Below are 41,359 nucleotides of genomic sequence, written 5' to 3' on the forward strand. Positions count from 1 at the left end.
CAACGCCTACCCGCCGGGCGGGCACGTCCCGCAGGGGCCGTATCCCCCGCAGGGCCCCTACCCGCCGCAGGGCGGCTACCCGCCCCCGCCGCCCCACGGCGGTCGCGGCGCCGGCGGACACGGCGGCGGCGGACACGGCGGTAGTGGACACGGCGGCGGTGGCGACTACCCGCCGATCGGCGGAGGCGGGAACTTCGGCGGGGACATGTTCGGCGGCATGTTCGGCAAGGGGCGCCCCCAGCGCCCCGGATTCCCCATCCCGTGCTTCACCGGCACGCTGGTGTGCCTCACCTGCGGGCTCTACCAGCCGAAATGGAGCAAGTACCGCGGCAAGGACTGCTCCGACCGGTGCTGGTGCACGCGGCACTGCGACAACTGCGACTGCGACTGCAACTGCGACGGCTGCGACTGCTGCTGCTGCGACTGCGGGTGAGACCACGCTCTTGACCAAGCGTACGCTTGGGTGACACGCTCGCGGCGTGGCGAGGGCGACGTTCGCGGAACTGCTGCTGGACCGCGCCGGCGACCACCGCGCCGGCCTGCTCTTCGAGGACGAGTCGTACACCTGGGCCGAGACCGTGCGCGCCGCCGCGGCCCGGGCGCGGATGCTGCGCGAGCTGCGCCCGGGCCCGGGCGACCGCCCGCCCCACGTGGGCGTGCTGCTGGACAACGTGCCCGAATACGTGTTCTGGCTCGGCGCCGCCGCGCTCGCGGGCGCGACGCTCGTCGGCGTCAATCCCACCCGGCGCGGCGCCGAACTGGCCGCCGACATCCGCCACACCGACTGCGACCTGATCGTCACCGACTCCGCCCACGCCCGCCTCCTGGACGGCCACCGCACCGGCCCGACCCTCCGCGTGGACGACGACGCCTACGCGGCCGCGCTCCCCGACGGCGCCCCCGACCCCGCCGACGCCGCACCGGACGACCGGCTCCTGCTGCTGTTCACGTCCGGCTCCACCGGCAGGCCCAAGGCGGTGATCTGCAGCCAGGGCAGGCTCGCCGACATCGCGCGGCGGTCCGCCATGATGGGCCTGCACCGCGACTCGGTCGCCTACTGCGCGATGCCGCTGTTCCACGGCAACGCGATCATGGCGAACGTGGCGATGGCCGCGCACGCCGGCGCCGCCATCGCGCTGCGCCGCCGCTTCTCCGCCTCCGGGTTCCTGGGCGACGTGCGCCGCTACGGCGTCACCTATTTCAACTACGTCGGCCGCGCCCTGGCCTACGTCCTGGCCACCCCCGAGCGGCCCGACGACGCCGACAACCCGCTGCAGACCGCGTTCGGCACCGAGGCGTCCGCCCGCGACATGGCCCGGTTCGCCGAGCGCTTCGGCTGCCGCGTCATCGAGGGGTACGGGTCCAGCGAGGGCGCCGTCTCCCTGCACCGGACCCCGGACACCCCGCCCGACGCGCTCGGCGTCCCCCACCCCGGCCGCCGGGTCGCGATCCTGGACCCCGGCACCGGCGCCGAGTGCCCGCGCGCCCGCTTCGGCCCCGACGGCGCGCTGCTCAACCCCGACGAGGCCATCGGCGAGATCGTCGGGCTGGACGCCGGCGCCGCGTTCGAGGGCTACTACAACGACCCGGACGCCGACGCCGAGCGCGTCCGCGACGGCGCCTACTGGAGCGGCGACCTCGGCTACCGCGACGCCGCAGGCCACTTCTACTTCGCCGGGCGCGGCACCGACCGGCTCCGCGTGGACAGCGAGAACTTCGCCGCCGCGCCCGTCGAGCGCATCCTGTCCCGCTGGGACCCGGTCGTGATGTGCGCGGTCTACCCGGTGCCCGACCCCCGCACCGGCGACCAGGTGATGGCGGCCCTGGAACTGGACGGCCGGCCGTTCGACCCGGAGGCGTTCGCCGCCTTCCTGACCGCGCAGCCCGACCTGGGAACCAAGTGGGCGCCGCGGTTCGTCCGCCTGGTGCGGTCCATGCCGCTCACCGCCACCGGCAAGGTCGACAAGCGCCCGCTGCGCCGCGCGCACTGGCAGACCGGCGACCCGGTCTGGTGGCGCCCCGGCCGGGACCCGGCCTACCGGCCCCTGGACCGGGCGGACGCCGCGGCACTGCGCGCCGAGTTCGCCGCGCACGGCCGCACCCACGTGCTCACCGCACTTTGACCCCCGGCACGGCAACGGGAGACCCTCAGTAGGGTTGATGCAGGCCCCGTACCGACTCTGGAGAATCCCGGCCGCCCATGAACATCGACATGCTGCGTCCCGTGCCGCGCCGCCTGCTGGGCGCCGGCACGGCCCTGGCGTTGGCGTTCGCGGGGCTGCCCGCGACGCCCGCGTCCGCCCACACCCTGCCGCCCGGCCGCGGCGCGGTCCCGTACGCGCAGAACGACGGCGCGGAGGGCGGCATCCCGTGGCTCATGATCCTCATCGGGCTGGTCGTGGGGATCGGCATCGGCATGGCGATGGTGTTCCGCGCCAAGCGCGCGGCGGAACGCGACCGGCAGGGCCGGGAACGCGGCGGGGTCGCGAAGACCCGGGACAACGGAGCGGTGGGCGGTGGCGACTAGGGACACGGCGACCAAGGACACCGGGACGCCGGCCGGCGGCGGCACGGCGGCCGTCCTGCGCGTCGGCGCGGTGGCGCTGGCCGCGGGCTTCGCCGTCCTCGCGGCGGGCCTGGTCCTCGGCGGTGCCGCCGCGGAGAAGGTCATCCCCGGGCTGACCGACGCGGGCGCGCTGACCCGCTGGGGCCTGCCCGTCTCGCGGCTGGCGATGAACCTCGGCGCGGCGCTGACCGTCGGCGCGCTGCTGGCCGCCGTCGCGCTGCTGCCCCTGCAGGGCGGCAAGGGCAAGGAGGCGCCGCGCCTGACGGGTGACTCCCTCGCCTACCTGCGCGCCGCGTCCTGGGCGGCCGCCGCGTGGGCCGCCGCCGCGGCGGCCACGCTCGTGTTCACCGTCGCCGACGTGCTCGGCCAGCCGGTCGGGCAGATCCTCACCGGCAGCGAGCTGAGCAACTACGTCGGCCAGCTGCCGCAGGGCACCGCGCTCATGCTGGTGGTGCTGCTGGCGGTGGTGGTCGCGCTGCTGGCCCGCACCACCACCACGCCAGCGGCGACGGTCGGCCTGCTGGCGGTCGCCGGCATCGCGCTGCTGCCGCCCCCGCTGACCGGCCACTCCGCCTCGGCCGCCAACCACTCGGTCGCCGTCACCGGCGTCGCCCTGCACGTCGCCGCGGCCGCGCCCTGGGTGGGCGGCCTGGCCATGCTGGTCGCGCACGGGCTGACCCGGCGCGCGCGGCTGGACGTCATGGCCGACCGGTTCAGCCGCATGGCGCTGTGGTGCTACGTCGCCGTCGGCGCCAGCGGCCTGGTGAACGTCATCGCCCGGCTGCCCGACCCGGCCGAGCTGGTCAGCACCGACTACGGCCGACTGGCCCTCGGCAAGATCGTCGCGTTCGCCGCGCTCGGCTGGTTCGGCTGGTGGCACCGCCGCCGCACCGTCCCCGCCGTCGCCGACGGCAGGCCCTGGGCGCTGATCCGGCTGGCCGGCGTCGAGACCGCCGTCATGGCCGCCACCATGGGCCTGGCCGTGGCGCTGGCCCGCACCGCGCCGCCCGCCCCGGCCACCGACCAGACGCCCGCCGAGGTGCTGCTCGGCTTCCCGGTCCCGCCGCCGATCACCGTCGGCCGGCTGGCCGCGCTGTGGACGTTCGACCTGTTCTTCGCCGCGCTGGTGGTCGTGCTCGGCGGCCTGTACCTGGCGGGCGTGGTGCGGCTGCGCCGCCGCGGCGACTCCTGGCCGGTCCTGCGCACCGTCTCGTGGCTGTTCGGGCTGCTCACGATCGTCGCCGTCACCCAGACCGGCGTCGCCCGGTACGCCCCGGTGATGTTCAGCGTGCACATGGCCGAGCACATGGTGCTGTCCATGCTGACGCCGATCTTCCTGGTGGCCGCGGCGCCCGTCACCCTGGCGCTGCGCGCCCTGCCGCCCGCGCGCGTGCGCGGCGACCGGGGCCCGCGCGAGTGGCTGACGGCCCTGCTGCACAGCCGCTACATCTCCGTCGTCACGCACCCGGGCGTCGCCACCGTGATCTTCGTGGCGAGCACGTTCGCGCTGTACTTCACGCCGCTGTTCCAGGCCGCGATGCGCAACCACCTCGGGCACATCGCGATGACCGTGCACTTCCTGGCGGCCGGGTCGCTGTTCTTCTGGGTGCTGATCGGCGTCGATCCGGCCCCCCGGCGGCTGCCCTACCCGGGGCGCCTGCTGCTGCTGTTCGTCACCATGCCGTTCCACGCGTTCTTCGGCCTGGCGCTGATGAACCTGGGCGAGCCGCTGGCGCGCGGCTGGTACAACGCCGTCTACCCGTCGTGGGCCACCTCGCTGCTGAAGGACCAGCACACCGGCGGCGCCATCGCCTGGGGCTTCGGCGAGGTGCCCACCTTCATCGTGCTGGTGTTCCTGGCGTTCCAGTGGTTCTTCGACGACCAGCGGCAGGCCCGGCGGATGGACCGCAGGGCCGACCGCGCCGCCGAGCGCACCGCCGAGCGCGCCGCGCGGGGCGAGACGGAGGCGGCCGAGGACGACGAGCTGGCCGCCTACAACGCCCGCCTCGCCAAGCTGGCCGAACGCGACCGGCGGGCCCGGCGCCCCCGCCCGGCCGACAAGGCCGACGGCCCGGACCTCACCCGCGCAGGGGAGGGCGACGGCTCCGCGGGGTGACGGCGGCCCGGGCGCCGCGGCCCCGGCCGGATCCCGGGCGCGGATGACCTCCGCGTTCGGCCGTGAGCGTACGTTCTGTACATTTCGTGGCCGAATGTGGTGGAGTGATCGCCATGCGCGGCTTCCGATTCGGGTTCAACTTCTTCGACGTGGCGGACCGGGACTCGTTCGTCCGGCGGTGCCGCCGGGCCGAGGCGCAGGGGTACGACATCGCCCTGCTGCCCGACCACCTCGGCGGCCCGGCGCCGTTCCCCGCCATGGTCGCCGCCGCGGACGCCACCGAGCGGCTGCGCGTCGGCGCCCTGGTGCTCAACGCCGCCTTCTGGAACGCCCACCTGCTGGCGCGGGAGGTCGCCACGGCCGACCGGCTCACCGGCGGGCGGGTCGAGCTGGGCCTCGGCGCGGGCCACATGAAATGGGAGTTCGACGCCGCGGGCATCCCGTGGGAGCCGTTCGGCGCCCGGGCGGACCGCATGGCCGCCCTCGTGGCGGAACTGCGCGGCCTCTTCGCCGAGCCCGGCTACGCCGAACGCGCCGACCGCGAGGCGGCCCACGGCCTGTCGGTGCTGGCGCCGGTGCAGCACAGCGGCTTCGGCGGGTCCGGCCCGCCGCTGCTGATCGGCGGCACCGGCGACCGCGTCCTGGAGCAGGCCGCCCGGCACGCCGACATCGTCGGCATCGCCGGGGTCCGCCAGGCGCCGGGGCGGCCGCCGGGCACGTTCCTGCTCGGCAGCGCCGAGCAGGCCGACGACCGCGTGCGGTTCGTGCGGGAGCGGGCCGGCGACCGCTTCGCCGAGCTGGAGCTGAACGTCCTGATCCAGCATGTGGAGGTCACCCGGGACCGGCGCGCCTTCGCCGAGCGCCTCGCCGCCGAGCGGATGCCCTACCTCACCCCCGAGCAGGTGCTGGACTGCCCCTTCCTGCTGTTCGGCACCGTCGAGCAGATGGCCGAGCAGCTGCGGGAGCGCCGCGAGCGCTACGGCTTCACCTACGTCGCGGTGCACGCCCCCTTCGTCGACGCCTTCGCCCCGGTGATCGAACGGCTCGGGTGACGCGGGGGCCGGGGCGCGGCCGCGCCGGATCCGGTCCGGCGGCCGGGGCCCGACCTGGGAGAAGTTAGATCGTGGGCTATCCGGGAATGGCCGCGCTCATCCCGTATGTCGGTGACGGGGGGCGCGGATGTGGAGGCAGCGGATCGCGTCGGTGGTCGCGCCGGTGATGGCGGGCGCGGTGGTCGCGTGGGCGCCGGCGTGCATGGAGAACGCACAGGTCGTCCCGGCGGCCCGGTCCACCCAGGCGCCGGCCGACGTGCGCCCCACCGCCCGCCCCGCGCCGCAGGCCACGACCGTGCCGCTGCGGATCCTCACCCGGGACGGCGCGACCATCGTGCTCGTCCCCGTCACCGTCAACGGGTTCGGCCCCTATGACTTCATCCTGGACACCGGGGCGTCCTCCTCCTCGGTGGACCGCCGCCTGGTGGACCGGATCGGCCTGCCCGGCACCGGGGAGAGCGCCCGCGTGCGCGGCGTGGGCGGCAGCACGGTCGCGCCGCTGGTGCGGGTCCGCGACTGGCGGGTCGGCGGGCGGCCGCTGCGCGGCCGGTCGCTGGTCGTCACCGACGTCGGCGACGACCGGGTGGCGGGCCTGCTCGGCTCGGACGAGCTGCGCCGCTTCGGCGTGATCACCGTCGACTACGCCCGGGCGCGGCTGGTGCTGCACGGCGGGTGACGGCGGGCCCGGGGCCGCCGGGATGCGGCGCGCGGCGGACGGCACGGCCCGCGATCGGGCTTCCGGCACCGACGGGAGGACCAGATGGCCACCATCCCGACCCGGGGCGGCGGGCGCGGACCGCCTGCCCGCCGCCACGGCCGCCCCGCGATGAGCCGCCGCGGCCGTCAGGGGAGCTGCCCGAGCGTCACCTCGACGGTGCGGTCGGCGCCCTCCGCCGTGGTGATCCGCACCTGGGCGGTGTCGCCCGGACGCAGCCCGGCCAGCACCTCGGCCAGCGCGCTGGTGTTGGGCGTGGGCGTGCCGTTCACCGCGCGGATCGAATCGCCCGGCCGGATGCCCGCCTTGTCGGCCGGGCCGCCGGGCGTCACCTCCACCACGCCCACGGCCGTCTGCCGCGGATCGCCGCCGCTGATGACCGTCTGGATCGACACGCCCAGCGCGGCCCGGCCGGACCGGCGCACCCGCCCCTCCTTGATCAGCTGCGGGACGATCGTGCGGACCGTGCCGCTCGGGGTGGCGAAGCCGATGCCGGCGGCCGTGCCGCCGATCTGCGGGTCGGACGCGGCGGCGGTGGGGATGCCGATCACCTCGCCGTTCAGCGTGACCAGGGCGCCGCCGCTGTTGCCGGGGTTGATCGGCGCGCTGGTCTGGATGGCGTTGGCGATCGTCGCGCCGGGGAAGGCGCCCTCGCGCCGGGTGGTCACGGTGCGGCCCAGCGCGGAGACGATCCCGTTGGTGACGCTGCCGGACAGCCCCAGCGGGTTGCCCATGGCCAGCACGATCTGCCCCGTCCGCAGCTTGGCCGAGTCGCCGAAGGCGGCGGGCCGCAGCCCGGCGCCGTCGACCCGCACCACGGCCAGGTCGTCGGGGGCGTACTCGCCCACCAGCGCGGCGGGCAGCGGCCGGCCCCCGCTGGCCGCGATCACCTCGATCCTCTGCGCGCCCGCGACGACGTGGGCGTTGGTGACGATGTTGCCGTCGCCGTCGAACACGACACCCGACCCCACGCTCTGGTCGGTGCGGATCTGCACCACCGACGGCAGCACCTTCGCGACCACCTTCTCGAACTGCTGCTCCAGCGACGACGCCGCGGGTCCGACCGCGACGGACGCCGTGTCCGCCGCGCGGCGCGCCCCGGTGGAGTCGTCGCCGCCCGTGCATCCGCCCAGCAGCAGGGCGCCCGCCAGCAGCGCGGCGGCGCCCGCCCGGGCCCCTGTCCGGAGGAACCTCATGCCCGCGATTGTCCCCGCCGGCGGGGCCTCGACCCGCGGACCGGCGGGCGCCCCGGGCGTGCCGGGCACGGCCCGGTGGCGATCCTCGCCAAGGTCTTGCACAGCCTTTACCCGGCTTTCGTTAGAAAAGAGAAACGGACATCCGATCGGGGGATCATGGACGCCGCCACACTCTCCGAACTGCGTAAACCGCGCACCTACCCGGCCGTGTCGGTGCTGCTGCCGACCGAGCGCCGCGCGCCGCGCCGCCGTCAGGAACCCATCCGCCTGCGCAACCTGCTCGCCGAGGCGCGGCGGCGGCTGCACTCCGACCCGCGGGTCGGTCCCGACGTCGCCGACGAGGTGATGCACAACCTGGAACGGGCCGCCGCCGCGGCCGACCCGGCCCACGCCGAGGGCCTGGCGCTGTTCGCCGCGCCGGGCGGCGAGCACCACGCCTTCGCCGTCGACCAGCCGGTGGAGCAGCGCGTGGTCGTCGACACCACGTTCGCCACCCGCGACCTGGTCGCCGCCTGCTCCCGGACGTCCCGGTACTGGCTGCTGGCGCTGTCGGACCACGAGACGCGGCTGTGGGACGGGCACGGCGGCGAGCTGACCGAGGTCGTCCGGCACGGGTTCCCGGCGACGCCCGAACCGGTCGACGAGGAGCGCGCCGGCCGCCAGTCGCCGTGGGGCCTGCACGACGAGGACGAGCGCCACCGCCAGTACCTGCGCGAGGTCGTGGCCCGGCTGGAGGCCGTGCTGGCCCGCGACCGCCGCCCCGTGGTCGTCGCGGGCGTCGTCCGGCAGCAGGCGCTGTTCGACGAGCTGGCCGGGACGCGGGTGACGGTGGCGGGCCGCATCGACGGCAGCCACGAGACCACGCCGCCGAGCACGCTGGCGCGGCTGGCGCGCCCGGTGCTGGACGCCTACGAGGACCTGCGCGAGGTGGCGGTGCTGGCCGAGCTGGAGACCGCGCGCCGCCTGCACCGCTACGCCGCCGGGCTGGACGAGGTGGTGCGCCTGGTCGAGGAGGGGCGCGGCGAGCACCTGATCGTCGAGCGCGGCTACTACGCCCCGGCGGTGCGCAGCGGCGAGGAGCTGGTGCCGTTCGAGGGCGTGCCCGGGGTGCTGCGCGGCGCGGACGTCGTGGACGACGTGGTCGACAACGTCATCGAGACCACCCTCGAATACGGGGGCGAGGTCACGTTCGTCTCCGACGGCTTCCTCGTCGACCACGACCGCATCGCCCTCGTCACCCGCTTCTAGGCGCCCCCGGGCGCCGCGCCTCACCGGCAGCCGGGGCCGCGCCAGGCCGCCCATTCCGGCGTCCAGGCGCGCCCCGGGTAGGCGCGCCATCCGGCGGGGTGCCCCGGCCAGGTGGCGTCGACGGGGGTTCCCTTGGGGCGGACCACCACCACGGTGCACACGCCGGGGGCGGGCTGCTCGCTGCGGACGTCGATGCCGCCCACCCGCGTCCACGACACCGTGAAGAGCAGCTTCGTCCGCACCTGCCAGGGGACCGCCCTGTCCACGGCGACGCCGCCGGTCCGCTCGCCGGGGAACGGGGGGCGGCAGGGCGGCGCGCTGGGGGCTCGGCCCCATGATGAAGGTCATGGCGGCCGAGTTCACCGCGAGCAACCCGGCGGCGAGGGCCGCCGCCCGCACGCGTGCCAGCGCCACCAGCAGCAGGAGCAGGCCCAGCGCCGCCAGTGTCGCCTCCCACAGGTGCAGCGCGCCGCGGTCGAACGTCAGGAACGAGGCCTCGGGGAAGCCGAACCCGATGAACGTGTGGGTGCGCAGCCGCTCACCCGCATAGCCCGTCACCCACAGGCCCGCCCGCGCGGCCCCGGCCGCTGCGCTCGCGCTCGTCCTCGCCGGCTGCGGCATCGGCCCGACCGGCACCGTCCGGGCGGAAGGCGGGCCCCTCATCCCGGCCGACGGCGTGAAGGTGACGGTGTACCTGGCCGACCGGAACGACCGCCTGGTGCCGGTGGTGCGTCCCGGACTGCCCGGCCACCCCTACCACGGCGTGACGCAGCTCGGCGGCGAGCCCACAGCGGCCGAGCGGCGCCGCGGGCTGCGCAACGCCGTGCCGCGGCTGGAGCTGCGGCCAGCCCCCGTGCACGACGGGCCGGCCGCCGCGCGGCGGGGCTCCACCGAACTGCACGTCAACGTGGCCGCCCGGGGCGCCAAGGCGACGGGAGACCGGGCGCCCACCTGGAGCCGTCCGGCGCTCGCCCAGGTCGCCTGCACCGCCGAGACGGTCCCGGGCGTCAGCGGGGTGCGCCTGACGGGCGCGGCCCCGGCCGAGGGCGCCGCCGGAGCGCCGGACGGCTCGGGCCGCGAGCGGGGGCTCATCAGATGCGCGGACTTCCGCGACCTGCTGCCTGACGGGCCGACGAGGCACACGCCGCTGCCATGAGGGCCGGCGCCCGGGGCGCCGGACGCGAGCGCCGTCAGCCCTCGGTGAGCCAGCGGGCGGCGATCTCGCCGAGCACCGACCGCATCGTCAGGATCGCCACGCCGAGCGTCAGCAGCGGCATGACCACCCAGCGCTCCACCTTGCCGTCGGTGCGCGGGATCACCGGGATCTCCACCCGCCACCTCATCGGCCAGAACACCGGGCAGCCGCGCGGCGTCAGGCAGTCGCCCGCCACGTGCGCCAGGCAGCCCAGCGCCACGGCGAAGCCGACGAAGCTCATGTCCAGGTCGTGCATGAGGTAGACGGCCAGCGCCGCGACCGCGCAGTCGGCCAGCGCGGACTGCGGCTCCCGGCCCTCGAAGTCCAGGCCGATGCCGCGCAGCCCGAACCCGACGATGACGAACAGCGCCGCCCACCAGCCGTACACGAACTCGGTGGCCAGCCAGTCCATCGCCAGGCCCATCAGGACGGCGAACACGATCGAGTGGGTGGCCTGCCGGTGCCCGCCGGCGAGCTTGCCGATCCACTTGCACATGTCCTTGGTGATGGGGCCGTAGGTGTTGGCGATGCGGCCGTTGTGGTGGTCGATGTCGGGCAGCAGCGCCGCGCCCGCGCACACCACCGCGCCCGCCAGCAGCTGCGCGGGCGACAGCGTGATCGCGTGCTCGCCCAGCAGCCGCTCCTGGCCGAGCAGGGGCACCGCCCCCAGCCACACCAGCGCACCGGAGAGGGCATGCGTCTGCCCCATCATGTTGTGATCTACCGCCCTTCCGCCCGATTCGCACCCGGGCGGGACTCTAGCCCGCCGCGGCGCGCCGGCGGCGGCGACGCGCCGACGGCGCGGTGAGAGACCGGCCCTCGCCCGCTTCGATGCGGTCGCCGGCCGAAAGGTTCACCGCCGGGCGGGGACGAGCCGCCAGGCGTCGTTCCGCCCGCCCGGCTCGTACGGGGCGTCCAGGCGCTTGGCCAGCACCCCCGGCAGGCCCTGCGCGCGGGCGGCGGCCAGCACGGCGTCGCCGTCGCCGGGGAACCACGGGGCGGTCCGCCAGCGCGGGCCGTTCAGCCCCAGGCCGTCGAGCGTGCGGCGGCGCCGCCGGTACGGCTCGTCCAGCAGCGGCCGCCCGTCCAGGTGCAGCACGTCGAAGATCAGGTACGTCTCGCGGCCCTCCAGCGCCGCCAGCTCGCCGTCGAGCAGGACCGGACGCGCGCCCATCGCCCTGCCCAGCGGCCCGCCCAGGCCCGCCGGGCCGCCGACCGCGCGGCCCCGCCCGTCGGTGAAGCGGGTGCGGCCGCCCTCGACGTAGGCGAGCAGGCGCCGCCCGCCCCAGGCGAACTCGAAGCCGTAGGCGTCCTGGTCGCGCGGCAGCCGGACGCGGCCCGCGGCCTCCATCGGCCGCAGCGATTCCGGCAGCGGCTCGGCGCCGGGGTCGGCGGGCGGGTCCATCCGGTGGATCATCCAGTTCTCGCCGCGGGTGCGGAACAGCACGTACCGGCCGGACACGCGCGCGCCGTGCAGCACCACCTTGACCTCGCGGTCGGACCACTTCTCGGTCTCGTACGTGCCGCGGTCCCAGATCGTCATCGTGCCGGCGCCGTACTCGCCTTCGGGGATCTCCCCGTGGAACCCGGCGTACTCCAGCGGGTGGTCCTCGGTGTGCACGGCCAGGCGGTCGGTGCCGGGGTCGGCCGGGATGCCCTTGGGCACCGCCCACGACACCAGGACGCCGCCGCGTTCCAGCCGCAGGTCCCAGTGCAGGCTGCGGGCGTGGTGCTCCTGGACGACGAAGGTGTCGTCGTCGCCCCGGGGGAGCGGCCCGTCGTCCGGCACCGGCTCAGGGGTCCTGCGGGGGTCGCGCCTGCGCCGGTACTCGGCGAGCCGGCCGGCGCCGCCGTCGCGTGCCGTGTCCCTGTCACGTGCCGCCATGCTGGACGGTCTACCCCGCCGCGACCGGCCTCACCGGACGGCGGGCCGGCCGCGGCGCGGGGGCACCGGATGAACGGGTCACCGGATGAACACCGCGTGCTCGGCCATCTCGGCGGTGAGCGCCGGGGGCAGCCCGGCCAGCGCCGACAGCTCCTCGGCGGACATGAACCCGCCGGTCTCCTCCCGCACCCGGACGATCCGCGCGGCCAGCTGCGGGGTGACGCCGGGCAGCTGCGTCAGCACCTCCGCCGGGGCGTGGTTGACGTCGATCAGCCCGCCGTCGTTGTACTCGCGCGGCAGGTCGGGGCGGCCGATGCGCAGCTCGCGGGCCAGGCCCGGGTCGCTGGCGGCCAGCTGGCGGGCCTTCCGCCGCAGCGCCCGGGAGCGCCGCACCCGCTCGATGGCGGCCTCGTTGTCGACCCCCGACAGGCCGTGCGGGTCGAACACCCGGCGGCGCACCAGGAACGCGTGCCCGCACCCCACGACCGCCTGGACGAAGGTCAGCACGCCCAGGAGCCGGGCGGAGCCCCCCTCCTCGGCGTCGCCCAGGAGCACCACCTGCGCCACGAAGACCGCCGCGTACACCAGCGCGGCCACCACCAGGTGGGTGTTGCGCCGCCACAGCGCCGCCCCCGCGAAGGTGAACGGCGTCAGGTAGCCCAGGCTCAGGAACGGCAGCGCCGCCCACGTCACGCTCAGCGCGGCCCGGCCCGGCGGCATGCTGTCGGACGGGACCCGGGGCGGCGGATACGGCGCTGGGGCGTTCATCGAGCTGCTCTCCCGGAGCCGGTTGGCGGCTTGTGTGCTCTAGATCCCTTTTCTTACCCGGGGGCAGGGGCGCGGAACGGTCAGGGAAGGGTCAGGATCTCGTGGCCGTCTTCGGTCACCACGATGGTGTGCTCGAACTGGGCGGTGCGCTTGCGGTCCTTGGTGACGACCGTCCAGCCGTCCTTCCAGATGTCGTACTCGTGGGTGCCCAGCGTCAGCATCGGCTCGATGGTGAACGTCATGCCCGGCTGCATCACGGTGGTGGCCGCCGGGTCGTCGTAGTGCGGGATCACCAGGCCGGAGTGGAACGTGGTGCCGATGCCGTGCCCGGTGAAGTCGCGCACCACCCCGTAGCCGAACCGCTTGGCGTACGACTCGATCACCCGGCCGATCACGTTGATGGCCCGGCCCGGCGCGACCGCGCGGATGCCGCGCATCATCGCCTCGCGGGTGCGCTCCACCAGCAGCCGCGACTCCTCGTCGACCTCGCCGCACAGGTAGGTGGCGTCGGTGTCGCCGTGCACGCCGTCGATGTAGGCGGTGATGTCGATGTTGATGATGTCGCCGTCGCGCAGCACCGTGTCGTCGGGGATGCCGTGGCAGATCACCTCGTTGATCGAGGTGCACAGCGACTTGGGGAACCCGCGGTAGCCCAGGGTGGAGGGGTAGGCGCCGTGGTCGAGCAGGAACTCGTGCCCGATGCGGTCCAGCTCGTCGGTGGTGATGCCGGGGCGGACGTGCCGGCCGACCTCCTCCAGCGCCTGCGCCGCGATCCGCCCGGCCACCCGCATCTTCTCGATCGTCTCGGGCGTCTTGACGTCGGGCTCACCGGTCTTCGGGCGCTTCTTTCCCACGTACTCCGGGCGCGGGATGTGTGCGGGGACCTTGCGCATCGGCGAGACACGGCCGGGCCGCAGGAGTTGGGTCGTCATGTCTGGGAGTGTAGTAACCCGGATCGGGGGACGATTTCAGGCGCGCGCGTGAGCGGCCGTGCGTGATCGGCCGTGCGGGAGCGGAGGACGCGATGAGCGACGACGGCGACTGGTGGTTCTGCCTGAAGCATCTGAAGGTCGAGCACGGCCCCGGCTGCGCCGGCAAGGACCGCATGGGGCCCTACCCCTCCGAGTCGGCGGCGGCGGGTGCGCTCCAGCTGGCCCGCGAACGCAACGAGGCGTGGCGCCGCCAGGACGACGACGAGGACTGACCGGCGGCGCGTCCCGGGCGCGGCGTGCTCCTTGCGCGCTGTTTCCGGGCGCGGCGGGTTCCGGCGGGCGGCACCGGGCTAGTCCACGGTCGGGCCGCTGACCGTCTCCAGCAGGCGGGCCAGGCGGCGGCGCAGCCCGAGGCCGCCCGGGCGCGGCGCCGGCTCCTGCCCGGCCGCCGCGCTGACCAGATGCTGCGCGCCGTCGAACGACAGCACCGCGTCGCCCGGCGGGACGGTCAGCGCCTCGTGCGCCAGCCCCCGCAGCTCCCGGTCGCCGCCCTCCAGGGCCAGGATCGTCGCGCCGGTGCGGCGGGCGTCGTCGACCCGTTCCAGCAGCGGCGCCGGCGCGTCCTGCTCGGCGACCACGAACAGCGTCTCGCCGCGCCGCGCCGCCTCCAGCCGCTCCAGCCCCACCCGCAGATGCGGGGGCGCGTCCGGCGGGGGCGACCAGCGCACCAGCGTGGGGGACAGGGCGGGCAGCCGGCTCAGCCTGCTCTCGTCGTCGAGGTGGGCGGCCAGATGCCAGGGATCCTCGCCGGGCGTTCCCACCAGCAGCAGCCCGCCCGGGGTGCGCGCGCTCACCCGCAGCGCCCGGCCCAGCTCACCGGTGCGCTCCAGCCACCCCGTCGCCGCGAGCACCTCGCGCAACATCGTCACCCGCTCGGCGTCCACGACCTTTATGGTGCCGCAAAGCACACCCTGCCCTCCGGCTTTCCCGGGATGCCGGAGGATCGGGGCGCGGACCGGTTTGGCAGACTCGGCCCCATGACAGAGCAGCGGAAGACCCCCTACGACCTGCCCGACGTCAGCGGGCTGTCCATCGGCATCCTGGGCGGCACCGGTGACCAGGGCAAGGGGCTGGCGCGCCGGTTCGCGCTGGCCGGGCACCAGGTGATCATCGGGTCGCGGAAGGCGGACCGGGCCCGGGACGCCGCCGCGGACCTGGGCGCGGACCTGCCGGTGCGGGGCGCGGAGAACCCGGTCGCCGCCGGGGAGGCCGACGTGGTGATCGTCGCGGTGCCGTGGGACGGGCACAAGGCCCTCCTGGAGTCGTTGCGCGCCGAGCTGGACGGCAAGATCGTCGTGGACTGCGTCAACCCGCTGGGCTTCGACAAGCGCGGCGCGTTCGCGCTGCCGGTCGAGGAGGGCAGCGCCGCCGAGCAGGCCGCCGCCGTGCTGCCCGGCAGCCGGGTGGTGGCGGCGTTCCACCACGTGTCGGCCAAGCTGCTGCTGGACCCCGACGTCGACGAGATGGATCTGGACGTGCTGGTGCTCGGCGACGACCGGGAGGCCACCGACCTGGTGCAGGCCCTGGCGGGACGCATCCCGGGCATGCGCGGCGTGTACGGCGGGCGGCTGCGCAACGCCCACCAGGTCGAGGCGTTCACCGCCAACCTGATCTCCATCAACCGCCGCTACAAGGCGCACGCGGGCCTGCGCATCACCGACGTCTGACGCGGCGGAGCCCCGGCCCGCCGCGCCCGCGGACGGGGGCGGCCCGCCCGGTGCGGACCGCCCCGCCGGGGACGCGGAACGACGGGCCGACCGGTGGACGGTCAGTGGTAGGCGTGCTCGGGCGCCGGGAACACGCCGCCGACGACCTCCTCGGCGTACGTGCGGGCCGCGTCGCCGAGCACCGTCCGCAGGTCGGCGTACTTCTTGACGAACTTGGCGGTGCGCGGCGTCAGCCCCGCCATGTCCTGCCACACCAGCACCTGCGCGTCGGTGTGGTCGCCGGCGCCGATGCCGATGGTGGGGATGGACAGCGACTCGGTGACGCGGGCGGCCAGCTCCTCGGGGACGCACTCCAGCACCACCGAGAACGCGCCCGCCGCCTCCAGCGCCTTGGCGTCGGCGATCAGCTCCTCGCCCGCCTGGCCGCGGCCCTGCACCCGGTAGCCGCCGAAGACGTTCACCGACTGCGGGGTCAGCCCCAGGTGCGCCATCACCGGGATGCCGGCGGCGACCAGGGCCTCGACCTGCGGCAGGATGCGGCGGCCGCCCTCCACCTTGACCGCCTGCACGCCGCTCTCCTTCAGGAAGCGGGTGGCCGCGGCCAGCGCCTCGGGCACGTCGGCCTGGTAGGAGCCGAACGGCAGGTCGGCGACCACCATCGCGCGCTTGGAGCCGCGTACGACGGCGGCGGCCAGCGGGATGAGGTCGTCCACGGTCACCGGGATCGTGGAGTCGTAGCCGTACACGACCATGGCGGCCGAGTCGCCGACGAGCAGCACCGGGATCCCGGCCTCGTCGAACACCCGCGCCGTCAGCGCGTCGTAGGCGGTGAGCATGGGCCACTTCTCGCGGCGCTGCTTGGCGGCGGCGATGTCGCGGACGGTGACCCTGCGGTCTCCCTTGCCCCCGTAGAGAGCGGTGGGCTGGGCGGCGGACGTCGAAGACACGATGTACCTCCTCGTCTCGAGGCGCCACGGTGGCGTACCCGGACGAATCCGATGATTCCACCGCCACAACGATTCGGGTAGCCCCGAGATTCCGCTCCCACCGGGGTGCTCCCGGCTGCACGGGTGACGCGGATTACGAAACGATACGGTTGCGTATCGATCGCTCCCGCCGTACGCTCATTACGAAACGCAGACGTATCGCAGAAGCATTCCCCCCGCTAAGGAGCGAGTTGGATCCGCAGCAAGTGCACCGCCGGCGCTGGTACATCCTCGCCGTGCTCACCGTCAGCCTTCTGGTGGTGGTGCTCGACAACACCATCCTCAACGTCGCACTGAAGACCATCGCCGACCCCGAGCAGGGCCTGGGCGCCACCCAGAGCCAGCTGGAGTGGGCGATCAACTCCTACACGCTGGTGTTCGCCGGCCTGCTGTTCACCTTCGGCGTGCTCGGCGACCGAGCCGGCCGCAAGCGCGTCCTGGTCGGCGGCCTGGCGGTCTTCGGCGTCGCCTCGCTGCTGTCGGCCTACGCCCAGACCCCCGACCAGCTGATCTGGGCCCGCGCCCTGATGGGCCTGGGCGGCGCCGCGGTCATGCCGCAGACCCTGTCCATCATCACCAACGTCTTCGAACCCCAGGAGCGGGCCCGCGCCATCGGCATCTGGGCGGGCGCCGTCGGCCTCGCCGTGGCCATCGGCCCGGTCACCGGCGGCCTGCTGCTGTCGCGCTTCTGGTGGGGCTCGGTGTTCTTCATCAACGTCCCCGTCATCATCGCCGGCATCGCGCTGATCGCCCTGCTCGTCCCCGAGTCGCGCAACCCGCGGCCGGGGCGGTTCGACCCGCTCGGCGTGCTGCTGTCCATCGTCGGCCTGGTCGCCCTGGCGTACGGCATCATCCACGGCGGCGACACCGGCGACTGGCTCACCCCCGGCGTGCTGGCGCCGATCGCCGGCGGCGCCGCCGTGCTGGCCCTGTTCGCCTGGCACGAGGCCCGCACCGACCACCCCGCCTTCGACGTGCGGCTGTTCCGCGACCCGCGGCTGTCGGCGGCGGTCGCCGCGATCGCGCTGTGCTTCTTCGCCGCCACCGGCGTGTTCTTCTTCGGCAACTTCTACATGCAGTCGGTGCGCGGCCTGACCGCGCTGCAGTCCGGCCTGATGGTCCTGCCGTTCGCCGCCGCGCAGCTGATCTTCTCGCCGCGCAGCGCCGCCATGGTGCGCCGCTTCGGCGCCAAGGCGGTGTGCACCTCCGGCCTGCTGCTGGTGTCGGCCGCCCTGTTCTCCTACCGGTTCGTCGGCGAGCACACCCCGCTGTGGATCATGTGCGTGGTGTTCTTCGTGCAGGGCGCGGGCATGGCCAACGTCATGCCGCCGGCGACCGAGTCGGTCATGTCGGCGCTGCCCCGGGAGAAGGCGGGCGCCGGATCGGCCCTCAACAACACCGCCCGGCAGGTCGCCGTCGCGCTCGGCGTCGCCGTGCTCGGCTCGGTGGTCGCCTCCGTCTACCGCGGCGACCTGGCCGACCGGCTGGCCGCGCTGCCGGCCGGCGTCCGCGAGGCGGCCGGGCAGTCCATCGAGGGCGCCCACGCGGTCGCCGAGCGGCTCGGCCCCGCCGGGGAGGGCCTGATCGGCCCGGCCAACGCCGCGTTCGTGCACGGCATGCACGCCGCGTCGGTCGCGGCGGCGGTGATCGCCTTCCTCGCCGCCATGGTGGTGCTGCGCTGGATGCCCGGCCGCGCCCCGGCCGCCGGCGGGACCGCCGCCGGGACGCCGCAGGAGCGGGAGGCGGCGCAGGTATGACTCCGGGTATGACTCCTGCCGCGCTATGAGTAACGTGGCCAGAGATGACCGAGACGACGCAGCATCCCACCCCCGCTGAGCCCGGCGCCGGTGCCCTGTGCACCGGCGCACCCGGGCCCGGCGACCCCGCCGCGCGCGACGGCGTCCGCGCGCCCGGGCGGCCGCGCAGCGAGCGCGCCGAGAAGGCGATCATCGACGCCGTGCTCGACCTGCTGGCCGAGGAGTCCGGCGTGGCCGGCGTCTCCATCGAGGCGGTCGCCGCCCGCGCCGGCGTCGGCAAGACCACGATCTACCGGCGCTGGCCCAACAAGGAGGCGCTGATCGTGCAGGCGCTGGCCACCCTGAAGGGCCCGCTGCCGCAGCCGTCCGGCGCCTCGGTCCGCGAGGACCTGCTGACGCTGGCCCGCGGGCTGCGCTCCGAGCGGGCCCGCAAGCGGATCCAGTGCTTCTGGAACGTGGTCGGCGCCGCCGAGAAGCACCCCGAGCTGTACGCCCGCTACCGGCAGGACGTCATCGAGCCCCGCCGCGAGGTGTTCCGGGACGTGCTGCGCCGCGGCGTGCGCACCGGCGAGGTGCGGCCCGACGTGGACGTGGAGGCGGCCGTGACCATGCTGATCGGGTCGCTGACCGGGCGTTTCCCCACGGAGCGGCAGCCGGACGACTTCCCCGACGCGGTCGTCGACACGCTGCTGCGCGGCGTCGCCGCGGGTGCGTCCTGACGTGTCCCGGCACAGGCGTCCGCGGGCGCGCCGCGCCCGCGCCCGCGTCCGTTTTCGGCGCGGTAAGCGTGATCTTCTCCCCTCCGTCCCGTCCGATGCTCCATACTGGCGCTGGGGAGAGGTAGGCCGACGGCTGTCTGGAGCGCGTCAGGTGAGATCGGTGATGGCGCCGCAAGGCGATGCGACGGCGGCCGACACGGCGTCGCGCACCCTGGTGCTCGGGGTGGACGCCGCACGGCGCGTCGTGCAGTGCGGGCCCAACGCCGCGTCCGTCCTCGGCCGCGCTCCGGCCGAGCTCATCGGGCGGTCGGCCGCCGAGCTGGTGGTCGACGAGGCCAAGGCCGACCTGGAGATCCTGCTGGAGGGGCTGGCCACCGGCCACGAACGCAGCAAGGCGCTGACGATGCGGCGCGCCGACGGCACCACCACCGACGCGGTGGTGACCGCCCAGCCGCTGGTCGGCGACGGCTCGCCGGGCGTCCCGGCCGGGCTGCTGTTCGTGCGGGTGGCGCTGCCGCCCAGCGAGCGCTACCAGGACCCGGCGCTGATGCGGCGCGCGCTGATGGACGACCCGCTGGCCCGGTTCGGCGCCTCCCTCGACCTCGACCAGGCCGCCCGCGGGCTGGTCGACGTGATCGTCCCGCACTACTGCACCACCGCCTCGGTGCTGGTGCTGGAGAGCCTGGTCGCCGCCGACGAGGTGCACGAGGAGACGGGCGCGGCCGTGCTGCGCCGCATCGCCGTCACCTCCGACGACGACAACCCGGGGTGGACGGCGACCTTTCCGGTCGGCGAGGTGCTGGTGTACCCGGAGGGCACCCCGTACCGGCAGGTCCTGCAGACCATGCGGCCGGTGCACCTGCCGCTGGTGGACGCCCAGACCGCACACGACATCGCGCGCCGCTGGCGGCGCGGCCCGGTGGGCGAGCTGCTCACCAACGTGTCGATGGTGCTGCTGCCGCTGGTGGCGCACGACACCCTGCTGGGCTTCATCGCCTGCACCCGCGTGCCCGGGTTCCGCCGGTTCGACGCCTACGACGTCGAGATCGGCATGGAGTTCGCCTCCCGCGCCGCCATCGTCATCGACAACGCGCGCCGCTACAGCCGCGAGCGCGCCACCGCGCTGGCGCTGCAGCGCTCGCTGCTGCCCAACCGGCTGTCGGCGCCGTCGTCGGTCGAGGTGCGCCACCGCTACCTGCCCGGCAGCAAGCTCGTCGAGGTCGGCGGCGACTGGTACGAGTCGATCGCGCTGCCCGGGGCGCGGGTCGCGCTGATCGTCGGGGACGTGGCCGGGCACGGCGTGCGCGCCGCGGTCACCATGGGGCGGCTGCGCACCGCCCTGCACACGCTGGCCAACCTGGAGCTGCCGCCCGCCGACGCGCTGCACGTCATGCACGAGCTGATGATCGAGCTCGGCGAGCAGGAGCCGCACTTCGCCACCTGCGTGTACGCGGTGTACGACGCCACCACCGGCACCATCGAGATCGCCTCGGCCGGGCACCTGCCGCCGCTGCTGGCCCGCCCCGACGGCAGCAGCGAGTACCTCCAGGTGCCGCCCGCCCCGCCGCTCGGGGTGTCCGGCGGCGCCACCATCGAAAGCCGCGAGTTCACCGTCGAGGACGGCAGCGTCTTCGTCATCTACACCGACGGCCTGGTGGAGAACCGCGGCACCGACATCGACGACGGCCTGGCCCGGCTGCGCGGCGTGTTCGGCTCCGGCACCGTCGAACGCCCCATGGAGGACCTGGCCAAGGCGACGCTGGCGGGCGTGTACGCCGACCACCACCGCGACGACATCGCGGTGCTGATCGCCCGGCTGCGGCGCCTGCCGCCGGAGCGGTGCGCCTCCTGGACCCTGCCGCACGACCCGGCCGCCGTGCGCCGCGCCCGCGGCCTGGTGCGCCGCCGGCTGGAGGACTGGGGCCTGGAGGAGCTGTCCTACACCACCGAGCTGCTGGCGTCCGAGCTGATCACCAACGCGCAGCGGTACACCCGCAGCGAGAGCCCGATCGAGCTGCGGCTGCTGCTGGAGCGCACCCTCGTCGTCGAGGTCATGGACCGGTCCGCCGCGCTGCCGCGACTGCGGCACGCCGCCGACGACGACGAGAACGGACGCGGCCTGCTGGTCGTCAGCCAGCTCGCGCACCGCTGGGGCTCGCGCCGCACCGCCGCGGGCAAGGTCGTGTGGTGCGAGCAGACCGTCCCCGGCGTCGACCCGGACCCGTCCGAGACCGTCGACACCTGGCCCGGCGAGAACCACCACAAGGAGTGAGGCCCTCCGCCGGGCAGGGGCCGGCCCCGGAAGCAGGCTCCGGGGGCTAGCGGACGGAGGGCTCGCGCCAGCGGTTGGTGATGGGCAGCCGCCGGTCCCGGCCGAAGTTCTTCGGGGTGATCTTGGGGCCGGGCGGGTACTGGCGCCGCTTGTACTCGGCCAGGTCCACCAGCCGGATCACCCGCTCCACCAGCTCGGGGTCGTGGCCCGCGGCGATCAGCGCGTCGCGGCCGAGGTCGTGCTCGACGTAGTCGACCAGCAGCGGGTCCAGGATGTCGTAGGGCGGCAGCGAGTCGGTGTCGCGCTGGCCGGGGCGCAGCTCGGCCGACGGCTCCTTGAGGATGATCTCCTCGGGGATCGGCTCGACGTCCAGCGCCCGCCAGAACGGCGAGCCCTGCCCGACGCGGCCGTTGCGCCAGCGCGCCAGCTGCCACACCATCGTCTTGGTGACGTCCTTGATCGGGCCGAAGCCGCCCGCGGAGTCGCCGTACAGGGTGGAGTAGCCGGTGGCCAGCTCGCTCTTGTTGCCGCCGGTCAGCACCAGGTGGCCGGACTCGTTGGACAGCGCCATCCAGACGTTGGCGCGGATGCGGGCCTGCAGGTTCTCGGCGGCCAGCCCGTGCAGGTCCAGCTCGGCCTCGAACGCGTCGACCATGCCGCGGATCGGCACGATCCGCGAGTTCAGCCCCTGCCGCTTGACCAGCTCCTCGGCGTCGGTGACCGAGTGCTCGGAGGAGTAGCGGCTGGGCAGCAGCACCACGTGCACGTTGTTCGGGCCGATGGCGTCGGCGGCGATCGTGGCGACCAGGGCCGAGTCGATGCCGCCGGACAGCCCGAGGATCACCGAGCGGAAGCCGTTCTTGCGGACGTAGTCGCGCGTGCCGAGCACCAGCGCCGCGTACACCTCGCCCAGGTCGTCCAGCGGTTCGGCGCGCTCCGGCGGGGCCGCCGCGTAGGCGGGCACGGGCGTGGCGGACAGGATCCGCCGCTCGACGGTGATGGCGGTGCCGTCGCCGGCGTCCACCGGCCGGCTGCCCGCCCCCTCGGACGGGTCGGCCTCGGGCAGGTCCAGGTCGGCCACCAGCAGGTGCTCGGCGAACTGCGGGGCGCGCGCCAGCAGCCCGCCGTCGGCGCCGACGATCACCGAGTCGCCGTCGAACACCAGCTCGTCCTGGCCGCCGACCATGTTGACGTACGCCAGGCAGCAGCCCGCCTCGCGGGCGCGCCGGGCGCACAGGTCGAGCCGCACGTCGTCCTTGCTGCGCTCGTAGGGGGAGGCGTTGACCACCAGCAGCAGGCCCGCGCGGGCGGCGCGGGTGACGCCGACCGGGCCGCCGTCCTGCCACAGGTCCTCGCAGATGACGGTGGCGACGTCCACCCCGTGCAGGCGGACGACCGGCAGCCGGTCGCCGCGCGCGAAGTAGCGGTACTCGTCGAAGACCCCGTAGTTGGGCAGGTGGTGCTTGGCCGACCGGGTCAGCACGCCGCCGTCGTGCAGCCACGCCACCGCGTTGTAGGACGAGGGGAGGGGCCGCCCGGCGCGCACGGGGCCGTCGGTGCGGTCCAGGTAGCCGGCGACGACGGGCAGGTGGCCGAGGCCCTCGTCGGCGAGCCGGCGGGCGGTGCGGTCGAGCGCGCGCCGCGAGGCGTCCACGAACGACTGGCGCAGCGCCAAGTCCTCGACCGGGTAGCCGGTGAGCGCCATCTCGGGGAAGACCACCACGTGCGCGCCCGCGTCGGCGGCGCGCCGCGTCCACTCCACGATCAGGTCGGCGTTGCCGTCCAGGTCGCCGACCGTCGGGTTCACCTGCGCGAGCGCTATCCGGAGCTGTGCCACGTCCACAGGGTAAGCCGGGGAGGGAGCGCGGCACGAGCCCCGGTTTCGTCATTGTGACGAAAAGAACGCTCGCGGCCGGGCGGTGCGGCGTCCGGCCGCCGGCGGTCAGGGGCGCAGGTGCGACAGGGTGTCCAGGCGGGGCGGACGCCGCCCCGACGCGGTCGCCACCGCGTCGGCGGAGGCGTTGTAGCGGCCCGACTCGGTGAGCCAGTCCATGTGCGCGCGCGGGACGCCCAGCAGCACCCGCGCGATCTGCAGGGCCGTCTGGCGCTGCTCCGGGGGCAGTTCGAGGCGGTCCATGGTGGCGGGGAACGCCCGCATCGCCTCCTGCACCTCGTCCAGCCGCTCGGCGATGCGGTCGAGCACCAGCGCGGCGCCCTCGCGCGGCCCGCACCCGTGCGTCCGGCACAGCACGGCGACCAGGTTGTGCGCGTCCCGGCGGGCGTCCTCCATGGTGAACGAGGCGATGTCGTTCGACCAGGCGACGACGTCGGCGACGCCCTCGGACAGGATCACCCACTGCGGCGAGGTCGTCAGCCGGTCCGCCAGCACCACGCCCAGCACCGGCTCGACCAGGTCGTACAGGAACGGCGCGGCGGCCCGGCGGCGCAGCCCCGCGTACTCGCGCGGGGCCGGCACCCGGCCGGTGCGGCGGTTGACCGCCTCCTGGGCGCAGCCGGTGCGGTGCGCCTCCATGTGCAGCATGAACCGGCGCCGCCACTCGCGGTCCATCCGGGTGGCGGTGACGTCCCACAGCTCGACCAGCGTGGTCTCCAGGGGCCGGGCCCCGGGACGGGCGTGCCCGAGCCGCATGGCGCGCAGCAGGTCCTCGTACAGCTCGTGCACGGCGGTGGCGCTGCCCGCCAGCGGCTCCTGGTCGAGCATGTCGTCCAGGGCGAACGCCCAGGTCAGCCAGCGTGCGAACAGATCGACCCGGTCGAGGTCGGCGGTGGGGAACACGCGGGCGGCCAGCCGTTCGAACCGGCCGCGGCCCAGCGGCGAGCCGTCCGGGTCGCCCAGGATCAGCCCGCGTCCGCGCGCCCAGCCGTCCACCCGTTCGCCCAGCGGCCAGGCGTCCGGGTGCATGGCCGACGGGGTGGCCAGCGCGGCCACCCGGTCGGTCAGCGAGAGCAGGAGTGATGCGTCCACGACGGGTCCCACGCTATTGATCAGCGGCTATTGCGGGCCATGATCGCAACGTCAAATTTCCGGAAAAGCGGATGGGCGGCGGCCGCCGGGCCCCGGAACGGGGCGCCCGCACCGGCTCGTCCCCGGCGGGTTTCGCCGACGGCCCACCCGCGCGGATCCGGCATGGCATATTTCTCCCGCGTGCGCTCCTCGCGTGCGCGGGGGACAAGTGAACAGCGGGAGGAAGAGTGTCCGGAGCATCCCCTCGGCGTCCGGTTCTCGGCGCGGTGCTGGCCGCGCTGGCGCTGACCGCCGCGGCGTGCGGCGGCGACGGCGCCACGGTGCAGGGCGTGGAGCTGGTCGCGAAGGGGCGGCTCACCACGTGCGCGCAGCTGCCCTACCCGCCCTTCGAGGCCCGGCAGGGGGGCCGGGTGGTCGGGTTCGACGTCGACATGCTCGACCTGGTGGCCCGGCGGCTCGGTGTGGCCCAGCACGTCGTCGAGGTCCCGTACGCGACCATGACGAACGGCGAGGCGCTCGACGCGCAGCGGTGCGACGTCGTCATGGGCGCCATGGCCGTCACCCCCGAGCGCACCGAGCGCATGGACGCCTCCAAGCCCTACTTCGACGCCGCCGCGGCGCTGGTGGTCAGGAAGGGCGGCGGGATCACCTCGCTGCGGGAGGCCGAGGCGGGCGGCCGCAAGGTCGGCACGCAGTCCGCCACCGCCGCCGAACGGTACGTCGAGGGCGCGGACTTCGACGACCCCCGGTCGTACGACGACCCGCGGGCCGCGCTGGCCGACCTGCGCGCCGGACGGCTCGACGCGGTCGTGCTGGACTACCCGGCCGCCCGCAACCTGCTGCGGACCCCCGCGGGCTCCGGTGTGGAGATCGCCGCCACCCCCCGCACCGGCGAGCGGTACGGCTTCTGGGTCCGCAAGAACCGCAACCCCGCGCTGGTCCGGCTGATCGACCAGGTGATCGACCGGGCCCGGGCGGACGGCACCTACCAGCGGCTGTACCGCAAGTGGATCGGGCCCCTGCCGGAGGCGGACCGGTCCGCCGGCGCCGCCCGGTGACCTTCGCCGCCTCCTGTGACGAGCACTGTGGCGGGCGCTGTGGCGAGCGGTGTCACGGGCGCTGTGACGGGCGCCCGCATCATGTGGCACAGTGGAGCGAACAGGGCAAATACGGGGCATATGCGCGGTTTGCTCCCGAGACGGCGCCGCGCTCGGTCCCCGTAACGTCGTGGAAACAGCGGCGAGGCATACTGCAGAATCCCGGACCTGTCGGCACCAGCGCAAACGCCCGTTAAAGCAATGCCGGGCGCGGGCATGGACCGGGCAGTCGGGCTGGCTCACGAGGGAGTAAGGCTTTGGACCGTCAGCAGGAGTTCGTGCTCCGCACCCTGGAGGAGCGCGACATCCGCTTCATCCGGCTGTGGTTCACCGACGTGCTCGGGTTCCTCAAGTCCGTGGCGGTCGCGCCCGCCGAACTCGAGGGCGCCTTCGACGAGGGCATCGGCTTCGACGGGTCGGCCGTGGAGGGCTTCGCCCGCGTCTACGAGGCCGACATGATCGCCAAGCCGGACCCGTCCACCTTCCAGGTGCTGCCCTGGCGCAGCGAATCGCCCGGCGTGGCCCGCATGTTCTGCGACATCCTCATGCCGGACGGCACGCCCAGCTTCGCCGACCCGCGCTTCGTGCTCAAGCGCGCCCTGGCCCGCGCCGCCGACCTCGGCTTCACCTTCTACACCCACCCCGAGATCGAGTTCTTCCTGCTGCGCGACCGGCCCGAGGACGGCCGCGAGCCCGACCCGGTGGACGCCGGGGGCTACTTCGACCACACCCCGCACAGCGCCGCGCACGACTTCCGGCGCAACGCGATCATGATGCTGGAGGCCATGGGCATCTCGGTGGAGTTCAGCCACCACGAGAACGCCCCCGGCCAGCAGGAGATCGACCTGCGCTACGCCGACGCGCTCACCACCGCCGACAACATCATGACGTTCCGGCTGGTGATGAAGGAGGTCGCCCTGGAGCAGGGGGTGTACGCCACCTTCATGCCCAAGCCGTTCACCGACCACCCCGGCTCGGGCATGCACACCCACATGTCGCTGTTCGAGGGCGACCGCAACGCCTTCTACGAGCCGGGCGCCGAGTACCAGCTGTCCAAGGTGGGCCGCGCGTTCATCGCCGGCGTGCTGCGGCACTCCGCCGAGATCACCGCCGTGTGCAACCAGTGGGTCAACTCCTACAAGCGGCTGTGGGGCGGCGTCGGCTCCACCGCGGGCGCCGGCGGCGAGGCCCCGCCGTACATCTGCTGGGGCCACAACAACCGCTCGGCGCTGGTGCGGGTGCCGATGTACAAGCCGCACAAGGGCCACTCCACCCGCATCGAGTTCCGCTCGCTGGACTCGGCCTGCAACCCCTACCTGGCGTTCGCCGCCATCCTCGGCGCCGGGCTGAAGGGCATCGAGCAGGGCTACGAGCTGCCCCCGGGCGCCGAGGACGACGTGTGGGCGCTCACCCCGGCCGAGCGGCGCGCCATGGGCATCCGCCCGCTGCCGCAGAGCCTGGACGAGGCCATCCACGCGATGGAGCGCAGCGAGCTGATGGCCGACGTGCTCGGCGAGCACACCTTCGACTTCTTCCTGCGCAACAAGCGCCAGGAGTGGGAGGACTACCGCCGCCAGGTCACCGAGTACGAGCGCCGCCGCCTCATCCACATCCTGTGACGGCCCCGGCGCGGCCGGCCTGCCCCGGCCGCGCCGCGGAGACGCAATCGAGATGTTCGGGTGGCCGCTTGGGGAGTCCCGTGGGGCGCATTCGGTTTAACTTGATTCCGTGAGCGTGTCGTGGACGCCCGACCGCCGTCCCTCACTGCCCGGGCGGCTGGCGAGACTCGGATTCAACGAGGCGGGACGAGCCGAACGGCTGCTGAAGGAGGCCGAGGACGCCGGCGTCCCGCTGGACGACGACCTGCTGGACGGCCTGGGCGCCACGGCCGACCCGGACCTGGCCCTGGACGGGCTGCTGCGGCTGCTGACCGCCGCGTCCGGCGAGCAGCCGGCGGCGCGCGAGCTGCGCAAGGCGCTGGCGCACGAGCCGACCGTCCGCGACCGGCTGCTGGCGGTGCTGGGGGTCAGCGCCGCCTTCGCCGACCACCTGGCCCGCCATCCCGAGCAGTGGCGGGCGCTGCGAGACGGTGATGGATCGGTCCAAGCGGATCCGCGGGCCGTCCTGCTCGACGCCGTGGGCGCCGATCCGGACGCCGCCGAACCGGTCGCCCGCGACGCCTCCCCCGAGACGCTGGTGGCGCTGCGCGTGGCCTACCGGCGGCGGCTGCTGGGCCTGGCCGGCCGCGACCTGACCGGCGCCGCCGACGTCGCCGAGGTCGCCGCCGAGCTGGCCGACCTGGCCGCCGCGGCGCTGCAGGCGGGCCTGGCGGTGGCGCGCGCCGAGGTGCCCGAGCACACCGCCTGCCGGCTGGCCGTGATCGGCATGGGCAAGTGCGGCGGCCGCGAGCTCAACTACGTCAGCGACGTGGACGTGATCTTCGTGGCGGAGCCGCGCGACGGCCACCCCGAGGACGCCGCCCTGCGCGCCGCCACCCGCCTGGCCTCGGCCATGATGCGGGCCTGCTCGGCGCACACCACCGAGGGCGCGCTGTGGGAGGTGGACGCCGCGCTGCGCCCCGAGGGCAAGGCCGGGCCGCTGGTGCGCTCGCTGGCCAGCCACCGCGCCTACTACGAGCGCTGGGCCAAGACCTGGGAGTTCCAGGCGCTGCTGAAGGCCCGGCCGGTCGCCGGGGACCCCGACCTCGGCGCCCGCTACCTCGACATGATCACCCCGCTGGTGTGGCAGGCAGCGGCGGGGGAGGGGTTCGTCGACGAGGTGCAGTCGATGCGCCGCCGCGTCGAGGCCCACCTCAACCGCCGCGACCCGGCCGCCGAACGCGAGCTCAAGCTCGGCCCCGGCGGGCTGCGCGACGTGGAGTTCGCGGTGCAGCTGCTGCAGCTCGTGCACGGCCGCGCCGACGAGACGCTGCGCGGCCGCGGCACCCTGGAGGCGCTGGCCGCCCTGTCGGAGGGCGGGTACGTGGGCCGCGACGACGCCGCCGCGCTGGCCGCCGCCTACCGGTTCCTGCGCCGCGTCGAGCACCTGGTCCAGCTGCACCGGCTGCGCCGCACCCACGTCGTCCCCGAGGACCCGGCCGACCTGCGCCGCCTCGGCCGCGCCCTCGGCCTGCGCACCGACCCCGTCGGCGAGTTCACCGCGCAGTGGCGGCGGCACGCCCGCCAGGTGCGGCGGCTGCACGAGAAGCTGTTCTACCGGCCGCTGCTGCGCGCCGTGGCCCGCCTCCCCGGACCCGAGGCCCGCCTCACCCACGCGGCCGCCCGCACCCGCCTGGAGGCGCTCGGCTACGCCGACCCGGCGGGCGCGCTGCGGCACATCGAGGCGCTGACCGCCGGGGTGTCGCGGCGCGCCGCCATCCAGCGCACGCTGCTGCCGGTCATGCTCGGCTGGTTCGCCGACGCCCCCGACCCCGACGCGGGCCTGCTCGGCTTCCGCCAGGTCAGCGACGCCCTCGGCACCACCCCCTGGTACCTGCGGCTGCTGCGCGACGAGGTCACCGTCGCCGAGCGCATGGCCTGGGTGCTGGGCTCCAGCCGGTACGCCACCGACCTGCTGCTGCGCGCCCCCGAGGCGGTCACCATGCTGGTCGGCGACGCCGAGCTGGCGCCGCGCCCGTACCAGGCGCTGCGCACCGAGGCGCTGGCCGACGTGCGCCGCCTGGCCCTGCCCGAGCCCGCCGCCGCGGCCGAGGACGGCGCGGTGCTGGCCGCCGAGGAGGCCGTCGCCGTCGTGCGCGGCCTGCGCCGCCGCGAGCTGTTCCGCGTGGCCGTCGCCGACCTGCTCGACCTGGCCGACGTGCGCACCGTCGGGGAGGCGCTGTCCGACATCGCCGCCGTCACCGTCGAGGCCGCGCTGCAGGCCGCCATCGACAAGATCGAGATGGAGCGGCGGGGACCGCTGCCCACCCGGATCGCCGTGGTGGCGATGGGCCGCTTCGGCGGGCACGAGCTCGGCTACGGCAGCGACGCCGACGTGATGTTCGTGCACGACCCGCTGCCCGGCGCCGACGAACGCGACGCGCACGCGGCCGCGCACGCCGTCGCCGAGGAGATGCGCCGCCTGCTGGCGCTGCCCGCCCCCGACCCGCCGCTGGAGATCGACCCGAACCTGCGGCCCGAGGGCCGCCAGGGGCCGCTGGTGCGCACCCTGGCCTCCTACGCCGCCTACTACGCCCGCTGGTCGGAGCCGTGGGAGAGCCAGGCCCTGCTGCGCGCCCACGCCACCATCGGCGACCGGGAGCTGTGCGAACGCTTCCACGCCGTCGTCGACCCGGTGCGCTGGCCCGAGGGCGGCATCGACGACGACGCCGTCCGGCAGATCCGGCGGCTGAAGGCCCGCATGGAGTCCGAGCGGCTGCCGCGCGGCGTGGACCGGCGCCTGCACATCAAGCTCGGCCCCGGCGGGCTGTCGGACGTCGAATGGGTCGCCCAGCTGCTGCAGCTGCGCCACGCCCACGACGTGCCCGCGCTGCGCACCACCCGCACCCTGGCGACCCTGGAGGCGGCCGCCGCCGAGAACCTGCTCGCCCCCGCCGACGCCGAGGTGCTGGCGGACGCCTGGCAGCTGGCCACCCGCCTGCGCAACGCGATGATGCTGGTGCGCGGCCGGGCCTCCGACGTGCTGCCGACCGACCACCACCGCGAGCGCAGCTCCGTCAGCCGCATGCTCGGCTACCCCGGCACCGGCGACCTGCTGGAGGACTACCGCCGCCACGCCCGCCGGGCCCGCGCCGTGGTGGAACGCGTCTTCTACGGCGAGGAGTGACCGGCTAGGGGGACGAGGACGGGCCGGTGGCGCGGGCGGGCAGCAGCACGGCGAACGCCCGCAACGCGCCCCGGCTCAGGGCGACCCCGCAGGCCAGCGCGACCGCACCGCCGACGGCGTCCAGCAGGTAGTGGTTGGCGGTCCCCATGATCACGAAGATGGTGGCGGTCGGGTACAGCGCGGCCGCCGGCACCGCCCAGGGGCGCCGCCGCCCCGCCACGCCGATCACCGCCATCGCGCACCACAGCGACCACGCCGTGTGCATCGACGGCATCGCCGCGTACTGGTTGGACACCGACGCCATCGGCGAGGAGCCGTAGATGCCCCACGTCCCGAAGCTGATCACCGTGTCGGTGAAGCCGGGCAGCATGCGCGGCGGAGCCAGCGGATACAGCCAGAAGCCGACCAGCCCCACCATCGTCGTGGCGAACAGGATCGTGCGGTAGGCCGCGTACCGGTCCGGGTGCCGCGCGTACAGCCACACCAGCACGCCGATCGTCACGGCGAAGTGCATCGTGGCGTAGAAGTAGTTCGCCGGGACCGCCAGCCAGGCGTGCTCGGCGAACAGCCGGTTCAGCGTGTACTCGACGTCGAGGCGCAGGTCGTACTCCAGGGCGAGGATCTCCTGCGCCCGGTGCGCGGCGGTGGCGTGGTCGGCCGGCACCAGGTTGCGCACCATCGAGTAGCAGCCGTAGCAGATCGCGATCAGCAGCAGCTCCGGCCACAGCCGGGGACGGCGCGCCCCGCGCCGCGCGGCGGCGCCGTCCGGGGATCGCCGCTCCGGCGCGCCGTCCGTCCCGGGCACGAGCCCCGCGATCTCGGAGGTCCGGCTACCGCGCGCCCGAGGACTCGCCGGAGGGGACGGGCGTGCCGCCCGCCTCCCGGATGCCCGGGGCCGTTCCGCAGGTGTCGCCGGCCGTCCGCCGTCCGGACGCGGACCCTCCGCGCCGCCTCGCCTTCGCATGAAGTTGTGCCTCCGCCTGCCGCTGGGCCACCGCGGCCGCCGCGGTCTTCGCGGCCGCCGCCCGACGTGTCCGCTCCGGCCGCGTGCGGCGGTACCGCAGCCGGGACGCGTACAGGGCGGCCGCTGTCAACGCGATGCCCGCCACCGCGTCCAGCACGTAGTGGTTGGCGGTGGCCAGGATGACGGCCACCGTCGTGGCCGGATAGACGACGCCGAGCACCCGCACCCACCGGCGGGACGCCAGCCGCACCAGCACGAACCCGCACCACAGCGCCCACCCCGCGTGCATCGACGGCATGGCCGCGTACTGGTTGGTCAGCGTGGCGGACGCGTCGCTGGCGTACAGCCCCATCGAGTGCAGGGCCGTCACCGGGTCCACGAACCCCTCGTCCTCCAGGAACCGCGGCGGGGCCAGGGGGTACAGCCAGAACCCCAGCAGCGCCGCGCCGGTGGCCGCCATGATGCCCGTGCGCAGCCACCGGTAGTGCGCGGGGTGCCTCCGGTACACCCAGACGACGACGCCAAGGGTCACCGCGAAGTGAGCGGTGGCGTAGAAGACGTTGGCGGCGCGCGCCAGCCAGGGCACCTCCAGCAGCATCCGGTTGAGGTCCAGCTCGACGTCGATGCCCACGGACCGCTCGAACGCCAGGATCTGGTCGGCATGGGTGAACGCCGGCCCCGTGCCGTCCTGAACCAGGATCAGCCTCGTGAGCGTATATCCGGTGTAGAACAGAACGATCAGCGCCAGCTCGCGCCACACCGACGGCGCGAGCGACCCCACGGCACCCGCCCGGGGCCGCGCCGCGCGACCGGGGGGTGCCAACCGGCTGGGGGTGGCCGTGGGGGCGGTTTGGACCATGCCGCCTATCCTTGCCGCGGGCCTCTCAATTGAGATCACCGGGACGAATGGTCTTCTTCTCAGACTTGAGTAGTACGCGCCCGACGGGACTTCGGCCTTTTGGGGGGAGGAGGCTTGGTGTCCCCCCGATGAATCCCCGGGATGTCCCTGATGAACAGGCGCGATCCTCTCCCGGCGGCTGCTTGCGCGGGGATGCTTCAGGCGGAGTACGGCTCCCCGGACGGCCCGGGCAGCACCTGCTCCACGGTCATCGGCTCCTTGAGCGCGTTGCCGACCGTGCAGTAGCTCGCGTGCACCCTGCGGGCCACGGCCTCGAACACCTCGGCGGCCTTCTCGTCGCCCTCGGGCAGCTCCACCTCGTAGCTGATCGTGATCGTGCCCAGCCTGCTGGTGGCGACCTTGTCGGCGCGGACGGTGGCGGCCAGCCGCGCCAGCCGGTGCCCGCGCCCCGCGGTCAGCGGCTCCACGGTGACCAGCTCGCAGCCGCCCAGCGCGGCCAGCAGCAGCTCGACGGGCGTGAACGCGCCCGCTGTCTCCCCGGAGCCGTCGACGGCGACCCGCGCCCCCCGGTCGTTGACCGCCTCGAAACCGTCGTCGGTGCGCCGGACCCTCACCGTGGCCATCTGACCCCCTTGTGCTCGTCGCGTCGGCCCGGTCGGCCGGGCCGCCCGTCGGCGCAACGAGATCGGCGGCGCGGATGTTCCCCCGGCGGCGGGCTCACCCGACCTTCAGGGTCCAGCCGTCCGCGCCGGACGTGGTGATGATCCCGGCGGACTGGTGGTGCAGCAGCCGGACGCCGTTGTTGGGGGCGAGCGGATTGGCCACCTTGACCCGCGTCACGCCGGTGGCGGCGTAGATGGCGGGGGTGTCGGACGGGGTGTACATCTTCTGCGCGGCGCCGCCGTTGAACTGGCAGCCGTCGAACAGGATCTCGCTCGCCGACCCGCGGATGAACACCTGGCCCCGGTCGCGGGGGCTGCGGCCGGTCGCGGCGGGGTTGACGGCGTTGTTGAAGAACCAGCAGTCGCGGAACACCATGCCCTTGCCGCCCGTGATCAGGACGGCGGCGCCCTGGCAGGCGGTGGACGCGGTGCGGCCCGTGCAGTCGAACAGGGTGCCGGTGAACACCAGGTTCCCGTACGACCCGTCGACGCGCACCCCGGTGGCGACCTCGGGGGTGAGGTACAGCGGGCCCACCTGCGTGCGGGACATGTGCGGGAACCAGAGGTAGAACATCGACGCCTTCAACGCGTGCGCCGACATGAACGACTTGCCCTCGACGAAGTAGCAGTTGTCGGATCCGGCGAGCTTGAACTGGGTGTCGGTGCCGTTGTTGACGTAGACCCGCTCGATGCCGCACCGCAGGTGCCGGGCGTGCATCACCGTCTTGAACCCCACCCAGGCCAGGCCGCGGAAGTCGGCGTCCTGCATGATCGGGCCGCCGGCGAAGTCGGTGACCGGCGTCTGGAAGTGCACGCCGCCGGACGCGGCGCGGAACTGCACGCCGGCGACGAACATGTTCTTCACGCCCCGGGAGGGCACCGAGAACAGCGCCCGGCCGCCGACCGTCGCCACGCACTGCGGCCCGGCGGAGGAGAACTCGCGCTCAAGGGTGCCGAGGGACCCGACCAGGCGGAAGCCGTCGTAGTACGGGTAGGGGCCGCCGTCGAACTTGTGCGCCCGGTTGGCCAGCACGATCGCCGGCGGCCTGGTCTGCGCCGCCGCGTACGACATGGCGGCCTTGAGTTTGGCGTCGTCGTCCGCCCCGCTGAAGCCGTCCAGGGGCACGCCGTACACCTGCACCGCGGGTGCTGCGGCCATCCTCGCCTCCCAAGCTCGGGCCCGGACGCCACCGGCGCGCCCAGGCGGCCCGGACGGCCGCCGGCGCCGGCCGGAACGGGCGAGCGGTCGCCCGCCGGACGCGCTGCCCGGACGCCCCGCCGCGGCCTCGTGCGGCCGACCGCCGGTGACGCCTCCAGAATAGGTCGGGCGGTCACTTTCCGTCGCCGTCCGAAGACGCTTGGCGCTCGCGGGCCAGAGAGCTGTCACCCGGTGAGCGACGCGGCCGCGGTCAGCGCCGTGGACACGCACAGTGCTGCCGCCGCTGCGGTGGGCGAGCGCGCGGGCATGCGAAAAGGCCGCCCGGCCGCCTGTCCGGAGAGGGCAGGCGGCCGGGCGGCCGCTCGCTTGCCGACGTGCCCCTGGCGATGCCCGCGGGCAGCCCCCGGGTGCCGCGGCGTCCGATCGGACGCCGCGATCAGACGTCGTAGTACAGCTCGAACTCGTGCGGGTGGGGGCGCAGGCGGATCGGGTCGATCTCGAACTCGCGCTTCATGGAGATCCAGGTCTCGATGAGGTCGGGGGTGAACACCCCGCCCTCCAGGAGGAAGTCGTGGTCGGCCTCCAGGGCGTCCAGGACCTTCTCCAGCGAGCCGGGCACCTGCGGGATGGCGCGGGCCTCCTCGGGCGGCAGCTCGTAGAGATCCTTGTCCACCGGCTCGGCCGGCTCGATCTTGTTCTTGATGCCGTCCAGACCCGCCATCAGCATCGCCGAGAAGGCCAGGTACGGGTTGCACGACGGGTCCGGCACGCGGAACTCGACCCGCTTGGCCTTGGGGTTGGAGCCGGTGATCGGGATGCGGATGCAGGCCGACCGGTTGCGCTGCGAGTACACCAGGTTGACCGGGGCCTCGAAGCCGGGCACCAGGCGGTGGTAGGAGTTCACCGTCGGGTTGGTGAAGGCCAGCAGCGCCGGGGCGTGCTTGAGCAGGCCGCCGATGTAGTAGCGGGCGGTGTCCGACAGGCCCGCGTAGCCGACCTCGTCGTAGAACAGCGGCGAGCCGTCCTTCCACAGCGACTGGTGGCAGTGCATGCCCGACCCGTTGTCACCGAAGATCGGCTTGGGCATGAACGTCACCGTCTTGCCCGCGGCGCGCGCCACGTTCTTGACGACGTACTTGTAGAGCAGCAGGTTGTCGGCGGTCTTCAGCAGCGTGTCGAAGCGGAAGTCGATCTCGGCCTGGCCCGCGGTGCCGACCTCGTGGTGCTGCATCTCCACGTGGATGCCCACGCCGAGCAGCTGGGAGACCATCTCCGAGCGCAGGTCGGTGAAGTGGTCCATCGGGGGGACCGGGAAGTAGCCGCCCTTGTAGGGGGGCTTGGCGCCGAGGTTGCCGCCGGCCTCCTCGCGCCCGGTGTTCCAGGCGCCCTCGACCGAGTCGAGGTAGTAGTAGCCCGCGTTCTCCTTGGTCTCGAAGCGGACGTCGTCGAAGATGTAGAACTCGGCCTCCGGCCCGAAGAACGCGGTGTCGGCGATGCCGGTGCCGCGCAGGTACTCCTGCGCCTTCTTGGCCACGTTGCGCGGGTCGCGGCTGTAGGGCTCGCCGGTCAGCGGGTCGTGGACGAAGAAGTTGAGGTTGAGGGTCTTGTGCTGGCGGAACGGGTCGAGCACGGCGGTGCTCGGGTCCGGCAGCAGCAGCATGTCCGACTCGTGGATCTCCTGGAAACCGCGGACCGACGAGCCGTCGAACATCAGCCCCTCGGTGAAGACGCTCTCGCCGAAGCTCTCCACGGGGAACGTGAAGTGCTGCATCTTCCCGGGCAGGTCGACGAATCGACAGTCGACGAAACGCACGCCTTCGCGTTCGATATAGCTCAGGACCTCTTCGGCGCTGCTGAACATCCAGCCTCCTTGGGGCGCTTTCGGCTCCAGTGGAGGCTATGGCCAGGCCGTTTCCCTACCGTGTCCCATATGTTTCGCCTGTGTTACGGCTCACGTTGGGTGGCGGTTTTGGGGTTGTCCATGCCGTTTCACTCGGTTTCACTGGTCTCGTGAGCATCGCTGGGCGTCCGGCGGCCCCTCGCCGCGGGGAGCCGATGGGGGCGCACCGCGGGAAGCGGATAGCGTAGGGGCCATGAGCAGCAGCGGTAAGGAGCGGCCCGCCGCGGGTGCGCGGTGGACGCAGACGTGGCTGGGCGGGGCCCGCTCGGCCGGTGCGGACCTCGGCTACCCGGGCGAGCGGCTCGGGCTGCCCGAGCAGGGCGGCGGAGCCGTCGCCGGGTACGGCCGCAGGCTGCTGGCCCTGTTCATCGACTGGGGGCTGTCCCTGCTCGTCGCCAGCTTCCTGGCGCGCCTGTTCGAGCTGTCGCCGCCGGAGCGCAGCCTGACGACGCTGCTGGTGTTCGGCGTGCAGTCCTGGGTGCTGGTCGGGCTGCTCGGCATCACGATCGGCAAGCGGATCTGCGGCATCCGGGTGGCGCGGCTGGACGGCCGTCCCGTCGGACCCGTATGGGGGCTGGCCCGCGCCGTCCTGCTGGTGGCGGTCGTGCCCGCGCTGATCTGGGACCGCGACTACCGCGGCCTGCACGACCGCGCCGCCAACACCATCGTCGTCAACCTCTAACTCGAAATCCGCAGGCCGAAACCCTGTGGATCGCAAACCTGCGGGGCGGACCGTGCAGAACGCGCGCCCCGCGGCCCTGCAGAACACATGCGGGCCTGCACGCTGGACGAACACGAAGAAAGCGCCCCCCGCCGGGGGGCGCTTTCTTGCACGTCGTACAGGGGGCGCGGTCAGCGCATCTTGGGCTTGGGACCCTTGGGCATCCGGACGCCCTTCGGCATCGGGCCCTTGGGCATCTGCATGGCGCGGGGGAGCGCCCGCAGCCGGTCGTTCAGCTCGCCGACCTGCCCCTTGGTGAGGTTGCGGGGCAGCTTCATCAGGTGCCGCTGCAGCTTGTCCACGGGGATCTGGCCCTCGGCGTCGCCGACCTGCACGTCGTAGATCGGCACCTGCTGGGCGGCGCGCGCGATGCGCTTCTTCTCCGCCCCCAGCAGCGCCCGCACCCGGTTGGGCGGGCCCTCGGACACCAGGATCACCCCGGGGCGGCCCACCACGCGGTGCACCATGTCGAGGTTGCGGTTGCCGGCGACGGCCTCGGTGACCGTCCAGTTGCCGCGCATGCTCTTGAGGATCGCCGCGGCCGCACCCGGCTGCCCGGCGATCATCTTGTACTGCGCGCGCTGCGCCAGCTGACCGAACACGATCATGCCGACGGCGGCCGCGGACAGCAGCGCCAGCGGGATGAAGAACCACAGGCTGCCGACGACCACCCCGATCAGGATGACGACGACCAGGGTGCCGAGCGCGGAGGCGAACACGATCGGCAGGGCCTTGGGATCGGCCTGCTTGAGCAGCCGGGCGACCAGTCGGATCTGCTGGAAACGGCCCGGACGCTCCTGGGCCCCGTCCGTCGGCTTGTTCGACATGGCCACAAGGATAGTGCCGTCCTACCACTCGCCCGACATCTCCCCGACCGGCGCATATCCGCCGGCCGGGTGCGGGCGGGCCCGCCGTGCGCGCGTGCGCGGACGGGCCGGCGTCAGGACTCGCGGGCCTCGATCGCCTGCCGGTACAGGCGCCCGGCGCGGTAGCTGGAGCGCACCAGCGGCCCGGACATCACCCCGGCGAAGCCGATCTCCTCGGCCTCCTCGCGCAGCTCGACGAACTCCTCGGGCTTGACCCACCGCTCCACCGGGTGGTGCCGGGGGGTGGGCCGCAGGTACTGGGTGATGGTGACCAGCTCGCAGCCCGCCTCGTGCAGGTCGCGCAGCGCCTGGGAGACCTCCTCGCGGGTCTCGCCCATGCCCAGGATCAGGTTCGACTTGGTGACCAGCCCGGCCGCGCGGGCCTGGGTGAGCACGTCCAGGGACCGCTCGTACCGGAACGCGGGACGGATCCGCTTGAAGATGCGCGGCACGGTCTCCACGTTGTGCGCTAGCACCTCCGGACGCGCGCCGAACACCTCGCCGAGCAGGTCGGGGCGCCCGTTGAAGTCGGGGATCAGCAGCTCGACGCCGCAGCCGGGCACCGCGCCGTGGATGGCGCGCACGGTCTCGGCGTACAGCCAGGCGCCGCCGTCCTCCAGGTCGTCGCGGGCCACGCCGGTGACGGTGGCGTACCGCAGCCCCATCTGCGCGACCGACTCGGCCACCCGGCGCGGCTCGTCGCGGTCGAACTCGGCGGGCTTGCCGGTGTCGATCTGGCAGAAGTCGCAGCGCCGGGTGCACTGGTCGCCGCCGATGAGGAAGGTGGCCTCCCGGTCCTCCCAGCACTCGTAGATGTTGGGGCAGCCCGCCTCCTGGCACACCGTGTGCAGTCCCTCGGACTTCACCAGGCCCATCAGCTCGCGGTACTGCGGACCGGTCTTCAGCCGCGTCTTGATCCACTCGGGCTTGCGCTCGATCGGCGTCTGGCTGTTGCGGGCTTCGATGCGCAGGAGCCTGCGCCCCTCGGGTGTCACCGTCGTCACCCTCACAGGGTACGTCCCATACCGGACGCCCTGTGCAGCCCCCGCGTGGTGACGTGCACCCCATCGAAAACTGCGTACGGGGCGAATCAGGCAGGCCGATTCCCGCGTTTCCACCCTCCGTATCGGCGGTTCTCTCTAAGGTGACACCCTGTCGCCGTCTCGACCCCGTACGGAGGAACCACCGTGGGACTGGCCATGACGTACCTGAGGGTGCCCCCGACGCTGGAGGGCGAGCCCGACCCCGCGCGGATCGCCCGGCTGGTGTTCGGCATCGCCGACTGGCGGCGCCGCCAGCCCGCCGAGCACGTCGTCGACCTCGGCGCCGCCTGGCAGGCGCTGCACTACCTGCTCACCGGGGACGCCTGGGAGGGCCGCGCCCCCGCCGCCGACGTGGTGTGCGGCGGCCGCCTGCTCACCGAGGACGGCGCCGACGAGCTGGGCATGGACGTCATCTACCTGGCGCCCGAACGGGTCGCGGCCGCCGCCGAGCACCTGGCCGGCACCCCGTTCGAGACGATCGCCGACCGGTTCGACCCCGACGCCATGGCCGCCGCCGAGGTGCAGGACGCCGCCGCCCTCGACCGCGACCGGGTGCTCGCGCCCGCCTACGCGCGGCTCACCGAGTTCTTCGGCAAGGCCGCCGCCGACGAGCAGGCCGTCTACAAGGTGATGACCCAGACCGGCTGACCGGCCGGGCCGCCGACCCGGCCGGTACGGCGACGGCGTCAGGCGTCGAGCAGCTGGGCGGTGGTGCGGTGCAGGACGCCGGAGGCGCCCAGCACGTCGGCCAGGTGCCGCTCCACCAGGGGCGTGATCTCGGCGACGGTGACGGTGCGGCCCAGCTCCAGGGTCAGCGAGGTGGAGCCGACGTCGCGGATCCCGCACGGGACGATGCGGTCGAACCACGACATGTCGCAGTCGCAGTTCAGCATGAAGCCGTGCATGGTGACCCCGCGCGCCACCCGGATCCCGATGGAGCCGATCTTGCGGTCGGGGGTGCCGGGCACCCACAGCCCGCTGCGGCCCTCCACGGTGACGGTCTCCAGGCCGAGCTCGGTGCAGACCGCCATCATCATCTTCTCCAGCAGCCGCACGTAGCCGACCACGTCCACCGGGTCCGGCAGCCGGACGATGGGGTAGCCGGTGAGCTGCCCTGGACCGTGCCAGGTGATCTTCCCGCCGCGGTCGACGTCCACGACCGGGGCGCCGGGGTCGCCGATCGGCCGGTCCAGCGGCTCGGTCCGCTTGCCCGCCGTGTAGACCGGTTCGTGCTCCAGCAGCAGGACGGTGTCGGGGATGAGGTCGTCGGCCCGCAGCGCGTGGGTGCGGCGCTGCAGGTCCCAGCCCGCCTCGTAGGGGACGGCCGCGTCGCCGAACCCGGCGTGCACGACGACCAGTTCGCGCGCGGCGGCCGGAGCGCTCGTGGTCTCCGGCTCGCGTACGTCTACCTTCAGATCGGTCACGACGCCCAGCTTATGCCCGGGGTCGTCATGACGAGGCGAGCAGCCTGGGCTCGATGCGGCGCTCGTCGACCGAGCCGGAGCCGTCCGGCACGACGTGGTAGGCGCCCGCGTCCTTGCCGTAGGACACCGCCTGGACCAGCTCGGTGCCCACGTAGTGCAGGGCCACCTTCTCGTCGGCGGCGTACGCCTCCGCCAGGGTCCCCTCGGCGACGAGCTGGTGCAGCAGGGGACGGCGCTCCGGTTCGCTGTCGTAGTGGACGCCGCACGAGTACGGCAGCAGCCCCAGCCCGTCGGCCAGCGGCCGCAGGTTCGGCCCGAACGAGTCGGTGGTGCCGCCGGTGTGCCAGCACAGCGCGCCCGCGCTCTGCCCGCACAGCACCACGCCCTCCGTCCACGCCTCCCGCATCATGTCGTCGAGCCCGTGCAGCCGCCACAGCGCCAGCAGGTTGGCGGTGCTGCCGCCGAACACGTACACCAGGTCCTGCGACAGCAGGTGCGAGCGCATGTCGGCCAGGTTCGGCATGGGGAACAGCACCAGGTGGCTGACCTCGGCGTCCAGCTGGGAGAAGGCGGCGTAGCCGCGGGCGACGTACTCGGCGCCGTCGCCGAGGGCGGTGGTCAGGAAGCAGACCCGGGGACGGTCCTGACCGGTCAGGTCGAGGGCGTAGCGCAGCAGCGGGCTCGGCTCGTACCCGTACCGGGCGTCGGGCACGAAGCTTCCGCCGCCGATCGCGACGATGTGGGGCTGGCCGTCGGTGCTCACTGTCTCGCCTCCGTCGCCGTGCGGGGGTGCTCGGGTTCACCCGTCACGCTACGGGCGGCTGACGCGAACGTGACCGACTTTGGTGTTTCTTGGTGAAGACTCCGCACCCGGGGCGCCCCGGACGCGCGGAACCCCGCCGCTCCCGGGGGAGCGGCGGGGTTCCGAGGGCTCAGAGGCCGAGCGCGGACTCGTTCCGATCCTCGATCACCATGTGGTCGCCGAGGTCACACCTCGTTCTCGAAGTTGCCCTCCTCCAGGCGGTGCTTGACGGTGCCGAGGAAGCGGGCGGCGTCGGCGCCGTCGATCAGGCGGTGGTCGTAGGTCAGGGCCAGGTAGACCATGGACCGCACCGCGATGACCTCGCCCAGGTTCGGGTCGTCGATGACGGCCGGGCGCTTGACGACCGCGCCGGTGCCCAGCATGCCGACCTGCGGCTGGTTGAGGATCGGGGTGTCGAACAGCGCGCCGCGGCTGCCGGTGTTGGTCAGCGTGAACGTGCCGCCGGCCACCTCGTCCGGGCTGAGCTTGTTGGTGCGGGTCCGCTCGGCCAGGTCGGCGATGCGCTTGGCCAGGCCCGCCAGGTTGAGCTGCCCGGCGTTGTGGATGACCGGGACCATCAGGCCGCGCTCGGGCACGTCCACGGCGATGCCGAGGTTCTCCACGTCGTGGTAGGTGACCTCGTTGGTCTCGCTGTTGATGACGGCGTTGAGCTTGGGGTGGGCCTTCAGCGCCTCGACCGCCGCCAGCGCGAAGAACGGCAGGAACGACAGCTTGACGCCCTCGCGGGCCTGGAAGTCGTCCTTGGCCCGCTCCCGCAGCCGGGCGATCTTGGTGACGTCGACCTCGACCACGGTGGTGAGCTGCGCGGAGACCTGCAGCGACTCCACCATGCGGCGGGCGATGGTCTGCCGGGTGCGGCTCATCTTCTCGGTCTTGCCGCGCAGCGCGGCGGCCTCCGGCCGCACCGCGGCGGGCGCGGCGGCGGCCTGCGCGGTC

Annotated in this window: 37 protein-coding genes and 1 pseudogene; 18 read left to right on the plus strand and 20 right to left on the minus strand. The window is 74.1% G+C overall.

Features of this window, described 5'->3' with window-relative positions:
• The 6 genes and pseudogenes from ABD879_RS17960 to ABD879_RS17985 form a co-directional block, all read left to right on the plus strand.
• Positions 1-433: pseudogene (locus ABD879_RS17960) on the plus strand (hypothetical protein); the annotation flags it as partial.
• A gap of 46 nt (positions 434-479) precedes the next feature.
• The gene (locus ABD879_RS17965) at positions 480-2,123 is read left to right on the plus strand and encodes an AMP-binding protein (protein WP_345022598.1); all 1,644 of its coding nucleotides are present in this window, start codon (positions 480-482) and stop codon (positions 2,121-2,123) included.
• A gap of 77 nt (positions 2,124-2,200) precedes the next feature.
• The gene (locus ABD879_RS17970; RefSeq protein ID WP_345022599.1) at positions 2,201-2,527 is read left to right on the plus strand and encodes a hypothetical protein; all 327 of its coding nucleotides are present in this window, start codon (positions 2,201-2,203) and stop codon (positions 2,525-2,527) included.
• Complete coding sequence (locus ABD879_RS17975) at positions 2,517-4,682, plus strand: bifunctional copper resistance protein CopD/cytochrome c oxidase assembly protein (RefSeq protein WP_345022600.1); 2,166 nt, start codon at positions 2,517-2,519, stop codon at positions 4,680-4,682. The genes ABD879_RS17970 and ABD879_RS17975 overlap by 11 nt, the downstream gene beginning before the upstream one ends.
• Positions 4,683-4,795: 113 nt before the next feature.
• Complete coding sequence (locus tag ABD879_RS17980) at positions 4,796-5,734, plus strand: TIGR03621 family F420-dependent LLM class oxidoreductase (RefSeq protein ID WP_345022601.1); 939 nt, start codon at positions 4,796-4,798, stop codon at positions 5,732-5,734.
• A 127-nt stretch (positions 5,735-5,861) separates the two neighbouring features.
• Positions 5,862-6,410, plus strand: a complete 549-nt coding sequence (locus ABD879_RS17985) for a retropepsin-like aspartic protease (RefSeq protein ID WP_345022602.1) — start codon at positions 5,862-5,864, stop codon at positions 6,408-6,410.
• Between the two features lie 167 nt (positions 6,411-6,577).
• Here ABD879_RS17985 and ABD879_RS17990 read toward each other — a convergent pair whose 3' ends face one another.
• A complete protein-coding gene (locus ABD879_RS17990; protein ID WP_345022603.1) occupies positions 6,578-7,645 on the minus strand; it encodes a S1C family serine protease in 1,068 nt (355 codons plus the stop codon).
• Positions 7,646-7,801: 156 nt separating this feature from the next.
• Between ABD879_RS17990 and ABD879_RS17995 the strand changes: the two genes are divergently transcribed.
• On the plus strand, positions 7,802-8,893 hold the full coding sequence (locus tag ABD879_RS17995; protein WP_345022604.1) for a baeRF3 domain-containing protein: 1,092 nt from the start codon (positions 7,802-7,804) through the stop codon (positions 8,891-8,893).
• 20 nt (positions 8,894-8,913) lie between these two features.
• On the opposite strand, the gene ABD879_RS18000 is transcribed toward ABD879_RS17995, so the two are convergent.
• Positions 8,914-9,159, minus strand: coding sequence for a hypothetical protein (locus ABD879_RS18000; protein WP_345022605.1), 246 nt, complete (start codon positions 9,157-9,159; stop codon positions 8,914-8,916).
• 410 nt (positions 9,160-9,569) lie between these two features.
• Between ABD879_RS18000 and ABD879_RS18005 the strand changes: the two genes are divergently transcribed.
• Entirely contained in the window at positions 9,570-10,049 is a 480-nt protein-coding gene (locus tag ABD879_RS18005; RefSeq protein WP_345022606.1) for a hypothetical protein, read from the plus strand.
• A gap of 34 nt (positions 10,050-10,083) precedes the next feature.
• Here the strand turns inward: ABD879_RS18005 and ABD879_RS18010 are convergent, their stop codons facing one another.
• The 4 genes from ABD879_RS18010 to map form a co-directional block, all read right to left on the minus strand.
• A complete protein-coding gene (locus ABD879_RS18010) occupies positions 10,084-10,797 on the minus strand; it encodes a metal-dependent hydrolase (RefSeq protein ID WP_345022607.1) in 714 nt (237 codons plus the stop codon).
• Positions 10,798-10,941: 144 nt separating this feature from the next.
• The gene (locus tag ABD879_RS18015; RefSeq protein ID WP_345022608.1) at positions 10,942-11,973 is read right to left on the minus strand and encodes a DNA polymerase ligase N-terminal domain-containing protein; all 1,032 of its coding nucleotides are present in this window, start codon (positions 11,971-11,973) and stop codon (positions 10,942-10,944) included.
• A 78-nt stretch (positions 11,974-12,051) separates the two neighbouring features.
• Positions 12,052-12,741: a ComEA family DNA-binding protein gene (locus ABD879_RS18020; protein ID WP_345022609.1), complete on the minus strand. Its 690-nt coding sequence runs from the start codon at positions 12,739-12,741 to the stop codon at positions 12,052-12,054.
• Positions 12,742-12,821: 80 nt separating this feature from the next.
• Positions 12,822-13,673 (minus strand): type I methionyl aminopeptidase, encoded by an 852-nt coding sequence (gene map, locus ABD879_RS18025; protein WP_345022610.1) that lies wholly within the window; start codon positions 13,671-13,673, stop codon positions 12,822-12,824.
• Between the two features lie 92 nt (positions 13,674-13,765).
• Here map and ABD879_RS18030 point away from each other — a divergent pair, with 92 nt between their 5' ends.
• Positions 13,766-13,945, plus strand: coding sequence for a hypothetical protein (locus tag ABD879_RS18030; protein WP_285492408.1), 180 nt, complete (start codon positions 13,766-13,768; stop codon positions 13,943-13,945).
• Between the two features lie 78 nt (positions 13,946-14,023).
• Here ABD879_RS18030 and ABD879_RS18035 read toward each other — a convergent pair whose 3' ends face one another.
• The gene (locus tag ABD879_RS18035) at positions 14,024-14,596 is read right to left on the minus strand and encodes a hypothetical protein (RefSeq protein ID WP_378272712.1); all 573 of its coding nucleotides are present in this window, start codon (positions 14,594-14,596) and stop codon (positions 14,024-14,026) included.
• A 114-nt stretch (positions 14,597-14,710) separates the two neighbouring features.
• Between ABD879_RS18035 and npdG the strand changes: the two genes are divergently transcribed.
• Positions 14,711-15,400, plus strand: coding sequence for an NADPH-dependent F420 reductase (npdG, locus tag ABD879_RS18040; RefSeq protein WP_345022613.1), 690 nt, complete (start codon positions 14,711-14,713; stop codon positions 15,398-15,400).
• A 101-nt stretch (positions 15,401-15,501) separates the two neighbouring features.
• Here the strand turns inward: npdG and panB are convergent, their stop codons facing one another.
• The gene (gene panB, locus ABD879_RS18045; RefSeq protein WP_378272198.1) at positions 15,502-16,347 is read right to left on the minus strand and encodes a 3-methyl-2-oxobutanoate hydroxymethyltransferase; all 846 of its coding nucleotides are present in this window, start codon (positions 16,345-16,347) and stop codon (positions 15,502-15,504) included.
• 230 nt (positions 16,348-16,577) lie between these two features.
• On the opposite strand from panB, the gene ABD879_RS18050 reads away from it, so the two are divergent.
• The 3 genes from ABD879_RS18050 to ABD879_RS18060 all read left to right on the plus strand — a co-directional run bounded on the left by ABD879_RS18050 (position 16,578) and on the right by ABD879_RS18060 (position 21,134).
• Complete coding sequence (locus ABD879_RS18050) at positions 16,578-18,143, plus strand: MFS transporter (RefSeq protein ID WP_345022614.1); 1,566 nt, start codon at positions 16,578-16,580, stop codon at positions 18,141-18,143.
• A gap of 44 nt (positions 18,144-18,187) precedes the next feature.
• On the plus strand, positions 18,188-18,862 hold the full coding sequence (locus ABD879_RS18055; protein ID WP_345022615.1) for a TetR/AcrR family transcriptional regulator: 675 nt from the start codon (positions 18,188-18,190) through the stop codon (positions 18,860-18,862).
• Positions 18,863-19,025: 163 nt separating this feature from the next.
• Positions 19,026-21,134 (plus strand): SpoIIE family protein phosphatase, encoded by a 2,109-nt coding sequence (locus ABD879_RS18060; RefSeq protein ID WP_345022616.1) that lies wholly within the window; start codon positions 19,026-19,028, stop codon positions 21,132-21,134.
• Positions 21,135-21,180: 46 nt separating this feature from the next.
• Here the strand turns inward: ABD879_RS18060 and ABD879_RS18065 are convergent, their stop codons facing one another.
• Both ABD879_RS18065 and ABD879_RS18070 read right to left on the minus strand, forming a co-directional pair.
• Positions 21,181-22,971: an NAD+ synthase gene (locus tag ABD879_RS18065; protein WP_345022617.1), complete on the minus strand. Its 1,791-nt coding sequence runs from the start codon at positions 22,969-22,971 to the stop codon at positions 21,181-21,183.
• 105 nt (positions 22,972-23,076) lie between these two features.
• A complete protein-coding gene (locus tag ABD879_RS18070; protein ID WP_345022618.1) occupies positions 23,077-24,120 on the minus strand; it encodes a terpene synthase family protein in 1,044 nt (347 codons plus the stop codon).
• Positions 24,121-24,347: 227 nt separating this feature from the next.
• On the opposite strand from ABD879_RS18070, the gene ABD879_RS18075 reads away from it, so the two are divergent.
• The 3 genes from ABD879_RS18075 (at position 24,348) to ABD879_RS18085 (ending at position 30,002) form a co-directional block, all read left to right on the plus strand.
• The gene (locus tag ABD879_RS18075; protein WP_345022619.1) at positions 24,348-25,178 is read left to right on the plus strand and encodes an ABC transporter substrate-binding protein; all 831 of its coding nucleotides are present in this window, start codon (positions 24,348-24,350) and stop codon (positions 25,176-25,178) included.
• A 296-nt stretch (positions 25,179-25,474) separates the two neighbouring features.
• Positions 25,475-26,836, plus strand: coding sequence for a type I glutamate--ammonia ligase (glnA, locus tag ABD879_RS18080; RefSeq protein ID WP_345022620.1), 1,362 nt, complete (start codon positions 25,475-25,477; stop codon positions 26,834-26,836).
• 109 nt (positions 26,837-26,945) lie between these two features.
• On the plus strand, positions 26,946-30,002 hold the full coding sequence (locus tag ABD879_RS18085; RefSeq protein ID WP_345022621.1) for a bifunctional [glutamine synthetase] adenylyltransferase/[glutamine synthetase]-adenylyl-L-tyrosine phosphorylase: 3,057 nt from the start codon (positions 26,946-26,948) through the stop codon (positions 30,000-30,002).
• 4 nt (positions 30,003-30,006) lie between these two features.
• On the opposite strand, the gene ABD879_RS18090 is transcribed toward ABD879_RS18085, so the two are convergent.
• From ABD879_RS18090 to glnA (ABD879_RS18110), 5 genes are all read right to left on the minus strand, one after another.
• Positions 30,007-30,807 carry a phosphatase PAP2 family protein gene (locus ABD879_RS18090; RefSeq protein ID WP_345022622.1) on the minus strand — a complete coding sequence of 267 codons (801 nt, stop codon included), beginning with the start codon at positions 30,805-30,807 and terminating at the stop codon, positions 30,007-30,009.
• Positions 30,808-30,832: 25 nt separating this feature from the next.
• Positions 30,833-31,747, minus strand: a complete 915-nt coding sequence (locus tag ABD879_RS18095; protein ID WP_345022623.1) for a phosphatase PAP2 family protein — start codon at positions 31,745-31,747, stop codon at positions 30,833-30,835.
• Positions 31,748-32,022: 275 nt separating this feature from the next.
• A complete protein-coding gene (locus ABD879_RS18100; protein ID WP_345022624.1) occupies positions 32,023-32,448 on the minus strand; it encodes an OsmC family protein in 426 nt (141 codons plus the stop codon).
• A 94-nt stretch (positions 32,449-32,542) separates the two neighbouring features.
• Positions 32,543-33,646 carry a hypothetical protein gene (locus ABD879_RS18105; RefSeq protein WP_345022625.1) on the minus strand — a complete coding sequence of 368 codons (1,104 nt, stop codon included), beginning with the start codon at positions 33,644-33,646 and terminating at the stop codon, positions 32,543-32,545.
• Between the two features lie 436 nt (positions 33,647-34,082).
• Positions 34,083-35,507: a type I glutamate--ammonia ligase gene (gene glnA, locus ABD879_RS18110; RefSeq protein WP_345022626.1), complete on the minus strand. Its 1,425-nt coding sequence runs from the start codon at positions 35,505-35,507 to the stop codon at positions 34,083-34,085.
• Between the two features lie 232 nt (positions 35,508-35,739).
• Here glnA (ABD879_RS18110) and ABD879_RS18115 point away from each other — a divergent pair, with 232 nt between their 5' ends.
• Positions 35,740-36,228, plus strand: coding sequence for an RDD family protein (locus ABD879_RS18115; protein ID WP_345022627.1), 489 nt, complete (start codon positions 35,740-35,742; stop codon positions 36,226-36,228).
• 170 nt (positions 36,229-36,398) lie between these two features.
• Here ABD879_RS18115 and ABD879_RS18120 read toward each other — a convergent pair whose 3' ends face one another.
• The gene (locus ABD879_RS18120) at positions 36,399-37,094 is read right to left on the minus strand and encodes a DUF4191 domain-containing protein (protein WP_345022628.1); all 696 of its coding nucleotides are present in this window, start codon (positions 37,092-37,094) and stop codon (positions 36,399-36,401) included.
• Between the two features lie 113 nt (positions 37,095-37,207).
• Complete coding sequence (lipA, locus tag ABD879_RS18125; RefSeq protein WP_345022629.1) at positions 37,208-38,137, minus strand: lipoyl synthase; 930 nt, start codon at positions 38,135-38,137, stop codon at positions 37,208-37,210.
• Between the two features lie 195 nt (positions 38,138-38,332).
• Here lipA and ABD879_RS18130 point away from each other — a divergent pair, with 195 nt between their 5' ends.
• Positions 38,333-38,824 (plus strand): DUF1877 family protein, encoded by a 492-nt coding sequence (locus ABD879_RS18130; RefSeq protein WP_345022630.1) that lies wholly within the window; start codon positions 38,333-38,335, stop codon positions 38,822-38,824.
• 38 nt (positions 38,825-38,862) lie between these two features.
• On the opposite strand, the gene lipB is transcribed toward ABD879_RS18130, so the two are convergent.
• From lipB to ABD879_RS18145, 3 genes are all read right to left on the minus strand, one after another.
• Positions 38,863-39,600, minus strand: a complete 738-nt coding sequence (gene lipB / locus ABD879_RS18135) for a lipoyl(octanoyl) transferase LipB (protein ID WP_378272202.1) — start codon at positions 39,598-39,600, stop codon at positions 38,863-38,865.
• Between the two features lie 25 nt (positions 39,601-39,625).
• Positions 39,626-40,363 (minus strand): Type 1 glutamine amidotransferase-like domain-containing protein, encoded by a 738-nt coding sequence (locus ABD879_RS18140; protein ID WP_345022631.1) that lies wholly within the window; start codon positions 40,361-40,363, stop codon positions 39,626-39,628.
• Positions 40,364-40,587: 224 nt separating this feature from the next.
• Positions 40,588-41,359, minus strand: a 772-nt coding sequence (locus ABD879_RS18145) for a 2-oxo acid dehydrogenase subunit E2 (protein ID WP_345022633.1), incomplete at its 5' end; no start/stop codon positions are given.

The sequence above is a fragment of the Actinomadura keratinilytica genome, from assembly GCF_039539665.1.
GTDB lineage: Bacteria > Actinomycetota > Actinomycetes > Streptosporangiales > Streptosporangiaceae > Spirillospora > Spirillospora keratinilytica.

Bases quoted from the DNA above. Each gene is read 5' to 3' on its own strand.
- ABD879_RS17980 (WP_345022601.1), top strand. From the start codon at position 4,796: ATGCGCGGCTTCCGATTCGGGTTCAACTTCTTCGACGTGGCGGACCGG.
- ABD879_RS18030 (WP_285492408.1), top strand. From the start codon at position 13,766: ATGAGCGACGACGGCGACTGGTGGTTCTGCCTGAAGCATCTGAAGGTC.
- ABD879_RS18020 (WP_345022609.1), bottom strand. From the start codon at position 12,741: ATGAACGCCCCAGCGCCGTATCCGCCGCCCCGGGTCCCGTCCGACAGC.
- ABD879_RS18035 (WP_378272712.1), bottom strand. From the start codon at position 14,596: ATGTTGCGCGAGGTGCTCGCGGCGACGGGGTGGCTGGAGCGCACCGGT.
- glnA (WP_345022626.1), bottom strand. From the start codon at position 35,507: ATGTTCAGCAGCGCCGAAGAGGTCCTGAGCTATATCGAACGCGAAGGC.
- ABD879_RS18120 (WP_345022628.1), bottom strand. From the start codon at position 37,094: ATGTCGAACAAGCCGACGGACGGGGCCCAGGAGCGTCCGGGCCGTTTC.
- ABD879_RS18010 (WP_345022607.1), bottom strand. From the start codon at position 10,797: ATGGGGCAGACGCATGCCCTCTCCGGTGCGCTGGTGTGGCTGGGGGCG.
- ABD879_RS17995 (WP_345022604.1), top strand. From the start codon at position 7,802: ATGGACGCCGCCACACTCTCCGAACTGCGTAAACCGCGCACCTACCCG.
- ABD879_RS18015 (WP_345022608.1), bottom strand. From the start codon at position 11,973: ATGGCGGCACGTGACAGGGACACGGCACGCGACGGCGGCGCCGGCCGG.
- npdG (WP_345022613.1), top strand. From the start codon at position 14,711: ATGACAGAGCAGCGGAAGACCCCCTACGACCTGCCCGACGTCAGCGGG.
- ABD879_RS18130 (WP_345022630.1), top strand. From the start codon at position 38,333: ATGACGTACCTGAGGGTGCCCCCGACGCTGGAGGGCGAGCCCGACCCC.
- ABD879_RS18115 (WP_345022627.1), top strand. From the start codon at position 35,740: ATGAGCAGCAGCGGTAAGGAGCGGCCCGCCGCGGGTGCGCGGTGGACG.
- map (WP_345022610.1), bottom strand. From the start codon at position 13,673: ATGACGACCCAACTCCTGCGGCCCGGCCGTGTCTCGCCGATGCGCAAG.
- ABD879_RS17990 (WP_345022603.1), bottom strand. From the start codon at position 7,645: ATGAGGTTCCTCCGGACAGGGGCCCGGGCGGGCGCCGCCGCGCTGCTG.
- ABD879_RS18100 (WP_345022624.1), bottom strand. From the start codon at position 32,448: ATGGCCACGGTGAGGGTCCGGCGCACCGACGACGGTTTCGAGGCGGTC.
- ABD879_RS17985 (WP_345022602.1), top strand. From the start codon at position 5,862: ATGTGGAGGCAGCGGATCGCGTCGGTGGTCGCGCCGGTGATGGCGGGC.
- ABD879_RS18060 (WP_345022616.1), top strand. From the start codon at position 19,026: ATGGCGCCGCAAGGCGATGCGACGGCGGCCGACACGGCGTCGCGCACC.
- ABD879_RS17970 (WP_345022599.1), top strand. From the start codon at position 2,201: ATGAACATCGACATGCTGCGTCCCGTGCCGCGCCGCCTGCTGGGCGCC.
- ABD879_RS18055 (WP_345022615.1), top strand. From the start codon at position 18,188: ATGACCGAGACGACGCAGCATCCCACCCCCGCTGAGCCCGGCGCCGGT.
- ABD879_RS18105 (WP_345022625.1), bottom strand. From the start codon at position 33,646: ATGGCCGCAGCACCCGCGGTGCAGGTGTACGGCGTGCCCCTGGACGGC.